Consider the following 56165-nt stretch of genomic DNA (forward strand, 5'->3'; position numbering starts at 1 on the left):
GCCGCAGCAACTCGCCCAAGGTGGCGCGTGCATTGAGATAACGACGACGGTTGCGCAGGTCGTCGTGCGTGAGCAGCACCTGCGCGACCGGCCGTTCGAAAAAGCGTTGCCACAGCGCGATCAACTGCGCCTGACCCAGCGCAGCCAGCGCCTGTCGCGCTGCGATCGGCGCGCCGATCTCGGCAGCCTTCGGCAAGATTGCGCGGCCTGCGGCCACTGCGCCCGACGATACGATCACCAGTTCACGTCCGGCCGCCAGATTGGCCGAGACGAACTGCGCCAACCCCAGCGCAAAACGCGGCGACAGGCCACCGCCATCGGCGGCAAGCAGGCTGCTGCCGACCTTGAGCACCGCACGCCGCCATGGCGGCAGCGGTTGCTCGGTAAAGGGCGATGACGTGCCGGCGGGCGTACTCATGGGGGCAAGGTACTCAGAACGTGTTCCATTCGTAGACGGTCAGTGTGGACGCATCGCGCAGCACCAGGGGGTCGCGCGCGACGATCCGCTTGGCCTCCTCCAGACTGTCGACGTTGACCAGCACATACGCCCCACCGGAGCGATCGCTGAAACCACCGGTCAACTCAAGCTGCCCGGCGGCTCGCAGTTCCTCCAGAAACGCCAGATGCGGCTCCACCACATCGGCGGGAAACGTGGCATTGCGGATCGCCAACACCAGATAGCGCGTCTTCATCAGCCTGCGTCCTTGATGCGTGCGGCCGCTGACGTGCGTTCGCGACCATGCGGTGCGGAAATCACCAGAAAGCGCGCTTCCACGTCCGACAGATTGTGCATCTGATGGGTAGACCCCGGCGGCACGTGCAAGCCCTGCCCGACCCGCAGCACATGTTGCGCGCCGTCCAGCTGCAGCATCACTTCACCGGCCACGACGTAGAAAAAATGCCGTGCGCGACTATGCCGATGGCGCAACTCTGCGGCGCCTGGCGGCATGCGTTCTTCGAGCACGCTCAAGTTGGGGTCGCGCAACAGATGCCAGCCTTCGCAGGCCTCGCCCCAGGGGTAATGCTCGGCCGTGTCGGTGCTGATCATGGCCATCAGCGCAGCGCCTGCCAACGCGCGCGCAACACATCCAGTTGCAGATCGGCTGCGGCACCGGGCGAGACGCGCGCGGCCAGGCTGCCTTCCGGCGTGCGTCCCTGCCCTGCGCTCTCGGATGCTTCCGCGGCAGCCTTGTAGGCATCGCGAAACGGCACACCAGCCACGGCCGCTTCCACCGCCACATCCGTGGCGTACATGCCCGAGTCGATCGCTGCATGCAACTTGTCCGGGCGCCATTCCAGATTGGCAAGCAACGCAGGCAGCAATTCCAGCGCAGCCAGACCACGGCCGAAACCGTGCACGATGGCGCCCTTGCTGCTCTGCAGATCGCGGTGGTAACCGGAAGGCAGCGACAACAGTTGTTCGATCTCGGTACGCGCCGCCGCCACACTGGCATGGGTGGCACGCATCAGTTCGATCACGTCCGGGTTGCGCTTGTTCGGCATGATCGAGCTGCCGGTGGTGTACTGCGCCGGCAACGCGACGAAAGCGAATTCGCCGCTGGTGAACAGCGACAGATCCCAGGCGATACGGCGCAGGTCCAGCGTGGCGCTGCCCAGTGCTTCGAGTGCGGCCAGCTCGTATTTGCCACGCGACAGCTGCGCGTAGATCGGCGACACCTGCAGACGTGCAAAGCCGAGCTCGGCAGTGGTATGCGCACGGTCCAGCGGAAGATTGACGCCATACCCGGCGGCGGTGCCGAGCGGGTTGCTGTCCACCAGGTGCAGGGTATCGGTCGCGCGCACGGCGTTATCGATAAACGCCTCTGCCCAGCCCGCCCACCACATGCCCGCCGACGACACCACCGCACGCTGGATATGCGTGTAGCCCGGCACCGGCAATGCAGCTTCGGCCTGCGCGCGATCCAGCGCCACATTGGCGATCTCGCGGCTGAGCTCGGCCACGCGCTGCAGCTTGTGCTTCAACCATAGCCGGGTGGCGACCAGAATCTGATCGTTGCGACTGCGCCCGGTGTGGATCTTGCGCCCGGCATCGCCCAGACGCTCGGTCAAGCGGGCTTCGATCGCCGAATGGCAATCTTCGTACTGCGCATCGAGCACGAACGCGCCGCTGCGGAAATCCTCCGCCAGCAGATCGAGTTGTTCGCTCAAGCCGCCCAGCTCCTGCAAGGACAGGATGCCGATGTGCTGCAGCCCCTGCGCATGCGCCTTGCTGGCTGCGATGTCGTGCAGGAAGAATTCGCGATCCAGGATCACGTCGTCGCCGGCCAGAAACGTCTGGATTTTGGCGTCCACCGCAACACCGGGCTTTTGCCACAACAGATTAGTCATTTGGGTCCTTTTTGCGGGACCGGGGACCGGGGACTGGGGACCCGGAAAAGCAGGAGCGTTTGCCCTTGCTCTTCCCGGGTCCCGGGTCCCTGGTCCCTGGTCCCGAGAATCACTTCGAAATTGCGGTCAACTCGTCCCAGCCAAACGCCAGGTTGAGATTCTGCATGGCCTGGGTCGCCGCGCCCTTGAGCAGGTTGTCCAGGGTCGCCACCACCACCACGCGCTTGTTGCCGGGCGCCAGGGTGATGCCGCCAATCTGCACGCCGTGTTTGCCTGCGATGCGGCTCACCCAAGGCGCCTCGTCGACAAGCTCGATCAGCGGCTCGCCCGCGTAACGCTGCGCATAGCGCGCCTGGATCTGCTCGCGCGTCAGCGGCTGCTGCAGCCAAAGGTTGACGGTCATGGTGATGCCGCGGAAATGCGGCGCCACGTGCGGCATGAACTCCACCGGCACGCCAAGCTGCGCCGACACTTCGCGCTCGTGCATGTGGTTGGTCAGCGCATACGGCATCAGATTGCCGGCGAGCAGCTCGGGGTTGTTCTTGTCCGATGGTGTCGTCCCCGCACCGGAATAACCGGACACGCCAAAGCATTGCGGCGGGCCGGCCAGCTGATCCAGCAATGGGGTGATCGCCAGCTGCATTGCAGTGGCATAGCAGCCGGGGTTGCTGATGCGGCGCTGCCCCGCATACTTGCCACGGGTGAGCTCCGGCAAACCGTAATACCACGCCGGGTCGAAGCGATAGTCTGCCGACAGATCGATCAGCAGCGTCTGCGGCCGGCGCGCATCGATTGCGGCAACAAACGGCTCGGCCTTGCCATTGGGCAGCGCCAGGATCACGACATCGGCGCCCTTGGCGGCCACCGCGTCGGCATCCAGGCTCTCGAATCGCAGATCGCCGCGATAGCCGTCGTTGTGGTCGGCCACGGCCTGCCCCGCCAGTTCGCGCGAGGACACGAACACCAGCTGCAGGTGCGGATGCGCCACGACCAGCTTGATCAATTCCGAACCGGTATGCCCGCGGGCACCAACGATGCCGATGGTTGTTGCTTGAACACTCATGCGTTTGCTTCCAGGCGGAACTGCAGGTGGCGTTTCACCCCGGCCCATTCCGTATCGATGATGGAGAACACCACGGTATCGCGCGGCGTACCGTCGGCGTGGCGGGTGTGATTGCGCAGTACGCCGTCCTGCTTTGCGCCCAGCCGCGCGATCGCCGCGCGCGAGGTGTGATTGAACCAGCTGGTTTCGAACACCACGCTCAGGCAGCCCAGCGTTTCGAAGGCGTGCTGCAGCAGCATCAACTTGGCTTCGGTATTGACGCCGCTGCGTTGCACGCGCGGTGCGTACCAGGTGTAGCCGATCGACAGCCGGGGCACGGCGGCATCCAGCGCGTAATAGCGCGTGCAGCCGACGATGTCACCTGCCGCATCGCGTACCACCAACGGCAACGCCGTGCCATCGGCGCAGGCTACTAACGCGGCACCGATGTACGCATCGACCTGGGCCGGTGCCGGGACGCCGGTGTACCACAAGCGCGACAACGCGCCGTCGCCCAGCGCAGCACGCAGGCCATCGGCATGCGCAGGCTGCAGCCGCTCCAGGGTGGCGTGCTGCCCGCGCAAGGTAGGCATCTCGCTCCAGGCCGATGGCAAGGCGACAGGTGTCATTGCGCTCAGCCCAGCAACGTCGGCTGACGCGTTGCGCAGTGCGCTACGCAGTGCTGGATCTGTTCGAAATTCTCCAGCCCGTACCAGAACACCTTCCACTTTTCCTGCTTGATGCAGCCGTCGGATTCGGCGTAGTAGAAGATGTTGACCTGGTTGTTGTGACGCGAGCGCCAGAACAGCTGCGGTGTTTCTTCGCGCATCACATTCCATACCGCACGGCCCAGGCCTTCGCCTTGCGCATCGTCGAGCACGGCGAACTTGTCCAGATAGGTCAGCCTGCCTGCACCGAACTGGCCTTCGTCGGTGAGAATCACCGCAGCGCGATAGTTCTCGCTGACGTAAGCGCGCAACAGCGTGGTGTTGGCGAAATAATCCGGCACCAGTGTGCGGCCGAAGCTGGATTCGATCAGCGACGTCAACCGCGGCAGATCCAGCTCATCCCATGAGGTCGCGCGCAGCACGCGCTCGCCCCGCCGCACCAGCGTGCCCGAGCCCTTATGGGTGAACAATTCCTTGGCCAGGTCCGCCGGCCGGGTGATCGACACCGACGATTCCAGCGGCAGGCGATCGAGCAGATCCTTGATCTGTTCGATCTTGACGCGCATGCCGCCATTGATCCACGGCTGCTGCATCAGGTGATCGTATTCGGTGGACAGGTTGATCGAATCGATCAGCTTGCCATCGGCATCCAGCAGCCCGCCGGTGCCAGTGAGGAAGATGATCTTGTACGGCTGCAGTTCCTGCACCAGTTCGTTGGCGGCAAAATCCGCATTGATGTTGAGGATCTGCCCGCTCGGGGTTTCGCCCAGGCTGGTGATCACCGGGATCGAACCGGCCTGCAGGCTGGCCTCTATCGGCGCCAGATTCACCGCCTTGACCTCACCGACCAGGCCGTAGGTGTCGCGATCCAGATACTCCGCTTCGAATACGCCGCCGGTGATCGATGTCGCACGCGCACCGTTCTGCTGCAGCGCTTCCACCAGCTTGAGGTTGGACGCCTGGAACACCTTGCGCACGATCGCCAGCGCTTGCGGCGAGGTCACCCGCAAGCCGTTGACGGTCTGCTTTTCGATGCCCGCTGCAGACAGCTCGGCATCCAGCTGCGGGCCGGCGCCATGCAGCACGATCGGGGTCAAGCCCACTTCCTGCAGAAACGACAACGACGACGTCAGCGCGTCCAGGTCGTCGCGCAGCACTGCGCCGCCCACCTTGACCACCGCAAAGCGCTTGGCGTCCAGCTGCGAAAAGCGCTTGAGGTACTGGCTGATTTCCTTGGCGCTGGCCATGCTCGAAAGCAGGCGCACGATGGTCTGGCGGGTCTGTTTGTGGGGCTGTGCGGAGAGGGACATTGCCGTGATCGAAAGAGGAGAAGGATGCGCCAGGCGCAGGAATCGGCGTCAGTGCGCGCCGTTGATGATGCGATTGACCGATTCGGCGTAACGCTGCAATTGCTCCAGCGTCACAAATTCGTCGGCGGTGTGCGCCTGGGCGATGTCGCCCGGGCCATAGACCAGCGCGGTATAGCCGCCGGCCGAAAACAGCGAGGCTTCGGTCCAGAAGTCCACCGCGTTGCCGATCGGTAGATCCAGCGCATCAGCCACATCGCGTGCGGCCAGGCGGCGTTCTTCGGCGCGCGCAATGTCGCCCGACGGCAAACTGGGGCCACGAAAGGTTTCTTCGAAGTGCGCTGCCGCAGGATCGGCAAAGCCGGCAAACGTGGCCAGCAAGCCGTCCACGTCCATCGACGGCAACGGACGAAAGCCGAAGCGCAGCTCGGCGGCCGGCGCGATCATGTTGGCCTTGATGCCACCATCAACGCGGCCGATATTGAAGCGCAAGCCGGTCAAACCGCCGAAGCGTGCGTGCGCCAACGACTCGACATGGTCCAGTGCCTTGCCACCCCACCGCATCGCCTGGTGCAAGGCACTTGCGGACGGATCCTGCTTGCCCGACGCATGCCCGGCACGGCCGGCAAAGCGCATCAACACCGAACTGATGCCGCGATGCGCCAGCACTGCTTCGCTCATCGTCGGCTCGGCCACCAGCACCGCCTCGTATGGCAACCCACGCGCCAGAAATGCAGCGATGCAACGCGGGTCGTTGGCCTCTTCGTCGGAAGAAAACAGGAACGCCGCATCGCCATCACCGGCAGTGGCCGCAGCCACCAACGCCGCCGCCGCGCCCTTGATATCGCACACGCCCAAACCGATCACCCGGTCCTCGGTGCACCGCATCACGTGCGGGTCGGCGCTCCAATGCGGCGAATCCGGCACCGTGTCCAGATGCACGTTGAACAGATACGTTGGCGTGCCGCGCACCGCGTACAGGCTCACCGCACCGGCGCCGTGATCGATCACCTCGACCTGGAAACCGGGCAGCTGCGCGCGCAGGTAATCGAAGATGCCGCCCTCGGCAGCGATCGCCCGCGGCGGATTGCGGGTGTCGAAGGACACCAGTGCCTGTAGATGCGTCAGTGTGTTGTCGAGCAGTGTGGTCATTGATCGCGTCTTGATTGCGTCGGGCAGCGTATGGTTGGTCTTTCTAAGCCCATCTAGCCCTTCTCCCGCGTGCGGGGGAAGGTGCCCGACAGGGCGGATGGGGGCATGCGTCAGGCCGCGCTCATCCGGCGCTATGCGCCACCTTCTCCCGCACGCGGGAGAAGGAAGCTGCGGGTTGCCGACGCGGCGATCGCCTCAGCGGTTGACTTGCGCGTACAGCGTGGAGCTCATGCCGAACAGCTTGATGAAGCCTTCTGCCTCTTCCACGCCCCAATCGGCCGACTGCGCGTAGGTCGCGCCCTTGGTGTTGAGCAGGTGCGGCGAACGCACCGCCACCGCATCGACGCGGCCGCCGCGGGTTTCCAGCGTCACTTCGCCGTTGACCTTGGACTGCGAGGACTTCAAAAACGCTTCGATATCGGTCTTGAGCGGGTCGTGATAGAAGCCTTCATACACCAGCTCCACCCACTTGCGCGCCACGTCCGGCTTGAAGCGGTTCTGCTGCTTGGTCAGTACCGCATCTTCCAGCGCACGGTGCGCGGTGAGCAGCGAGATCAGGCCCGGCGCTTCGAACACGATGCGGCCCTTCAAGCCGATCACGGTGTCGCCGGTGTACACGCCACGGCCCACGCCGTACTGCGCGAACAAGGTGTTGAGCTTGGCCAGGATCTTGGCGCCCGGCAGCGGCTTGCCATCCAGTTCCACCGCTTCGCCTTCGACGAACTTCAAGGTCACCGTCAATGCTTCGGTCGGCCACGCACTGCGCGGCGCGCACCAGCCACGTGCGCCCTCGCCCGGCGCTTCCCAACGGTCGATCTCGCCGCCGGACATGGTCAGGCCCAGCAGGTTCTCGTTGATGGTGTAAGCCTGCTGCTTGGCACGCACGCCGAAGCCGCGCGCTTCCAGATACTTCTGCTCATAGGCGCGGGTCTGGGTGTGTTCTTTCTGGATTTCACGGATCGGCGCGACGATCTGGTAATCGCCCAATGCCTTCACCGCCAGGTCGAAACGCACTTGGTCGTTGCCCATGCCGGTGCAGCCGTGCGCAATGATGCGCGTGCCCAGCTCTTCGGCGCGCTTGAGCGCGGCATCGACAATCAGATAGCGGTCGGACACCAGCAACGGGTACTGGCCCTGGTAACCCTCGCCCGCCCATACGAACGGCTTGACGAAGCCTTCCCAGATGGCCGGGCCACCATCAACGGTGACATGGCTGGCCGCACCGAGCTCGGCGGCACGCTTCTCGATGAAGTCGCGCTCGTCGGCATCCACACCGCCGGTGTCGGCGAACACCGTGTGCACCGCATAGCCGCGCTCCTGCAGATACGGGATGCAGAAGCTGGTATCGAGGCCACCGGAAAAAGCGAGAACGATATCTTTGGTGCTGGGAGTCGTGATTGGGGATTCGGGATTGATGGAAGCAGTGCTCATCATTGTTCCTTAGTACGTAAATGTGGGGGCCAAGGGTGTTGCTGTTGCGATTCTCTATTCCCGATTCCCGATTCCCGCTTGCGAAGCAAGCGCCGCCATGATCGCCTTCTGCACATGCAGGCGGTTTTCCGCCTCGTCGATGGCGATGCAGTTGGGCGAATCCATCACCGCGTCGGTCGCCTTGACGTTGCGACGCAGCGGCAGGCAGTGCGAGAACACGCCGTTGTTGGTCAGCGCCATCTTGGCTTCGTCGACGATGAAGTGCTGGTACTGGTCGCGGATCGGCTTTTCCGGCTCCCAGTTGCCGAAGAACGGCAGCGCGCCCCAGCTCTTGGCGTAGACGACATCGGCGCCGCTGTAGGCGCTTGCGATGTCGTGGCTCACCTGCAGCGAGCCGCCGCTTTCGGCCACGTTCTGCGCCGCCCAGTCCATGTAACGCTGATCCAGGATGTAGTCCGGCGTCGGGCACAGCAAGGTCACGTCCATGCCCATGCGCGTGGCAATCGTCAACGCGGAATTGGCCACCGCGGTGTTGAGCGGCTTGGGGTGATAGGTCCAGGTCAGCACGTACTTTTTGCCGCGCAGATCCTGCGTGCCGAAGTGTTCCTGCAACGCCATCGCGTGCGCCAGCTCCTGGCACGGGTGAGTGATGGTCTCCATATTGATCACCGGCACCGGCGAATACTTGGCGAAGCTCTTCAGCACCTGATCTTCGCGGTCCTTGGACCAGTCGACGAACTTGGGAAACGCGCGCACGCCGATCAGATCGACATAGCGGCCAAGCACGCGCGCCACTTCGGCAATGTGCTCCTCGGTGTCGCCGTCCATCACCGTGCCCAGGTTGAACTCGATCGGCCAGGCATCCTTGCCCGGCTGCAACACCACCGCATGCCCGCCCAGCTGGAACGCACCCAGCTCGAAGCTGGTCCGCGTGCGCATGGACGGGTTGAAAAACACCAGCGCGATCGACTTGCCCTTCAGCTCGCTTCCCAGCTTGTTGCGTTTGAACAATGCGGCCTGGGTCAACAACGCGTCCAGTTCGGCGCGGCTCCAGTCCTGGGTGTTCAAGAAGTGCTTCAGTGACATCGATCGATCCTTTGCTGCGTGCTTCTGCTGCGTGGTCCGCCAGGAGCGACGGGGTGCGCGACATGCGCGTTTCTTGCGGTTGAAACTTTTGTGACGCCAGAACGAAAAAACCCAGCCGGTGGGCTGGGTTTTCAGAACGGACAGCAAAACGCCCCGGTTACCCAGCGAAAATGTGGGATTCCGGTCGGCGGGCACGCGAAGTCATGCCGGAGGCCATCCGGGCTGCGCTGGTGTCGTGCTGAAAAGGGATTGCTTGCATAGGGCGCGAATCCTCGCATGCATGCGGGTACGGCGCAACCGCCGTGCCCCTCAGCGCGGCGGCGCGACGATGGCGTCGGGAATATAGGGGGTCACCGAGACCCGGATGCGCAGCCGGTTGCCCGGATCTTCCGGCAGCCGCGAGCGGTACTTGGTGCCCTTGTAGACGTAATCCACGTCGAAAGCGATTGGCCGACGGAACTCGCGCGGCACTTCCACTACCCGGCAATTGCGGCGGGTACTGGTCGGCGGCACTGCAGCCGGGGCGGGCTCGGGCCTGCGCGTGAACATCTCCTTGACCGAATCCACCATGCGGTTGATGCGGCCCTCGTCTTCGACCGACGCAACCGCCACCGGTGCTGCCTGTTCGGCCTCGCACTGCTCTTCGATACGGGTGGCGCGCAGCGTCTGGTAGACCGGCTCGACATTGAGCACTTGCGCATAGTCCAGCTTGACGTTCTCGATCACCACGACCCGGTTCTTGGGGTCCGGCTCTGCCGCGTGCACCGAGACCGCCGGCCAGGCGAACACACACAGCAGCATGAAGAACAGAGAAGGTCGCATCAGTACCAGGAAGGCATAGCCGGGCAATACGTTAGTGTATGGAGCTTGTGATCTCCGGGGCTGAACGCAGCCCATCCGGTCGCCGGTGTCGGCATGCCGGTTCGCCATCCTGCCGCGAGGGGCTAGAATCGCGCGATTATCCTTTTTCAGATGCCGATGAGCCTGCGCCTGCACAACAACCTGACGCGGCGGGTCGAACCGTTCGCGCCGCTCGATCCGTCCAGCCCCACCCTGTATGTGTGCGGCCCCACCGTCTACAACTACGCGCATATCGGCAACGCCCGCGGCCCGGTGGTGTTCGACGTGCTCGCCGCGCTGCTGCGGCGCCGCTTTGGGGCGCTGCGCTACGCGCGCAACATCACCGACGTGGACGACAAGATCAACGCCGCCGCGCAGGCGCAGGGCGTCCCGATCTCCACCATCACCGACCGCTTCGCCGCGATCTATCGGCAGGACATGGCCGCGCTGGGTGTGGTGCCGCCGGACATCGAACCGGAAGCCACCGCGCATATCCCGCAGATCGTGGCGATGATCGAGCAGTTGATCGCCAACGGCCATGCGTATGCCGCCGAAAGCCACGTGCTGTTTGCGGTGGCCAGTTTCGACGGCTACGGCAAGCTGTCGCGTCGCGACCCTGATGAAATGCTGGCCGGCGCGCGCGTGGACGTGGCGCCGTACAAGCGCGACCCCGGCGACTTCGTGCTGTGGAAGCCGTCCACCGACGACCTGCCCGGCTGGGACTCGCCGTGGGGCCGCGGCCGCCCCGGCTGGCATATCGAATGCTCGGCCATGGCCGCCGCGCACCTGGGCCCGACCATCGACATCCATGCCGGCGGCGTAGACCTGCAGTTTCCGCATCACGAAAACGAAATCGCGCAAAGCGAGTGCGCGCATGGCGGCGCCACCTTCGCCCGCTTCTGGCTACACAACGGCATGCTCAATTTCAGCGGCGCCAAGATGAGCAAGTCGCTGGGCAACGTCGAAACGGTGCACGATCTGATCGCCAAACATCCGCCGGAAGCGCTGCGCCTTGCGCTACTGAGCGCGCATTACCGGCAACCGCTGGATTGGTCGGATGCGTTGATCGACGATCAGGTCAAGCGGCTCGATGGCTTGTACGGGACCTTGCGCAGCCTCAGCGCGATCGAAGCGGAGCCTGTCATTCCCGAGCAGATGGAAGACGCGCTCAACGACGATCTCAATACGCCGCTGGCGCTGGCGGTGCTGGCAAAGCTTGCCAAGGATGCGAACCGGGCGCTGCTGGAATTTGCTCCGGCCGGCGGCCCAATCGACGGGCTTAGCCCAGAGAATCCTGCAGGATTGCAACGCGCCAAGGCAGAGCTGCTGGGTGCCGGAATGGCGCTGGGCTTGTTGCAGCAAGACCCGGCCGCCTGGTTCTCGCGCGGCACCGATGCCGGCGACGATGCACGCATCACCGCCCTGGTCGAAGAACGCAGCACGGCGAAGAAGGCCAAGGATTTTGCCCGCGCCGACGCCATCCGCAAGCAACTCGCCGACGAAGGCATCGTGCTGGAAGACACCCCGCAAGGCGTGCGCTGGAAGCGCAGCTGACCTCTTGCCTGCGTCCGTCAGATTTCTTCTCCCGCGTGCGGGAGAAGGTGCCCCGAAGGGGCGGATGAGGGTGCAGGCCAAGCCGCGTGTACCGCTTTTTTGAGGGCTGGACGAAGTCCGCATCGAATTCCAGCGAGGCTTCGCCCGTACCCTCACCCCAACCCCTCTTCCGAAGGGAGAGGGGCTTTGACCGAATGCCCCTAGATTTTGCGAACGATTCTGGAATTTTGATGACCACCACCCCCTTCCCGCTTGAACCCACTGCCGTCGAAGCGCAGGCCGCCATTGCCGACGAGTTTTCCTTCTTCAGCGACTGGTCCGAGCGCTACCAGTACCTGATCGATCTGGGCCGCAAATTGCCCACCTTCCCCGAGCAGTGGAAGACCGAAGAACACCGCCTGCATGGGTGCCAGTCAATGGTGTGGATCGTGCCGGAAGGCAATGCCGAACGGCTGGACTTCCATGCCGTCAGCGATTCGGCCATCGTGTCCGGGCTGATCTATCTGGCGCTGCGCGTGTATTCCGGGCGTAGCGCGCAAGAAATTCTGGCCACCGAGCCGGACTACATCGCCGGCATTGGCCTGGCCAAGCACCTGTCGCCGACGCGCAGCAACGGCGTGGCCGCGATGCTGGCCTTCATTCGCGACACTGCACGCGCACAACAGTGAGCACGCCGACGCCCTCGCCCACCGACTCGCTGCGCACGCTGTTCGCCCATCCTGGCTTCGGCCTGGTGTTGCTCTACCGCGTCGCGGCAATGCTGTCGTACCAGATCGTGGCGGTCACGGTCGGTTGGCACATCTATGAGATCACGCGCAATCCGCTGTCGCTCGGACTGATCGGCCTTGCGGAAATCTTGCCGTTCTTCTGCATTGCGCCGTTTGCCGGCTATCTGGTCGATCATCTGCCACGCAGGCGCCTGGGTATGGTCGCAGTCCTGGGATTGGTCGCCACCGCGTTGCTGTTGATGGCGATCGCACAGGGCTGGCTGCCCATCCAAGGCGTGTGGCCGATCTATGCCGCCATCGCATTGACCGGCGCGGCGCGCTCGTTCCTGTCGCCGGTCTACAACGCCTTGTTCGCGCGTGCGTTGCCGCGCGAAGCGTTCGCACGCGGCGCCAGCATCGGCAGCGTCACCTTCCAGGCGGGCATGGTGATCGGCCCGGCACTGGGGGGCGTGCTGGTCGGCTGGGGCGGCAAGGGCCTGGCCTATGGCGTGGCCGCAGGCGTGGCATTGGTGGCGATCCTGGCGCTGGCGTTGTTGCGCGTCAGCGAGCCGGTCAACGCCGGCCCACGTGCGCCGATCTTCCGCAGCATCGCCGAAGGTGCGCAGTTCGTGCTCTCCAACCAGATCATGCTGGGCGCGATGGCGCTGGACATGTTTTCGGTGCTGCTGGGCGGCGCGGTGTCGATGTTGCCGGCCTTCATCCAGGAAATCCTGCATTACGGCCCCGAGGGACTGGGCATCCTGCGCGGTGCGCCGGCGCTGGGCTCGATCGTGGTCGGCGTGTGGCTGGCGCGGCACCCGCTGCAGCGCAATGCCGGCCGCATCCTGATGTTGTCGGTGGCCGGCTTCGGGCTGTGCACCATCGCCTTCGGCCTGTCGCGGCACTTCTGGCTGTCGGCGGCGATCCTGCTGGTCTACGGCATGTGCGACGGCGTGTCGGTGGTGGTGCGGCAGACCATTCTGCAGCTCGCTACGCCGGACGCGATGCGTGGCCGGGTGTCGTCGATCAACGGCATCTTCATCGGCTCCTCCAACGAGCTAGGTGCGTTCTACGACGGCGTCATGGCACGGCTGGTCGGGCTGGTGCCGGCGGTCGTCATCGGCGGCTGCGTCACGCTGGGCGTGGTGGCAACCACGGCCTGGAAGGCGCCGCGGTTGCGCAAGCTGGACTTACGCGATCTGCAATAAGCGCAGCCGACAAGACGACTGCGCTCACTGCAACACGGGCGCAGTCGGTGCTCGGCGCGGTAGGTACACCGGGTGCACGTGGGTTCTGAGCGCGGCGGCCAAGTCCGCCTGATGACTTCTCGCTGCGTGTTGTCAGCCGCTTCAAGCCGAGTCTGGCGAGGCATCGGCTGTAAATGCTGCCGGTATGTTCGCTACGTGTTGTCCAGACGCTCCAGGCCAAGCCCGGCGAGGCATCGGCTGCAAATGCTGACGGTGTGCCCGCAACGGGTTGTCCAGCCGCTCCAGGCCAAGCCTGGCGAGGCATCGGCTGCAAATAATTCCGCCGGTGTGCCCGCGACGGGTTGTCCAGACGCTCCAGGCCAAGCCTGGCGAGGCGCTGGTTGCAGAGGTCGCCAGTGCCCTGCACCGCTTGCGCGTACTCGCGCGGCGACGGTCGATGCGACGGGACCCACCGAATCCACAAGGCACCGCGTCGCCTGGCGCACTGCAACGACGCGCCACGACAACGGCCCGCAACAACCCACTGCCCACAAAAAAACCCCGCACACGGCGGGGTTTTTTATGCGGACGAAGAAAGACGATCAGTCGCCTTGCTGCTTCTGCAGATGCTCCCAACGCTCCTGGGCGTCGATGGTGCGCTCGGCAGTCAGACGCGCGTCCAGGCGGTCCAATCCGATTTCTTCACCGGTGTCCACGCAGTAGCCGTAGTCGCCGTCTTCCAGACGCTTGAGCGTGCTGTCGATCTTGGAGATCAGCTTGCGTGCACGGTCGCGCGCGCGCAGTTCCAGCGAATTCTCGGTCTCGCGCGTGGCACGCTCGGCTTCGTCGCCGATGTCGCGCACTTCTTCGCGCAGGTTTTCGATGGTCTGCTTGGATTCCTCCACCATCTCGTTGCGCCAGCTCTGCAGACGCTGACGGAAGTATTCCTGCTGCAGTTTGCTCATGTACTCCTCGTCCGCCGAAGGCTTGTAGCCCTGCGGGAGGATCGGTCGACCGGTGGTCTCGTCGTTCTTGTAGTCGACCACTTTGTACTTGGTCTTGGGCGTCGGGCTGGATGACTTGGCGGTCACGGCCACTGCCACCTTGCCGACCGGACGGGTCGCGGCGGGCTTGGCGGGGGCTTCGGTTTTGGTTGGCGTTTTTGCGGAAGATTTCGAAACGGGCACGGGATTCTTAAGTGACGGGGTCGCGGGCTTTGCCGGCTTCGCAGGGACGGCCTTGGGGGCCGGTGCGGGCGCGGGCTTCTCAGCCTTGACCGGGACTGACTTGGCCGGAACCGGCTTGGGGGCCGGCTTCGGTACGGACTTGGACGCCACCGGCTTGGCAGCCGGTTTGGCGGCAGCCGGAGCTGCCTTGCTCGCCGCCGGCTTGGCAGCGGTCTTGGCGACAGGTTTCACGGGCTTGGGCGCTGCGGCCTTGGAAGCCGGCGCCGGCTTGGCAGCGGCCTTGGTCGCAGGTGCCTTCTTGGCAACCGGTTGCGCAGGAGCCGGAGTCGCCTTCTTGGCGGCCGGTTTTGCAGCGGCAGGCGCCGCTGCCTTCTTCGCAGCGGGTTTGGCGGACTTCTTGGCGGCCTCTACGGCCTTTTTTGCAGGTTTTTTAGCAGCCACGAAACGCTCTTCCTTGGTTCCCCCGGGGCCCGGGAAAGCGGGCCTTTATAACGTACCCCGCTGACCCCCGGCAACCACCTATTAATGCAAGTGGCATATGATTGGCAAGTGATCGGACGCCTGCTCATCGCGCTGTTGCGCTTCTACAAGCTGTTCATCAGCCCGCTGCTCGGGCCGCGCTGCCGTTTTGCGCCCAGTTGCTCGGAGTATGCGATGACCGCCATCGGCCGCTTCGGCCCGCTACGCGGGAGCTGGCTGGCTGCGCGCCGGCTCGGCCGCTGTCATCCCTTCCATCCGGGCGGCTTCGATCCGGTGCCCGACGCATCCGCGTCCACCGCCCCTTCCCCCTCTTCTTCCTGCAGTTGCAAAGGACCTCATCCATGAGCCGAACCGTCATCATCAACGCCCGCCTGGTCAACGAAGGCAAGGAGTTCGACGCCGATCTCCTGATCGAGGGCGGTCGCATCGCCAAGATCGACAGCAAGATCACGCCCGCCGCCGGCGACACCGTGGTGGACGCGGCCGGGCGCTGGGTGCTGCCGGGCATGATCGACGACCAGGTGCACTTTCGCGAGCCGGGCCTGACCCACAAGGGCGACATCGCTACCGAATCCGGCGCGGCCGTGGCTGGCGGCCTGACCAGCTTTATGGACATGCCCAACACCAACCCGCCCACGCTGGACGCGGCCGCGCTGCAGTCCAAGTACGATGCTGCAGCCGGGCGCGCCTGGGCCAACTACGGCTTCTACATGGGCGCCAGCAACGACAACCTGGCCGCAATCCAGTCGCTGGACCCCAAGACCGCGCCGGGCATCAAGGTGTTCATGGGCGCCTCCACCGGCAACATGCTGGTCGACAACCCCGAGACGCTGGACGCGATCTTCCGCGACGCGCCGACGCCGATCATCACCCATTGCGAAGACACTCCGACCATCGACGCGACGATGGCGCAGTACAAGGAAAAGTACGGCGATGCGCTGACCCCGGACATGCATCCGGACATCCGCTCACGGCAGGCCTGCCTGAAGTCCTCGCAGCTGGCCGTGTCGCTGGCGCGCAAGCACAACACCCGTCTGCACGTGCTGCATATCTCCACCGCCGACGAGCTGGGGCTGTTCGAAGCCGGCCCGCTGGTGGACGCCGACGGCAAACTGCGCAAGCGCATCACTGCCGAGACCTGCATCCACTTCTTGCGCTTCGACCGCAGCGATTACGCGCGGCTGGGCAACCTGATCAAGTGCAACCCCGCGATCAAGGACGCCGACGACCGCCTGGCACTGATCGAAGCGCTGGCCGAAGACGTCATCGACGTGCTCGCCACCGACCACGCCCCGCATACCTGGGAAGAGAAGCAGAAGCCCTACGCGCAGGCGCCGTCCGGGCTGCCGCTGGTGCAGTACGCGCTGGTCGCCGCGCTGGAGCTGGTGCATGAAGGCAAGCTGCCGATCACCCGTATCGTGCAGAAGTTCGCGCACGCGCCGGCGCAGTTGTTCGATGTGGAAGAACGCGGCTTTCTGCGCGAAGGCTACTTCGCCGATCTGGTGATGATCGACAACACCCCGTTCACCGTGAAGCGCGAGCAGGTGCTGTCCAAATGCGGCTGGTCGCCGTTCGAGGGCACCACGTTCCGCTCGCGCATTGCCGCGACCTGGGTCAACGGGCAGCAGGTGTGGGACGGCGAGCAGTTGGTCGGCAGTGCCGCTGGCCAGCGCCTGACCTTCGACCGCTGATGCGCGCAGCATTGGTTGGTGCATGGCTGGCGTTGGCGCCGGCCATGCTGAGTGCGGGCGCAGTGCAGGCGCAGGCCGCAAGCGAGGCTGGCGTGGTGTTCCCGGCCAACGCCTCGCAAGGGGCGATGGTGATCGGCAAGGTGCCTGCCGGCAGCACCGTGCAATATGCGGGGCGCACCTTGCGCGTCAGTGGCTACGGCAGCGTGGTGTTCGGCATCGGCCGTGACGCGACCGGCCCGCTGCAGGTGCAAATCACCTTGCCCGATGGCACCCAGCGCAGCAGCAGCATCGCGGTGACGCCGCGCGATTGGCCAACCGAGCGCGTCAACGGCGTGCCGCCCAAGACGGTGAACCCGCCTGCGGCCATTGCCGAGCGCATCAAGCGCGAGCAAGCGCAGGTCACCGCCGCGCGTGATCGCGACGATGCACGCGCGGATTTTGCGCAGCCCTTTATCTGGCCGGTGCAGGGCCGTATCAGTGGGCGCTTTGGCAATGCGCGCGTGTACAACGGCCAGCCCGGCGCCGGTCACTCTGGCATGGACATCGCCGTGCCGACCGGCACGCCGGTGAAGGCCCCGGCTGCGGGCGTGGTCACCTTCGCTGCGCCGGATCTGTATCTGACCGGCGGCACGGTGCTGCTCGATCACGGCTTCGGCATCAGCTCAAACTTTCTGCATCTGTCGCGTATCGACGTCAAAGTGGGCGATCGCGTGGAACAGGGCCAAGTGATTGCAGCGGTGGGGGCGACGGGACGTGCGACCGGGCCGCATCTGCATTGGGGGATGAATTGGTTCGATGTACGTATCGACCCACTACTGGTGCTTGAGCGCGGGAAGTAGCTCTGCTGGCTGTTGGAACACTGGCGCGCAGCGGCGCGGTGGTCATGCTGGCAGCCAGATATCTCTGCGGCGCGGTTCGATGTGCGTATCGATCCACTAGTGGTGCTTGAGCGCGGGAAGTAATTCCAGGTGGGCGGCTTTTCCCTTCTCCCTTCGGGAGAAGGTGACGCGTAGCGCCGGATGAGGGTGCGGCGGCAGCTGGTTAACTGAGTAACCGTACCCTCACCCCAACCCCTCTCCCGAGGGGAGAGGGGCGTTCACTTGCCGGCAGCGAAGCGGGCCTCGACGAGTCCACACAAGTGTTGATTGGGCGAGGCCAGCATTTGCGCATCAGGCGCTCAACCCGCGCGCGCTCACAGCCACTCGTGGACACCTCCCTTCTCCCTCCGGGAGAAGGTGGCGCGCAGCGCCGGATGAGGGTGCGGCGGCGGCTGGTTAACTGAGTAACCGTACCCTCACCCCAACCCCTCTCCCTTGGGGAGAGGGGCTTTCACTTGCCGGCAGCGAAGCGGGCCCTCGGCGAGTCCACACAAGTGTTGATTGATCGAATGCGTGGGCTGTGGGCTGTGTCAATGCCAGCATTTGCGCATCAAGCGCTCAACCCGTGCGCGCTCACAACTACTCGCGGATATCTCCCTTCTCACTCCGGGAGAAGGTGGCGCGCAGCGCCGGATGAGGGTGCGGCGGCGGCTGGTTAACTGAGTAATCGTACCCTCACCCCAACCCCTCTCCCGAGGGGAGAGGGGCTTTCAGCGATTGCAGCCGCACAGCGGCCTGTCGGCGATTCCACCCACTTGTCGATTGATCGGATTGGAACGCCACCACGTTCCGCCACACCTACCCGCTGCGCTTGTGTCCGTCGCCGGGCTTTGGGGTATAACCGGACGAACGTCGATCATCGCCGATGACAGCGGCCGATCTGCCGGCGACGGTCAGTCCGCGCTGGCGATCACGCCCTTGCAACCGACGTGCTTCGTCTCCCCTCCCCCGACTGCAGGAGATGTGCGACATGCGCAACGAGCAACTCAAGCCCACCCTTGGCACCTGGCAGCTGTGGGGCATTGCGGTGGGCCTGGTGATCTCCGGCGAATACTTCGGTTGGAGTTACGGCTGGGGCACCGCCGGCACGCTCGGATTTCTGGTCACCACCGTGCTGGTCGCGGTGATGTACACCTGTTTCATCTTCAGTTTTACCGAGCTGACCACGGCCATTCCAAATGCAGGCGGGCCATTCGCCTACAGCCTGCGTGCGTTCGGCACCTATGGCGGGATGCTTGCGGGCCTGGCCACGTTGATCGAATTCGTGTTCGCGCCACCGGCCATCGCGATGGCGATCGGTGCGTATCTGAATGTGCAGTTCCCCACACTGGACCCGCGCATCGCCGCCATCGGTGCGTATGTGATCTTCATGAGCTTGAACATTGTCGGCGTGGCGATTGCGGCTGCCTTCGAGCTGATCGTTACCTTGCTGGCAGTGATCGAACTGTTGGTCTTCATGGGCGTGGTGGCGCCGGGTTTCAGCGTTGCGCGCTTCGCCGCCAATGGCTGGGCCGGCAGCGATGTGTTCGGCTCGGCCGCCATCTCCGGCATCTTTGCCGCGATTCCGTTTGCGATCTGGTTTTTTCTGGCGATCGAAGGCGCAGCGATGGCGGCCGAGGAGGCCAAGGACCCCAAGCGCACGATCCCGCGCGCCTACATCGCCGGCATTCTCACCTTGGTGGTGTTGGCGCTGGGCGTGATGGTGTTTGCCGGCGGCGTGGGCGACTGGCGCCAGCTATCCAACATCAACGACCCGCTACCGCAGGCGATGAAGGCCGTGGTCGGCAACAGTTCGACCTGGTTGCATATGCTGGTGTGGATCGGCTTGTTCGGGCTGGTGGCCAGCTTCCACGGCATTATCCTGGGTTACTCGCGGCAATTTTTCGCGCTGGCGCGTGCCGGCTTTTTGCCGCACGGGCTGGCCAAGTTGTCGCGCTTTCGTACGCCGCATCGCGCGATCCTGGCCGGCGGCGTGATCGGCATTGCCGCAATCTGCAGCGATAGCGTGGTGAAGATTCAGGGCATGTCGCTGACGGCGGCAATGATCACCATGTCGGTGTTCGGCGCCATCGTGATGTATGTCATGAGCATGCTCAGTTTGTTCAAGCTGCGACGCTCTGAACCTGGGCTGGAGCGCAGCTTCCGCGCACCCGGGTATCCGGTGGTGCCGGCGATTGCGCTGTTGCTCGCGTTGGTCTGTCTGGTGGCGATGGTGTGGTTCAACCCGATCGTGGCGTTGATCTTTGTCGGCCTGCTGCTGTTTGGCGCGCTGTGTTGCGTGCTGAGCCTGCGCAGCCAGACGCCCACCGTGGCCAGCGGCAGATGAGCGGCTTTGCGTTTACGGCCGGCGGTGAGCGATTCCAGTTTGCCGATCTCAAAACGTTGCTGGCCAAGGCGACGCCGGCACGTTCGGGCGATCAACTGGCCGGGCTTGCGGCCGATTCCGAGCTGCAGCGTGTCGCGGCGCAGATGGCGCTGGCAGACCTGCCGTTGCGGCATTTTCTTGATGAAGCCGTGGTGCCGTATGACACCGATGAAGTCACCAGGCTGATCGTCGACCAGCACGACGCGCATGCATTCGCCGCAGTGGCGCACCTCACCGTCGGCGGGTTTCGCGATTGGTTGCTGAGCGCGCAGGCCGATGAAGCCGCACTGGCCGCGCTGGCCCCCGGCCTGACCCCGGAAATGGTCGCCGCAGTGTCCAAGCTGATGCGGGTGCAGGACCTGATCCTGGTCGCGCAAAAGATCCGTGTGGTCACGCGCTTTCGCAATACGCTGGGATTGCGCGGGCGGCTATCCACGCGCCTGCAACCCAATCATCCCACCGACGATGCCACCGGCATTGCCGCCAGCGTGCTCGACGGATTGTTGTACGGCAATGGCGATGCGGTAATCGGCATTAATCCGGCCAGCGATAGCCTGGCAGCCACCACCACGTTGTTGCGCATGCTCGATGCGGTGATCACCGGCTACCAGATCCCCACGCAGTCGTGCGTGCTGGCGCATATCACCACCACCATCGAGGCCATCAATCGCGGCGTACCGGTGGATCTGGTGTTCCAGTCCATCGCAGGCACAGAGGCCGCGAATGCCAGCTTCGGCATCAACCTGGCGGTACTGCAGGAGGGCTACGAGGCGGGGCTGTCCTTGCGGCGCGGCAGCGTCGGCGACAACGTGATGTATTTCGAAACCGGCCAGGGCAGCGCGCTGTCGGCCAACGCACATCATGGCGTGGATCAACAGACCTGCGAAGTACGCGCCTACGCGGTGGCACGACAGTTCAAGCCGCTGCTGGTGAACACGGTAGTCGGCTTCATCGGCCCGGAGTATCTCTACGACGGCAAGCAGATCATTCGTGCGGGGCTGGAGGATCATTTCTGCGGCAAATTGCTTGGCGTGCCGATGGGCTGCGATATTTGCTACACCAACCATGCCGAAGCCGACCAGGACGATATGGATATGTTGCTGACCCTGCTCGGCACCGCCGGCATCAACTTCATCATGGGGATTCCCGGCTCGGACGATGTGATGCTGAATTACCAGACAACCTCTTTCCACGATGCGCTGTATGCGCGTCAGGCACTTGGCCTGCGTGCGGCGCCCGAATTCGAGCGATGGCTGGACCAGCAAGGCATTCTGCGGCTACACGCCGATGGCCGGTTTGAACTGGGCAGCGAGGTACCTGCAGCGTTTCGCCGTGCGCTGTCGCACTTCCCCACCGAGTCGCCGCAATGAGCAGCCCGACGACACCCCCGCACGATGCCTGGGCGCAACTGCGTCGGCTCACCCCTGCGCGCATCGCACTCGGGCGGGTCGGCACCAGTCTGCCCACTGCCGCGCACCTGGATTTCCAGCTTGCGCATGCGCAGGCACGCGATGCGGTGCATCTGGCATTCGACCCCGCACCATTGCAGGCCGCACTGGAACAACGTGGGCGCAGCAGCATTCTGTTGCACAGCGCTGCGGTGGACCGGCATGCCTATCTGCAACGCCCGGATCTGGGCCGCCGCCTGGCCGACGACGCTGCCACGCATCTGCGCGGGCTCACCGCTGTGCATGGCGGCGGGCATGATGTCGCCGTGGTGGTTGCCGACGGGCTCTCGGCGCTGGCCGTGCATCGGCACGCGGCGCACATGCTCGAACAGATCGATGCCCTGGCTGCACATGAAGCCTGGTCGCTGGCGCCGGTGGTGTTGGTTGCACAAGGGCGCGTCGCGATAGGCGACGAGGTCGGCGAGCTGCTCAAGGCACGCGTGGTGATCGTCTTGATCGGCGAGCGGCCGGGCCTGAGTTCGCCCGACAGTCTCGGCTTGTATCTCACCTACACGCCACGCGTCGGCTTGACCGATGCCGCACGCAATTGCATCTCCAATATCCGTACCGAAGGACTGAGTTACGCCGACGCCACGCACAAGCTGGCGTATCTGTTGCGCGAAGCGTTCCGCCGTAAGTTGTCCGGTGTGCAACTCAAGGACGAAGCGGAACAACCGGCGTTGCCGTCAGCGGGGCCTGCCGATGCGGTGCCGCGCACGTTCCTGTTGCCGGATGCATAACGCTCTGGCCGATGGATCGGAGATGGGTCGTCAACAAGGCGACTCATCAGCGACGAGTGCTTGCCCGCCTGCCGCCGCCTGCCAGATGCAATATGCGATCACTGCAGGCCGGTCGATGCGAGAGCGCGGCTGGCGCCTGCAATGCGCTATTTTTCGCGCAGCGCTTGCTCACTGACGACGCCGTTTTCGTAAACGGCCAACGCGGCTGGAGACCCGTTATCGTCTGTTTCGAAGTCGAAGCGGATATCGCGCTCGATCGCAAAGAAACGCGTGGTTGATTCGGGATAGAGCGTGGCCACGAAGCTGCCCGCAACCAGTTTCAGGTGGTTGCCATCGATGCTGACCACAATATTTCCGGCACGCTTCGAATGGTAACGGCCGGCATAGCGCGCCAGGGTCGCGGCCGGCAGCATTACGGTGACAGATGGAGGCACGTACGCCACGGGCGCATGCGCATAGCTGAGCACGCGATGCATGCGCCAGTGCCCGTCGTCGAGTTTCCACACGGTGGTGAAATCGGCTTGCCCGTCCAGGCGTTCTGGCTGATCGCGCTGCTGCACGTAGAAACGGTGGCGGCCCGACAAGATGGCATATCCATCCTTGAGTGGATGGAGCGCCAGGCTTTCATCGATCAGCGCGCGTCGCAGTCGCGATGTCGGATCGGCGCAAGGTCCGTTGCGCAAGGAATCGACCACGGCAGCCCGCGAGGTCGTGAGTCCGGTCTTGTCGTGATAGAACTCGATGTCTGCGGTGACCAGCTCGCCAATGCGACGCATGTCGCAGGCGTTGTACGCGTCCCAGAACAGCGTGTCGGCGTTTCGAACCTCGCGCTCGTCGTCCGCGCCAGATGCAGCTGGTGCGTCGAATGCGATCGCATCGAATGCAACAACGAGCGACAAGACAATGGCCAGACCTGCGAGTTTCATGTCGGATCCCGAGAGGATGAAGTCCGACGGTAAACGTTAGTCGAGCACCCGACGCCCCCCGGAAGTCACCATGCCGACCGGTCGCTCGCTTCGCCGAACGGTGCGCGAGGCGGTCAACAGTGCGCGATGCGGCCTGTGTGACGTAGACCCTCTCAAGCGCGTCGCATTGCAAACGCCAAGCGGCAAGCGCGGCGTTGACGCAATCATGGACCTCCAGGGGGTCTACCTAAGCGCACCATCCTGCGGATTGCTTGCAGCATACGTGCTGGTCTGCAGCTCGCTGTCATGCACATGCCGCAGCGCATTGCGCAGATCCTCTGGCAACCGATCCACATCCAATAACACCTTGCCAGAATGCACATCGCGCACCACCGACGCCGGCAGAACGAAATCGCCGCCGTTCTCGATATTGATCACCAGCTCGGCGCCATCGTTGCGGATATCGCGCACCGCGCCAACACCAACTTCGCCGTCGCGCAGGAATACCATCTGGCCGATCTCGATCTGCTGCATGTCACTCTCCTCATGAAGCACCGGCGCAAGCGCGCTGTGCCGTGGTGGTTGATCATCGCGCTGCTCGGTGTTCTGCCGTGGTGAAGCGCAGATCAGTGCGGCGCATGCAGCACGGCTGACAGGCGCACGGGCGGCCCCTACCCAAGCGTTCCACCCCGACAAGACCGTGCGAGCGAAATCCCAACGCTGTCGTCGCGTACCGATGCGCAATCGTGGGGACAAATGCGGCACGCACACGCGACTTTGAAGGCCGCGTGTGCGTGCAACCGTCAACGCAGCGGAACGTCCGCTACCTTGTCCTGGTAATCCTTCTTCGGGTCGACGCCGAACAGCACCTTGATGCCGGCGAGCAGACTGGAGCCGTTGAGCCAGATCTGCGCGTGATCGGGGTCCAGACGCAACAGCGCCAGCTTCGGATCGTCCTTGCCGCCTTCGTACCATGCTGCGACGTACGGGTTCCACAACCGCTCGATCACGGCCGGGTCGGTGTCCTCGCGCAGCGATCCGCTGATGCTGGCGAATAGATCATGGCCCTTGCTGCTGAAGGCGCCGATGACGCGACGGCCCTGCCCCAGCATTGCGATCAAGGCATTGTCCTTGGACGTGAAAAACCAGATCGGACCACCGCTGTCGCCCTCGATCTGCGCGGTCATCGGACGCGCATGGCCGTCTTCGACGCCATCCAGGCCCAGCATCACGGTGCGGTCGGACTTCAAGGCCTTCCAAAATTTTTCCTGCAGTTCTTTGGGATCTGCCATTTCGATTCCTGACATACGCGTTTTTACGCGGGCCGTTGAGTCTGGAAGGCCGCACGCCCACAGCATGTGAGGACGCACAGGCAACGCATCGGTATAAGGCAGCCGCATCGAGACAGCGGCCAAGCGCGACTGACAACACGACTAGGAGCGGCTAACAACATGACTGCGCAGCCGTCAGACGGGCGCTAGCGGCGCAAGGTACGGCAGGCAACGCGCGTGCACGCCAGTTCATTCGCGCCGCCCGCATCCACCTGACGGCTGCTGGCTATGTTGTGAGCAGCTCTAGTGATGCGCGTTGCGACCTGCAGCTGGTGTAAAGCGTGACCACAGCGCACATCCTGCACATTGCCTGGCGTCGCCGGCGCCAACAAGCGACCCCGGCAGTACCATCGCTCTGCACCGCAGGCGGCACCGACGTGAACTCCAACCCGACCACGACGCCTGCTCCATCGCAGGCAACCGCGCTCGACGACTCACGCAGCGCACGACATCTGCGGCGTCCCCACGTGTCTGTATGCGTCCCTTCCCAAAAGAGCGCCACACCATGTCCGTCTCGCACATCCGCACGACCTGCATCGCCGCTGCACTCTTGAGTCTTGTCAGCGTTGATGCGGCAGCACTCACCGGCACCGCTTCACGTCCGCAGCTCACCAGCAGCGAAGCAAGCACTTATACGATCGCCAAAGCGCTGGCCAAGGCCGGGCCGATCACTGCATTGGTCACCGACAACTGGAATCCCACTGCCGGCGTTGCCTTGCTCAGCGCGGACTATGCGGTGGCCGCGGATGGCTCCACGCGCTACCGCACCGTGCAGTCGGCAATCGATGCGGCAGTGACCGCAGGCGGCACCACGCGTCGCTACATCAGCATCAAGGCGGGCACCTATACCGAACTGGTGTGCGTGCCGACCAATGCACCGCCGTTGACCCTGTTCGGGCTGGGTGCGGCCAAGGCCGATACCATCATCCGCTTCAACAATGCCAACCCCACGCCCAAGCCCACCGGGACGGCGAGCCATGCGTGTGCCAGCAATGCCTCGGCCGCCACGGTGGGGACGTCCAACAGCGCCACGCTGACGGTACGCGCGGCCGACTTCCAGGCGCGCCATCTGCGTGTGGACAACAATTACGTCGAAGGCACCTACGCGGACAACAACCAGGCGGCTGTCGCGCTGGCAGTGCGCGGCGACAAGGCGAGCTTCGAAGATGTGCTGGTGACCGGCAACCAGGACACCTTGCTGATCAGTGCGACAAATGCAGCCAATGTCATTCGTGCGTATTTCAAGAACAGCACCATCGATGGCGATGTGGATTTCATCTTCGGCTCCGGCGTCGGCGTGTTCGACACTGCCAACATCCGCTCCACCGGCGCACGCCTGGGAAGCAGCCGAGGCGGCTATATCTTTGCACCCAGCACGCGCCCCGGCAGCGCGTACGGCTTTCTTGCCATCAACAGCACCTTCGTCAGCCTGTCCGGTTCGCCCGACAACCAGACCTATCTGGGTCGCGCCTGGGACGAAGGCATCAGCAATCTGGGCGCTTACGTCAACGGCACCTCACCCAATGGTCAGGTGACGGTGCGCAACTCCACGCTGGGCAGCCATATCCGCAAGACCACGCCCTGGAATGCCTCCACCGCAAGCCGCCCTTATTGCAGCAGCAGCTGTACCAATTCGGCAAACCGCTTTTACGAGCACGGCAATAGCGGTGCGGGCGCCGCCGACTGAGCGTTAGCCAGGACAGCTGCGCCGCTCTCCAGCAGCCTCGCAGCAAAACCTGCGTTTAGCACTGCACTCGTCGCCTGTTGGCAACCCGCGTGATGCGGCCTGCCGGCAGGCGATGTTGTTTGGCACGTCTCCGCTCCACTGATGGCGGCGCATTGCTGGATGAGGCAATGCGTTGGTTGGCTTCGGGGATGCGGTGCCGAGTTCGCCCCTCCGACGTCGGCAGCCGACACGAGGCTCCACGCTTACGGCTCCCCTAAGCGATCGACGTAGCGACATCGATACCCGCACTGCATGCACTGTGCCTCCCCCCCACGGTCATCCAGTTGTCATGCAACGTATCGATGCCGCGCGCAGATTGCACCGCCGCGCCCCATCGGAGCACTCCCCCATGCAACCTACGTTTCCCTTTCCAGCCATCGCGCCGCTCACACTCGCCTTGTTCGGCATGACGACCTTCCAGGCCGACGCGGCGCGACCGCATGGGCAGGATGTGCCAGACACCGCGCACAGCATCTCCACCCGGTGGGGCGTGGTCCAACAGCCGAGCTTGCCGACGCAGAGTTGCGCCACGCTCAAGGCCGCGCTGGTGCCGGTGGCCGGTTCGCTGGACACGCTGGATCCCGATCCGGCCCACTCCAAACGCGATACCGCACGCCTGCAGGCGGCCATCGACGATTGCCCTGCCGGCAGCGCGGTGCATCTGGTCCCCGGCGATGCCGGCGAGTCCGGCCTGCTCAGCGGGCCGCTGACCATCAAGAGTGGAGTCACGTTGTGGATCGACCGCGGCGTCACCCTATTCGGCTCGCGTAATCCGCAGGACTACGACAACGGCCTGGGCACCTGCGGCACCGCCACCAGCGACAAGGCCAAGTCGTGCAGTCCGCTGATCCACATCTCCGATGCGGCCAAGAGCGCCATCGTCGGTGCGGGCAAGATCGACGGCCGCGGCGGCAGCACGCTCACGGCCGGGCCCAATGCCGGCAAGGCCAGCTGGTGGGATCTTGCGTACCTCAACGTCACCAAAGGCTTGAGTCAGCACGTGCCGCGTCTATTGCAGATCGACAACAGCACCGACGTCACCTTGTACGACATCACCCTGGAAAACTCGCCCAATTTCCATGTCATCAGCGATAACGTGGTGGGCTTGACCGCGTGGGGCATCAAGATCCTGGCACCCAGCCTGGTCTATTCGCGCCCCGGCTACCAATGCCCGGCCGGCAGCACCCCGGACGTCAATCCGCACGCTACCTGCTTCACGCCAGAAACCGCCAAAAATACCGACGGTTTCGACCCCGGCCAGTCGAAGAATGTGCTGCTGGCGTACTCCTACATCGGCACCGGCGACGACGGCGTGGCGATCAAGGCGCATGCCAACAGCAAGCGCAGCATCGCCTCGGAAAACATGCTGTTCGCCTATAACCAGTTCTACTACACCCACGGATTCTCGCTCGGCAGCGAAACCGATTCGGGCATGCGCCATATCGCCGTGCGCGGGTTGAGCATCGACGGCTTCAACGCCAACGATGTGCAGCGCGATCCGTATTCGGCCAATGGCCTGCGCATCAAGTCCGATGCCTCACGCGGCGGGCAGGTCTACGACATCAGTTTCGAGAACATCTGCATGCGCGGGGTTGCGCGCCCGTTGGTGTTCGATGCCAATTACGCCAATGCGGCGACGCGCGACAAGATCCCGCAGTTCAACGGAATTTCGCTCAGTAACGTGCATTCGCTGGGTTCGACCACCTTGGGTGGCGGCGAACTGAGTTTCTATGGATACCGCGATGCCAGCACCACCCGGCCGATCACCATCTCGCTGGACAATGTCGTGCTGGAAGGTGGCAAGGTCAGCTTCGCGCAGCCACATTTCGGTGGGCCTGCAAGTAATCCGGGGGCGACGCACTTCACTTTCAAGGGCGGCCCGGTGAGCTTTTACGATCAACTGACGGAATCGGTGCCCAACGATGTGCAGCTGCAAGGCAAACCCGGCCCGGGCGCGCCACTGCAATGCAATGACGCCTTCATTGCCTATCACTCGGTGCTGCCGGATTCGCCGATCTGAGTCGAATGTTCTGAGCTACAGCACACCAGTCACACACTGATGCATCGCTTGCTGCGATCAACCGGTCGCAGCAAGTCATCGGCTCAAAGCCAACAATGCAACTGGCACGCATCCGGCCAGCCGGCGGCGCACCAGTGCGCTTGCACGATACGGCCATCCGGCCGACTCAGTTACGCTCAGTCAGCGCCGCTGGCCGCGCGCCAGCTATGCCACAACTGCTGCACCGGCGGTGGATAGGCCGCCTTGCCGCCCAGCTCGCGCTGCAAGCGCAACCGCGCAAGACGCGACCACACCCGATGCGGCCGTGCCAAGGCCGGCTTGCGTGGCCATGCGTGCAACAGCTGCGTGCGCCAGGCCACCGTGGTGACACCGCCAGGCGCGGCGCTATCGCCGGCGACGCGTTGCCGCGCATCCAGCCATTGCACCGACACCGCAGTGGCATCGCTTGGCACCGTGCGCGTAAACAGCACCGCTTCTACTGCGACCACTGCCTCGGCAAAGGCCCCTAACTGGTCCAGCGCTTGCTGCAGCGATGCCGGCTGTGCGCGTGCGACCTGCATGGTCGGCAAGGTCTCGGCCAACTGCGCCCACGGCGCGCGCACCGGCTCCAGCACGCGTCCCAACGGATGCCGCGAGCGTTGACTGGACCAATCGCGCAACTCCTGCTGCCACCACGCCAGCTTGGCGTCGGCCGGCAACGGATCGCCGGGGATATTCATGATGTCCTCCCATTCCTGCAGCAAGGCGAACCAGGCCGCGGTCAGGTGGCGCTGCGCTGCAGGAACGAACGGCTCGGCAACCGACCACTCCGGCCAGCGGGTTCGCCACTTGTCGAGAAAACTGTCGAGAGCGCTGGATTGGCTCATGGCGGGTCCAGAAATAAGTTCAAAAGAATCAGGTCTGCGGCCACGTGGCCGGATTCCACAGCAGCTGCGGCTGGTCCACCAGCACATCGGCCTGCCAGCGCGCCGGCACATCGTCATGCAGGCGATAGCCCCACAACACCGCCACCGACGGCATGTTGGCAGCGCGTGCCGCGAGAATGTCGCGCTCGTCGTCGCCGACGTAGACGCACTGCGCAGGCGCAACGCCGATGCGTTCGGCGGCGGTCAGCAACGGCAGCGGATGCGGCTTGCGCTCGGGCAAGGTATCGCCTCCGATCAACACGGCACAGCGCTGTTGCCAACCCAGTTGCGGCAGGATCAAGCGCGCGAGAGATTCGGGCTTGTTGGTGACCACGCCCCAGATGCAGCCGGCCGCTTCCAGCCGCGACAGCAGCGCTTCGACACCATCGAACAGCTGCGACTGGGTCCCGATCAAGCCTTCGTAGCGACGCAGGAACTCCGGCACCAGGTCGGCGCGCGCAGCGTCATCAAGCTCGGCAAAGGCCACACCCACCATCGCACGCGCACCTTTCGACACCACCGGCCGCAGCTGCTCCAACGCAATCGGCGCACGCTCGCGCTCAGCCAGCATTGCATTGACCGTGGCCAGCATATCCGGCGCACTGTCCAGCAAGGTGCCATCCAGATCGAACAACGCCGCACGCGGAAAACTCACGCGCCCACCACGAGTGGCCAACGACAAGCAGCCCGGCAGGAATCGAAAGACATCAAGATCGCAGCCAGCCGCGGTTGCGAATACCGAATCCCGACTCCCCAATTCCCGCCCGTCACGGCCTCACCGCATACGCCAGATAATTGACCTCGGTGCGCGAGGACAGCCGCGCACGATTGCGCCACGGCTCGTACAGCATGCCGCTGACGTCTTGCAGCTGCAGTTCGGCGCTGCGCAACCACGCCGCAAGTTCCGATGGCTTGATGAAGTCCTTGTAGTGGTGCGTGCCCTTGGGCAGCAGCCGAGCGATGTATTCGGCGCCGACCACCGCCAGCGCGAATGCGGCCGGCGTGCGGTTGAGCGTGGACAGGAACAGCTTGCCGCCCGGCTTGAGCAGGCTGGCGCAGGCGCGGATGATCGCGGTCGGGTCCGGCACGTGTTCGAGCATTTCCATGCAGGTCACCGCATCGAAACTGCCCGGCTGCTCGGCTGCCAGGTCTTCCACCGACTGCACGCGGTAATCCACCTGCACGCCCGATTCCAGGCTGTGCAGCCGGGCGACTTTCACCAGCTCCGGTGCCAGATCGATTGCGGTGACCTGCGCGCCCAGGCGCGCCATCGACTCGCTGAGCAAGCCGCCACCGCAGCCGACATCCAGCACCCGTGCGCCAGCCAGTTCCTGACGTGCGGACACGTAGGCAAGGCGCACCGGGTTGAGCGCATGCAGCGGCTTCTGCGGGCCGTCGGCGTCCCACCAGCGGTTGGCCAGCGCGGCGAATTTATCCAGCTCGGACTGATGAAAATTGCTGGAGGTGGATTGAGTCGTGGGATTCATGCGGAACTCCGGGATGCGATAACGCGCGATCAGGCGCGGACGGTGCGGATGCGTTCGCGCCATTGCCGCGCATTGGCGACCAGGGCAGCGGTATCCATGTCGATCAGCTCGCGCTGCACCAGCTTGGGCTTGCCGGCGATCCACACATCGGTGACCTGATGACGGCCGGCGGCGTAGATCAATTGCGACAGCACATGATGTAGCGGCTGGGTCTCCAGCGCAGACAGATCCACGCAGACCAGATCGGCCTGTTTGCCGATTTCGATCGACCCAATCTTGTCGCCGAAGCCCAACGCACGCGCGCCGCCCAACGTGGCCGCGCGCAAGGTGGTGGCCGCATCCAGCGCGGTGGCATCGTTGGCCACGGCCTTGGCCAGGATCGCGGCAGTACGGTTTTCGCTGAACATATCCAGATCGTTGTTGCTGGCGCAGCCGTCGGTGCCGATGGCCAGATTCACCCCAGCGCGTTGCAGCGCGCATGCCGGGCAGAAGCCCGAGGCTAGCTTGAGGTTGGACTCGGGGCAATGCACCACGCTGACGCCGCGTTCGGCGCACAGATGGATTTCTGCATCGGTGAGCTGGGTCATGTGCACAGCGATCAGGCGGTCGTTGACCAGGCCCAGCCGATCCAGCCGCGCCAGCGGGCGCTGGCCGTATTGTTTGACCGAATCGGCCACTTCCTGCGCGGTTTCATGCGTGTGCAGATGCACCGGCATGTCCAGCTGATCTGCGAGCATGCGCACGCGTTCGAAGTTGGCGTCATTCACCGTATACGGCGCATGCGGTGCGAACGCGGTGCCGATCAACGGATCGTCGCGCCATTGGTCGTGCAGCTCACCGGCCCGCGCGAAGTATTGGTCGTCCGACGATGCCCACGCGGTGGGGAAATCGATGATCACCGCACCCACCAGCGCACGGAAACCGTGTTGCTTGTAGACCGCCGCCTGCACATCGGCAAAGAAGTAGTTTTCGTTGACGCAGGTGGTACCGCCGCGCAGCATCTCGGCGATGGCGAGCGTGGTGCCGTCGGCCACGAACTCAGGCCCGATCACCGCCGCTTCCACCGGCCAGATGTGCTGCTGCAGCCACACCATCAGCGGCAGATCGTCGGCAATACCGCGCAGCAGGGTCATCGGGTTATGCGTATGCGCATTGACCAGACCCGGCATCAACGCCGCCTCCGGGCGCGAGACGGTCTGCTTCGGCGCAAAGCGCGTGCGTGCTTCGGCAGTCGGCAGGATCGCCACGATGACGCCATTGCTGACCGCCACCGCGTGGTCTTCGAGCACCACCGCATGCGGTTCGATCGGCACCACGTAACCAGCTTCGATCAACAGGTCGCACGCTTCGGGAGGGGCATTGGTCATGAGCGTATCCATAAAGGGTTAGTTGTCGAACGGCCAGCTGCGATCGCCACCAGCAGCAGGCACGTAGCGTTTGCCGTCGTAGCGCAGCACCTGGCGTGCACGACGGGTGCGTTCGGTATCGGTGTCGCTACCAGCGGTGCTCTCCGTAGTAGCGACGTTGGCTGTCAGCACGATGTCCGCATAGCCGGCATGTGCCTGCGGCGCCATGCTCAGGCTCAGATTGGCGACTTCGGTGATGACATCGCTCCTGCCCATCGTGCACGGCTCGCCTTCCACACGTTGCCAGGCATAGAGATCGCGTTGCAGCACCGGGCGCAAGTTGCGCCCCTCGCGTACCAGCAAGGTCAATGCCTGATTGGTGTAAAAATCCGGGCAGCTGGGCCCACGCGCAGCGCTATGCACCACCACGCCGATCGCGCGCACGCCCTTGGCCAGGTCATAGCGCGCAGTATCCAGGCGCAAGCTGTCGGCAGCGAGTTCGAAGGCCGCGTCCTCGCCCATTTCCTGCGCATAAAACGCCAGCACCTTGCCGCTGGCGGCATCGAGCATCGCCACGCGCAACTCAAGGTCGCGCTCGCCAGGCACGGTCTGAGCGTCGCCAGCAAACGCGATTGCTGCCAGCCGGATGGCTGGATCGTTCGGCCACGGCTTGCAGGTCTGGGCCACTGCACGCTCAACCGGCACCGTGGCGGCAGCGCCGCCCACGACACCGGAGGTTGCAATGGCCGCAACGGCGGCCACGTCACCGGCGTCGCAAGTCGCGGCGGCCGATTGCGCAAAGGCCGGGCACGCTACGAGCGCAGCCCACAGCCCCACCAGGACACCGGCACTGCGTACCGCTCGAACAGACAGGCGTCGCGGGCGCATCCGGCTTACTTGACGCGCGCCGAGTATTCGCCCGAACGGGTGTCTACCTTGATGATTTCGTCCTGATTGACGAACAACGGCACGCGCACCACCGCACCGGTTTCCAGCGTGGCCGGCTTGCCGCCGCCGCCCGAGGTATCGCCGCGCACGCCCGGGTCGGTCTCGGTGATCTTCAGCTCGACGAAGTTCGGCGGCTGCACCCAGATCGGCGCGGAATTCCACAACGTCACGATGCAATCTTCTTCGCCCTTGAGCCACTTTTCGGCGCCGCCCATGCCGGCCTTGTCGGTCTGCACCTGCTCGAAGGTTTCCGGGTCCATGAAGTGCCAGTACTCGCCATCGCTGTACAGGTAACGCATGTCGGTATCGACCACGTCGGCCACTTCCAGGTCATCGGTCGCCTTCATGGTCATTTCGACCACGCGGCCGGACCTGATGAAGCGGTACTTCATGCGGGTGAAGGCCTGGCCCTTGCCCGGCTTGACGTATTCGGTCTCGGTGATGACCGCCGGCTCATTGTTGACCAGGATCTTCATGCCGTTCTTGACGTCGTTCATGCCAACAGTGGCCATGGTGCAGCTCCTCGATAAGACCACGACCCGCCACACGGTGGCCGGTCGGATTAGAATGGGGCGCCCGCCGCAACCGGCGGGCATTGGTTTTGTGACCGCACATGATAACCGCAGCCCCCGTCGCCTTACAGCCATCCCCGCCCTCCACCCTGCAGCCGCCGCGCTGGCAGCAGCAGTGGCGCGATGCCGTGCGCGACCCACGCGCATTGCTGGAACTGCTGGGCCTGGACGCGCAAGCGGCTGGCATCAGTGCAGACGCGGCCGCGCAGTTTCCGCTGCGCGTCCCGCAGGCCTTCGTGGCGCGGATGCGGCACGGCGACCTCGACGACCCGCTGCTACGGCAGGTGCTGCCGCTGGATGCAGAAATGCAGCCGGTGCCGGGCTTCGGTCTGGATGCGGTGGGCGATGCCGCCGCCAAGACGGCCGCCGGGGTGATCCAGAAATACCGCGGCCGCGCCCTGCTGATCGCCACCGGCAGTTGCGCGGTGCACTGCCGTTACTGCTTCCGTCGCCACTTCCCATACGCAGAAGAAACCGCCGCGCGCGATGGCTGGCGTGAGGCGGTGGAGGCGATCGCTGCCGACCCGGATATCGACGAAGTACTGCTATCCGGCGGCGACTCGCTGTCGCTGGCCACGCCCAAACTGGTTGAACTCACCGACGCCCTGGCCGCCATCCCACACCTCAAGCGGCTGCGCATCCACAGCCGCCTGCCGGTGGTGTTGCCCGCACGCGTGGACGCGCCCCTGCTGGCCTGGCTGCGCAGCCTGCCGTGGCCGGTGGCATTTGTGATCCACGCCAACCATGCCAACGAATTCGATGCCGACGTGGACAGCGCCATGCACGCGTTGCGCGATGCCGGTGTGCAACTGCTCAATCAGGCGGTGCTGCTGCGTGGCGTCAACGACAGCGTGGACGCGCTGGCCGCGTTGAGCGAACGCAGCTTTGCCGCCGGCGTGCTGCCTTACTACTTGCATCAGCTCGATCGCGTAGCGGGCGTGGCGCATTTCGAAGTGGACGACGCCCGCGCACGCGCCCTGCATGCGGAACTGGCCACGCGCCTATCCGGCTATCTAGTCCCGCGCCTGGTACGCGAAATCCCAGGCGATACCGGCAAACGGCCGCTGTAATCAACCAACTCAAGCAGTACATCGTAGGAGCGCACCCGGGCGCGACGAAGCCTTACCGGTAACGCCCCATCGCGCCCAGGTGCGCTCCTACGGCGCTATCGGGTAACGCGGAAATGAGCGAAGTCCCAGGCGATGGCCGTTGTAATCGCCCAGACCCAAGCACTCCTTGTGGTAGGAGCGCACCCGGGCGCGACGAAGCCTCACCGGTAACGCCAATCACGCCCAGGTGCCCTCCTACGGTGCTTAGCCCGCCGCGATCAGCTTGACCATGTCGGCCGGGCTCAAGGGCCTGCTGAACCAGTAGCCCTGCCCCAGATCGCAGCCGCGCTCGCGCAACAGGTTGAACTGCGCCTCTTGCTCGATGCCTTCGGCCACTACCGTGATTCCCAACGAGTGGGCCATGTTGATGATGGCCGTGGTCAGGGCCAGATCGTCCGGGTCGCGCTGCAGGTCGGCGATGAAACTCTTGTCGATCTTGACCCCATCCACCGGCACCTGGCGTAGATGGCTCAACCCGGAGAAACCGGTGCCAAAGTCGTCCAGCCACACCTTCACACCGGTGCGGTGCAGCTGATCGAGCAGGCTGGCGGCCATCATCTCGTCGCCGATCACCGCCGTCTCGGTCAGTTCCAGATGCAGGCGCGCGGCCGGCAACCCGGACTCGGCCAGGCACTCGGCCACGGTGTCGATCAGATCGCCGCTGCGCAACTGCCGCGGCGACACGTTGACCGAAATAAACAGGCCCTCGCCCACTTCCGGCCATTGCGCCGCTTCCAGGCAGGCCGCACGCAGCACCTTGGGGCCGATCATCTCGATCAACCCGCTCTGCTCGGCAATGTCGATAAAGGTGGAGGGCGCAATCGTGCCCAGCGCCGGGTGCTGCCAGCGCAGCAGCACCTCCACGCCTACCAGCAGGCGGTCGCTGGTGCGGTAGATCGGCTGATAGACCAGCCGCAACTCGTCGCGCTCCCAGGCACCGCGCAGCTCGTGCTCCATATGCACGCGTCGCTCCACCGCATGGTCGGCCGCGCGGCTGTAGAAGCGGTGGCAGTTTTTGCCGGCGACCTTGGCCTGGTACATCGCGATGTCGCCGTTCTTCAGCAGCGCGGTGGCATCGTTGGCATCGTCGGGGAACAGCGTGATGCCGATCGAGGTGCCCAGGAAGACTTCTCGGCCCTGCACATTCAACGGGCGGCTCAATTCATGCACCAGGCGGTCCGCCAGCTGTGCAGCGAGCAGGGTGACATCACCGCTTTGCAGCAGGATCACGAACTCGTCGCCACCGAAGCGCGCCAGGATCGCATCGTCGCCACCCAGCGCAGAAACCGCGCGACTGATCCGGCTGGCGAACTGCAACAAGGCCTCGTCGCCCGCCTCATGACCAAGCGTATCGTTGACGCGCTTGAAGTCGTCGATATCGGCAAACAGCAGCGCCAGCTTGCTGTTGCTGCTGCGCGCGGTGTTGAGCAGGTAGTCCAGACCTTCGCGAAAACCCAGGCGGTTGGTCAGCCCGGTCAGCGCATCGGTGTAGGCCATATGACGCACTTCGCGGTCGTGCCGTGCAATGCTTTCGCTCATGCGGCCGAATGCGGAAATCAGCTCGCCAATCTCGTCGTTACGCGGATGCGGCGGCAATTGCACGGCGTAGTCGCCGCGCTCGATCTGCCGCGCCGCCGCCGCCAACAGCCGCACCGGCGCCACCAGCGTGCGTTGCACATAGATCGCCAGCAGCACGCCCAGCGCCACCAACGCGGCCAGCAGCACCAGCAACCAGCCCAGATCGCGCTTGCCGATCGCATTGAGGTTCTGAACCAGGGTCAGATTGGCGCCCGACTCGATCTTGCGCACCCGCTCGCGCGACATGCCCACGCGCACCCCGCCGATGCGCTGATCGCCGATCTTGATCGGCACCGTCACGTCCAGCACCTCGGGCGAGGATTGCAGCAGCATCGCCTGCGCGGTCACCGCCTTGGCCGCGAGCGGGTCGTCCATGCGCTGACCGTAGCGCTGCAGATTGGGCGTGCCGTCGTGCACCAGCAGGCCACGCCGATCGAACACCAGCACATACGTCACCACCTGCTGGCGCGAGGCATTGCGCACCAGCGCGCCTACCGCCCCCAGGTCGGAGTAATACAGCGGATTGGCCAAGCCGGAGGCAAGTTCGGTCGCCAGCGTCTCGCCGCGGGTGCGCAGGCTGCGATCGAACAGCTCGTGCAGGATCTGTGCGCTGAGCCCGCGCACCTCGCGCTGCATCGCACTCTGGCGTTGCAGCAGCGACGCCAGGATCGCGCCGACCAACAGCAAGGTCAGCGCCATGACCAACAGGAACCGTGCCTGCAACCCGAAGCGCACCTGGCTCATTCGATTTCATCCCTGACGTGCCGCAAGCCGGCGCTCAACGCATCCAGACGCCTGCGACTGCTGCCATCCAGCGGGTGAAACGCGGTGGTGCCGAAAAAGCGCTTGAGCGCCGGTCCGGCCAGCGGGTCGGATGCTGCCTGCAGCAACACCACGCGCAGGCGACGCTCCACTGCCGGGTCCATGCCGGAGCGCACCATTTCCACCGCACGCGGCACCGGCGCGCTGCGGTACACGATGCGGAAATCGCGTTTGAACACCGGCGGCAGATGCCGCTCGTCGTCCCAATCGAGATTACTGAAGGCCCCGGCATCGATCAGGCGCTTGTGCACGAACGCAGCGACATTCAATTTCGAGCCGACCATCAGATAGCCCACCGAGCCCGGCACCTGAGGGTCGTCGGGCGACAGCAGCACGTCGCAGGCGATGCCGTTGCGCATCAGTTCCAGCATCGGCACCAGATAACCGCTGGTGGAGGACGCAGTCTGCAATGCCAGGCTATGCCCGCGCAGTTGTGTGAGCGACTGGATCGGGCTGTCGCGGCGCACGAAGAAAACCGTGTGGAACTCGCGCACGCCGCCACGTTCGGTCATCAGCAACGGGTGCGCGCCGCCGCGCCGCTCCAGCAACATCGCCGCACCGGTGGTCTCGCTGACCCAGTCGACCCGGCCACGCCGCAAATAGCTGGACATCTGGCGCGCATCCGGCGCCATCAGGATCTCGCCACGACGAATACCCACCTCGCGCATGCGCGGCACCACATAGTCCAGCAGTGGCTTGAGTTGATCGTAATGCGTGGCGGGGTCATCGCTGATCCGCCCAAGCACCAATACCGAGGAGGGCGCTGCCGCAGCCGTCGCGGCCAAGCCTGCCCCGGCCACCAGCCAGCAGGCAATCAGACACCATTGTAGACCGCGCAAAACGGACACTCCCCTAGAGCCGCGGACAGCCTAGCCGAATCTGTGAAGATGTGACAGACGTCAGTTTCCGGCACGCTTGGCCAGCATCGCCATGCGCTGCGCATCGGACAGGATGCCGCGGATCAGCCGCACCTCCTGCTCGGTCATTTCCGCGCGCAACAACAGCCGTCGCAACTTGCGCATCGCCGACTCCGGCGCGCGCCCCTTGTGGAAGTCGATCTCGTCCAGGGTTTCGCCAAACTGGCCGAACATGCCTTCCAGCTGCGCATGGCTGGCCGGCCCGTCGCGCAGGCCGGCGGCGGCGGCCGGTGCTGGCTCGGCCTCGCCAGCTGCCAGCTGTGCCAGCCGTACTTCGTAGGCGAGCACCTGCACCGCCGCCGCCAGATTGAGTGAACTGAACTGCGGGTCGGATGGGATATGCACCGCCGCGTGGCAGAGCTGCAATTCGTCGTTGGTCAGGCCGGTGCGCTCGCGGCCGAACACGAACGCCACTTCGGCCGGTTCGCTCGCCTTGGCCAAGGCCCGCTGCGCACCTTCGTCCGGCAGCAACTCTTCCAAGGCCACCCGACGCGCCCGCGCCGTGCAGCCGATCACCAGCGTGCAGTCGGCTACCGCCTCGCCCAGCGTGGCGAACAGCGGCGCATCGCCCAACACGTCCTCGGCGCCGGCCGAGCGCCGATACGCGTCTTCATCTAGTGCGCGTTCGGGCGCCACCAGTACCAGCCGCGAGATACCCATGGTCTTCATCGCACGCGCGGCGGCGCCGATGTTGCCTGGATGCTGGGTACCGACAAGAACAAAACGGATGCGCTGGCTGACGGACATGAACGGAGATTGGGGAGCTATTCGGTCGTAGATGGTAAACTGCGCGGCCGGCTTTGGTGCCGGACCGCTCTTTTACCTTCGCCATTTTCGATTCTGCCTTCACGGGAGCTTTAACCATGCAGAAACCCGCCGTCACCGTCATGGTCAAAGCCGCCCGCCTCGCCGGCAATGTGCTGTTGCGTGGTATCAACAAGCTGGATGCACTCAACGTGGTGCAGAAGGGCCGCATGGACTACGCCAGCGAAGTCGATGCCGATGCCGAAAAAGTCATCATCAAGGAACTCAAGCGCGGTTACCCCGAGTACGCGGTGTTCGGTGAAGAAGGCGGCGTGCAGGGCGGCAAGAGTGGCCGCTACACCTGGGTCATCGACCCGCTGGACGGCACCAGCAACTACCTGCGCGGGTTTCCGCATTACTGCGTGTCGATCGCGCTGGTGGAAAACGGCGAACCGACCGACGCGGTGATCTTCGACCCGCTGCGCAACGAGCTGTTCACGGCCAGCCGCGGCGCCGGCGCGGTGCTCAACGACCGCCGCATCCGCATTGCAGAGCGCAAGGATCTGGAAGGCGCAATGATCCACACCGGCTTCCCGCCGCGCGAGCGCGCACGGATCAGTGCGCAGCTGAAGTGCGTCGATGCGGTGCTGGTGCAGGCCGAGGACGTGCGCCGCACAGGCTCGGCCGCGCTGGATCTGGCCTACGTGGCCTGCGGACGCGCCGATGCCTACTTTGAAGCCGGCGTCAAAGCCTGGGACATCGCCGCCGGCGTGCTGCTGGTGCGCGAAGCCGGTGGCCGCGTCTGCGACTACAAGGGCGCCACCCCGCCGCGCATGGACAATATGGGCCCGGAAACCCAGCAGATCGTGGCCGGCAACATCAAGATCAGCGACGCGCTGCAGAAGGTCATCGTCAACACCGGCTACGCGCGCGAGTTCGACGCCAAGTTCTGATGGGTGCGCCGGCAATCGTAGGAGCGCAGCCGGGCGCGACGGAGCTTTCCACCAGAAAGCCCCTCGCGCCCAGGTGCGCTCCTACATGACAGACCGCAGCAAACACAGAAGGCCGGGATCGCTCCCGGCCTTCTTGCGTTACAGCGGCAACACCGACTACCCAGGAAAGTTCGACGCCAAGCTCTGATTGCCGCTCCAGCAATCGCAGGAGCGCACCCGGGCGCGACCGAAGCTTCCCACCAGAAAGCCCTCGCGCCCAGGTGCGCTCCTACATGACAGACCGCAGTAAACACAGAAGGCCGGGATCGCTCCCGGCCTTCTTGCGTTACAGCGGCAACACCGACTACCCAGGAAAGTTCGACGCCAAGCTCTGATTGCCGCTCCCGCAATCGTAGGAGCGCACCCGGGCGCGACCGAGCTTTCCACCAGAAAGCCCCTCGCGCCCAGGTGCGCTCCTACATGACAGACCGCAGCAAAGACAGAAGGCCGGGATCGCTCCCGGCCTTCTTCGTTACAGCGTCAGCTTAAGACTCAGGCGATCGCAGCGTGGTAGCGGCGCTCGACTTCGTCCCAGTTGACCGCGTTATAGAACGCGCCGATGTATTCCGGGCGGCGATTCTGATACTTCAGGTAGTACGCGTGTTCCCACACGTCCAGGCCCAGAATCGGCGTGTTGCCTTCGAACAGCGGGCTGTCCTGGTTGGCGGTGCTTTCCACCACCAGCTTCTTGTCCGGGGTCACGCTCAGCCATGCCCAGCCCGAGCCGAAGCGGCTGACGGCAGCCTTGGTGAAGGCTTCCTTGAACTTCTCGAAACCACCGATGTCCTTGTCGATCGCCTTGGCGACCTCGCCCTTGGGCTCGCCGCCGCCGTTGGGCGACAACACGGTCCAGAACAGCGAATGGTTGGCGTGGCCACCACCGTTGTTGCGCACCGGGCCCTGCAGGTTTTCCGGCAGGCTCTTCAGCTTGGACACCAACTCGTCGATCGGCAGGTCGGCGTACTCGGTCCCTTCCAGCGCCGCGTTGACGTTGTTGATGTAGGTCTGGTGATGCTTGCTGTGATGGATTTCCATCGTCTGCGCATCGATGTTCGGTTCCAGCGCGTCGTAGGCGTAGGGCAACTGCGGAAGGGTGTAGGCCATGCGTGTCTCCTGGACTTGCCGCCCGGCGAAGACCGGGCGTTGCGGGGTAGATGGTAAGGACGCCGACGGCGCTTACCAAGGGCAGCGGCAGGGAAACTTCATCCCATTGCATCGGGTGCCGCGCCCTGTTGGCTGCACACCTTGCACCAGCCCCCGGTTACTTGGATGTGAATCGCGAAGGCGCCCTGCCGCGTTCAAAGTCGACACAGTCGCGCAGCGGCATACTTGCTCTGCCGCACACTCTTCGTTTCTGGATCGTCTTCATGCGCAAGCCCGCTTTGCTGATCGTCGCCATCGTGCTGCTCGTTGCCGGCTTATGGGGCATGCGGACGCTGCAGACGCCCAAGCCGCAGTTTGCGCCGCAGCTCAACGCACCGATCGTCGCAGCACCGCCAGCGCGTCAGGTGCCGCACTTGCCGGCCTTCCTGCCGACCGAAGCCATGGCCACCATCGTCTTGATCCAGCGCGGCGGGCCGTTTCCGTATCCGCAGGATGGCGGCGTATTCGGCAATCGCGAACACCGGCTACCGGAGCGCCCGCGTGGCGACTACCGCGAATACACCGTCGACACACCCGGCAGCGCCGATCGCGGCGCTCGCCGCATCGTCACCGGCGGCACCCCGCCGCAGACCTGGTACTACAGCGACGATCATTACCAAACCTTCAAATCGTTCCAGGGCCCGACACCGGAGCAGGCGCCATGAGCGCGGGCGACTTTGCGCTGGACCTGTCCGACCCGCAGCAATCGGGCGTCTATCAAGCCGACACCGACGATCTGGACACCATGGCGGCGCTGGCGCGCGATGCCGGCTTGCGCATCCTGCGCGTGGATCTGGCCACCTGCTGCGACAAGCGCATGCTGTTGATGCGCCTGGCCACCCAACTCGATTTTCCCGCCAGCTTCGGCCGCAACTGGGATGCATTGAGCGATGCGCTGCGCGATCTTGCCTGGCTGCCCTCCCCGCGCGGCTATGCGTTGTTGATCGACGGCGCCGAGGCATTGGCGCAGGCAGCGCCGAATGAGCGCGATACCTTGCTGGATATTCTCGATGAAGCCGCCACTGCCTGGGCCGCTCGCGGGCTCACATTTGCAGCATTTGTGGCGCCTGCGAGTGCTTGCGACTGAGAGCGGCTAACACACCCTCCCGAACGCTGTTGCAATGGCGGCAACGTCTTGGCCACAAATGACGCAATGTTGGGTTAGAGCGATCAAAGACTGATGGGACCGCGAAGCAGGCCGCGCCCACCTCGCGATGCGTGTTTGCCGCGCCTACCAACCCATAAGACCGGCACGCAGTCGCGCACCGGTCCGGCAATCAACTATCCAGCTCGCTCCAGCGCGCGAACGCCGCATCCAGCTGCGCCTGCGCATCTCCCAGCGCGGCGGTATGCGCGGCCATCGCTGCGCTGTCGCGCTGATAGAAGGCCGGGTCGTTCATCGCATTGGTGAGCGCTGCGACCTGCTGCTCCAGGCTGTCGATCAAGGCCGGCAACTGCTCCAGTTCGCGCGCATCCTTGTAGCTGAGCTTGCGCTTGGGCGCGGCATCTACCGCTGGCACCGCAACCGCCACGGGCGTGGTCACCGCAGCAGTCGCCGAGGCCTTGGCGACGGCCATCGCATTGGTCGCCGGCGTACGCCGCTGACGCAACGAATCGCTATAACCGCCGACGTAATCGCCGATCAGGCCATCGCCTTCCATCACCAGCGTCGAGGTCACCACGTTGTCGAGGAAGTCGCGGTCATGGCTGACCAGCAGCAAGGTGCCGGTGTATTCGCCAAGCAGCTCTTCCAGCAGCTCGAGCGTTTCCACGTCCAGATCGTTGGTCGGTTCGTCCATCACCAGCAGGTTGGACGGCTGTGCAAACAACCGCGCCAGCAGCAACCGATTGCGCTCGCCACCGGATAGCCGCGTGATCGGCGCGCGCGCGCGCTCGGGCGTGAACAGGAAATCCTGCAGATACGCATGCACATGCTTGCGCTTGCCATTGATCTCCAGGAAATCGCGGCCTTCGGCCACGTTTTCGATGGCGCTCCAATCCTCGCGCAGGGTCGAGCGGTACTGGTCGAAATACGCAATCTGCAGATTGGTACCGATGCGAATTTCGCCTTCCTGCGCCTGCAGATCGCCCAGCAACAACTTGAGCAAGGTGGTCTTGCCGCTACCGTTGGGGCCGATCAGACCGATGCGATCGCCACGCTGGATGATGGTCGAAAAGTCCTTGACCATCGTGCGCGCGCCGAACGCAAAGCCGACCTCCTTGGCCTCGATCACCTTCTTGCCGGACGACTCGCCCTGCGAGACTTCCATGCGCACATTGCCGGTCAGGTCGCGACGCTGCACGCGCTCGTTGCGCATCGATTCCAGACGTCGCACACGGCCTTCGTCGCGGGTACGACGCGCCTTGATGCCCTGGCGGATCCAGACTTCCTCCTGCGCCAGCATCTTGTCGAAACGCGCATTTTCCTGCGCCTGCGCATTGAGCCGTTCTTCGCGACGCCGCTCGTAGTTGGCCCAGTCGCCCGGCCAGCTGGTGACCTGGCCACGATCGATTTCGACGATGCGGGTCGCCAACGCACGCAGAAAGCGCCGGTCATGGGTCACGAACAGCACGCTGCCGCTCCAGTTCTTCAGGAACGACTCCAGCCAATCGATCGCTTCGATATCCAGATGGTTGGTCGGCTCGTCCAGCAGCAGGACATCCGGCGAGGACACCAGCGAGCGCGCCAGCAGCACGCGGCGCTTCATGCCGCCGGACAGGCGCGCAAACTCCGCATCGCCGTCCAGTTCCAGCTTGGTCAGGGTTTCGGTGACGCGTTGATCCAGCGCCCAACCGTCGGCCGCGTCGATCTTGGCCTGCACCTTGCCAAATGCATCGGCATCGAACACTTCGGCATGGCTGAGCTGATGGAACTCGGCCAGCCAGTGGCCCAGTTCGCCCAGGCCATCGGCCACCACGTCGAACACGCTGCCGCCGGTACCCTGCGGCACCTCCTGCTCCAGCCGTGCGATGCGCACGCCCTGCTGCACGCGCACTTCGCCGTCGTCGGGCTTGAGCTCGCCGGCGATCAGTTTCATCAAGGTCGATTTGCCGGCGCCGTTGCGGCCGATCAGGGCGATACGCTCGCCCGGCTCGATCGTGAGGTCGGTTTTTTCCAGCAACAAGGGGCCGCCGACGCTGTAGTCGACGCTTTGCAGAGTGATTAAAGGCATGTGCTGATTGTACGGGAATCGGGAATGGTGAATCGGGAATGGAAAAAGCCGCAGGCACTACCTTTGCGATTCCCGATTCCCACTCCCGATTCCCGGCTAAAATGCGCCATGAACGAATTCTCCGCGCTGCCGCTGTCGCCGGCCCTGGCCCCCGGCATCGACGCCCTTGGCTACACCGTCCTTACTCCCATCCAGGCGCAGAGCCTGCCGCCGATCCTGCAGGGGCTGGACGTCATCGCCCAGGCGCCGACCGGTAGCGGCAAGACCGCCGCGTTCGGGCTGGGCCTGCTGCAGAAGCTCGACCCTGCCTTGACCCGTGCGCAGGCGCTGGTGCTCTGCCCCACCCGCGAACTGGCAGACCAGGTCGGCAAGCAGCTGCGCAAGCTGGCCACCGGCATCCCCAACATGAAGCTGGTGGTGCTCACCGGCGGCATGCCGCTGGGCCCGCAGCTGGCCTCGCTGGAGGCGCATGACCCGCAAGTGGTGGTCGGCACGCCCGGCCGCATCCAGGAACTGGCGCGCAAGCGCGCGCTGCATCTGGGCGGCGTGCGCACGCTGGTGCTGGACGAAGCCGACCGCATGCTCGACATGGGGTTCGAAGAACCCATCCGCGAAATCGCCAGCCGCTGCGACAAACACCGCCAGAGCCTGCTGTTTTCGGCCACCTTCCCGGACATCATCCGCACCTTGGCGCGCGAGATCCTGAAGGACCCGATCGAAATCACCGTCGAAGGCGCCGACAACGCGCCGGAAATCGATCAGCAATTCTTCGTGGTCGACCCGACCTATCGGCAGAAGGCGGTTGCCGGCCTGCTGCTGCGCTTCAATCCCGAATCCAGCGTGGTGTTCTGCAATACCCGCAAGGAAGTGGATGAAGTGGCCGGCTCGCTGCAGGAGTTCGGTTTCTCCGCACTCGCGCTGCATGGCGACATGGAACAGCGCGACCGCGATGAAGTGCTGGTGCGCTTCGTCAACCGCAGCTGCAACGTACTGGTAGCCAGCGACGTGGCCGCACGCGGGCTGGACGTGGAAGACCTGGCGGCCGTAGTCAATTACGAGCTGCCTACCGATACCGAAACCTACCGCCACCGCATCGGCCGCACCGCCCGCGCCGGCAAGCGTGGGCTTGCGCTCAGCCTGGTGGCCTCACGCGAAACAGCGCGCGCGCAGGCGCTGGAAGTCGAACAGGGCCAGCCGCTGAAGTGGTCGCGTGCACCGTTGGCGACCGCGCGCCCGGCGCAGCTGCCGCAGGCGGCGATGACCACATTGCGGATCGACGGCGGCAAGACCGACAAGCTGCGTGCCGGCGACATCCTGGGCGCGCTGACCGGTGAAGCCGGACTGTCGGGCGCGGCCATCGGCAAGATCGCCATCTACCCCACCCGCTCCTACGTCGCCATCGCGCGCGCGCACGTCGCCAAGGCCTTGGCGCATCTGCACGCGGGCAAGATCAAGGGACGCCGGTTCCGGGTCAGCAAGCTCTAAGCAACGGTCGCAGCCTGCGCGAGCGCATGAACCTGGATGCGGCATTGGCCGAGTTCAGCGAATCTCACGCGACAGATGCGGCCGGTGCAATGCCGGCCGCATGCGAGGCCTTGCTGGCGTTACGCCGATGCGTGCACTTGCTCGTAGCATTGACTGCCGCGATACACGATTCGGCGCGGCCAACAACCGGTAGCGCGCAGTTCTGGGCAGGTACCAGAGCATGGCCGAGAGCTGCGATGCAGACGCATTCGCTGTGCACCCCGAGGGCCATTGCGCCTGCCTGCTGGCAAGCGCACTCCGAACACCCACCGCGACTCTATCTACCGGCAAGCGCGCTAGGTCAGGCGGTCGACCTCAGTAAGCCAAGGTCGCCAGCAGCGGCACATCGTTGACCCACTTCTCGCGGCCCTGCAATGCTTTCAGCTCGACGAGCACCGCCGCGCCAACGATTTCCAGCTCCAGCTGTGCGGCCAGGCTCAGCGCAGCACGCAACGTGCCGCCGGTGGCCAGCACGTCGTCGACAATCAGCACACGCGCGCCGCGTGGCAATGCGTCTTCGTGCATTTCGATGCGATCGGTGCCGTACTCCAGGGCATATTCCTGGATCAGGGTGCGCCCCGGCAGCTTGCCCGGCTTGCGGACCGGCACGAACCCGGTACGCAGTTCGCGCGCCAAGGCCGCGCCCAGGATGAAGCCGCGCGCTTCGATGCCCAGCACCGCGTCCAGCGGCGTGGTGCGCCAGGGCTGCGCCATCTCATCCAGCGCAGAAGCGAAATCCGGGCCATCGGACAGCAGCGGCGTGATGTCCTTGAAGACGATGCCCGGCTTGGGGAAATCGCCGATGTCGCGAATCCGTTCCGACCAGTGATTGGGGCCGGAGGAGTTGGTGCCGGCGCAGCGGGTGCAGTCTGTCATGGTGGGATGGCGTCGTTGCCGGTGGGGACCGCCCTATTCTAGGCTGCGCAGCGCTTGACGCGGCATTTATGGCATCCGTGCGTCTGAGCGCGTCAGGAACTGCAGGACAGCATCGAACACCCGGCGCGATCGCGCGCCCACTCCGGCCGGCGGGCAGCGAACGCCGCGTTGCCTGGTTGGTCGTCATACGGCCGGCGCATGATCTCCAACACTTCCTGCACGCCCGATGGGTCGCCCTGCTCGGCCTTGTCGATCGCCTGCTGCGCCAGGTAATTGCGCAGCACGTAGCGCGGGTTGGCCAGGCGCATCCGCTCGCGCCGCTGCTCCGGCGACAAGCTGTCCAGCTGCAGCCGAGCGGCATAACGCTGTAACCAGTCGTGCAGCTGCGGCGCAGTGGCCAGGCGCTTGTGTTCGTCGTAGAACGCCTCGTGCAGCAGCTGCGGATCCGGCTGCTCAGGCGTGAGGTCGATCAACGCGCGGAAGGTCAGCGTCATGTCCATTTCCGCCTCGCGCATCAGATCGCGCAGCGCATCGAGCAGTTGCAGGTCCTCGTCGCGGCACTCGGCCAGCCCCAACTTGGCAGCGGCGTCGTTGCGGTCGCACGCCAGATAGGTGTCGCGAAACCGGTCCAGCCCCTGCTGCAGCGGTGCGGCGTCGGCGAACAGCGGCGCCAGCGCCTGCGCCAGGCGGCCCAGGTTCCAGTACGCCACCTGCGGCTGGGTGCCGAAGCGATAGCGGCGACCCTGCGCATCGGTGGTGTTCGGGGTCCAGTCCGGGTCGTAATCGTCTATCCACCCATACGGGCCGTAATCGATGGTCAGGCCCAGGATCGACATGTTGTCGGTATTCATCACCCCGTGCACGAAGCCCACCCGCATCCAGTGCGCCACCATCACCGCAGTGCGCTCGCAGATCTGCGCGAACCACGCCGCATAGAGCGCCTCGCCACTGCCGTCCAGTTCAGGGAAATCGCGCGCAATGGTGAACTCCACCCATTGCCGTAACAGGGCAACATCACCGCGTGCACTCGGCAATTCGAAATTGCCGAAACGGATGAACGATGGCGCCACCCGGCACACAATCGCCCCCGGCTCCCGCTGCGGCCGGCCGTCGTAGAACATGTCGCGTACCACTGCATCGCCAGTGGTCAACAGGCTCAACGCACGCGTGGTCGGCACGCCGAGATGGTGCATCGCTTCGCTGCACAGGAATTCGCGAATCGACGACCGCAGCACTGCCCGGCCATCGGCGCCGCGCGAATACGGCGTCGGGCCGGCGCCCTTGAGCTGCAACTCGTAACGCCCGCCATCCACACCGATCGCTTCGCCCAGGGAAATCGCCCTGCCGTCGCCCAGTTGGCCAGCCCAATGGCCGAACTGGTGACCGCCGTAATTGACAGCCCATGGCTGCATGCCCGGATACAGGCTATTGCCGCCAAAGACCTCGGCAAAGCGCGCACTCGCAATCTCGGCCGCGTCCAACCCGAGGGCCTGCGCCATCTCCGCCGAATAGGCGATCACGCGCGGCGCAGCAACCGGGGTCGGCAGCACCGACGACCAGGCGGCGCTGACCTCGCGACGGCGCGAACCGTTTTCTGGGTCACCGGGCAACTGTTGGCGCAGGCGATTATCAAAGTGCAGCGTTGTCATACCGCAAGCCTAGGCCACCGATGGTGAACTTGACATAGGCTGCCCCGCATCCGGGCGCGCGTGCGCAGCGTATCTTCACTTCGCATACCGACACCAAGCGAGCTCCTCCTGCACATGCTGGCGACAACAGATCACCGCTAATACGCGTCGCAATCGCCACACGGCCGCCGATGCAATGCGCAATTGGCGGACATCGCTGCCGATGGACGTGCACGCGATCCAGCGCGCACCACTCGTTCGCACCCGACCGACTCACGCCCCTTCCTGACCGACATCGCCCATGCCTCTTCGCGCATTCCGCTGGATCCGTCCCGCCCTCCTGCTGCTCGGCTCGCTCACCCTGACGGCCTGCAGCAGCGTGTTCTTCGGTGGCATCAATGCCGCCTCCAGCCGCGATGGCGTCGTCGAACATCCCAACCAGGTTTTCGATCCCGAACATGGTCTGGCACTGGACGTCTACCAGCCACGCGGTGTAGTGGACGCGCCGGTGGTGGTGTTTTTCTATGGCGGCACCTGGAAACACGGCAAGCGCGCCAACTATCGCTGGATGGGCCGCGCACTGGCCCGTCAAGGTGTCGTCACGATGGTGGCCGACTACCGCAAGTTCCCGCAGGTGGGGCTGCAAGGGTTCATGGCCGATGCCGCCAGCGCAACCGCCTGGAGCTATCGGCACGCGCATGCGTACGGCGGCGACCCCACGCGGCTGGCCGTGATGGGGCACTCGGCCGGTGCCCACATCGCCGGGCTGCTGGCGACCGATCGCAGCTGGCTGCAAGCACAAGGCTTGCAACCGCAGCAATTGTGCGGCTTTGTCGGCCTGGCCGGACCCTATGATTTTGTTCCGATGACCGATCCCGAAATCGTCGAGATCTTCGGCACCTCGCCAGCCGATCAGGCCAAGTCGCAACCGGTGCTCTACGTCGACGGCAACGAACCGCCGATGCTGCTGTTGCACGGCGACGCCGACCGCGTCGTCGAGCCACAAAACAGCGTTGCGCTGGCCGCAGCCATGCGCAGCAAAGGAGAAAACGTGCAGGTCAAGTTTTATCCAGGCGTCGGCCACATGGGCCTGGTGCTCGCCTTCCGCAAGCCGCCGGCAGATTCGCCGGAACTTCGCGACACCGTGCAGTTTCTTCGCCAGTGCAAAGCGCGCTAAGGCTGGGATGGGTTGGCGACCATGATGAGCGACTGCGCGGCTGGCAGCTCCGCCATGGGCCGGTGATCTAGCAGCGGCGTGGCTGCCGAAGCCACGCCGTTGTCATATCCAGCGTCAGGCGTTGTTGTTGCGTCCCATCAGCGCGTAGGGACCACCTTTCTTCAATGCAGCCTGATACGCGGGGCGCGCCTCGATCCGTTCCAGAAACGCGCGCAAGCGCGGATAGTTCTCCAGCCCGCCACCACGTGCCGCCGCAGCTTGGGCCGGGAAACTCATCTGGATATCGGCAGCGGTAAAGCGCTCGCCGGCAAACCAGGTACTGGCCTGCAGCGACTGCTCCATCCAGTCCAGATGCAACTTCACCTGCGGTCCGACAAAACCCGACATCGCCTTGTCCACGATGGCACGCGCAATGGGTTTGGCGAAGAACGGCATCGGCGCGCTCCGGATGCGACCGAAGATCAAGGTCATCAACAGCGGCGGCATGGCCGAGCCTTCGGCGTAGTGCATCCAGTACCGGAACTGCTGACGCTCCGGGGAGTCGATCGGCCGCGCAGGCGGCGACAGTGCGCATTCGGTGTCGTAGCGCTCGGTCAGATACTCAAGAATGGCGCCCGACTCGGCGATGGTCAGGCCGCCATCGACAATGACCGGCGACTTGCCCAGCGGGTGGATCGCGCGCAACTCTGCTGGGGCCAACATGGTCTTGGGATCGCGCTCATGGCGCACGATCTGATAGGGCAGCGCCAACTCTTCGAGCAGCCACAGCACGCGCTGCGAACGGGAGTTATTGAGATGGTGAACAGTGATCATGGCAAGCGGCCGCACACGGAAAACACCATCCTACCCATCTGGACGTCATTGCCGCGCGCAAGCATTGCCGCCCGCCGAGCAATCGTCGGTCTGTCGCTTGATCGTTATTGTGTGTTGCCCGACACAACGCACGGTGAGCAACCGCCGCAGAGGCAGGCTGACCAACTAACGTGGTTGGATGACTGGAGGCGGCAGGAAGACCGGGAAACTCGGCAAATCGAACACCGGACAGGCACGAACTGGATGCAGACCAGCCGTGGCGTGGAGACACACACGACCACACCGGCGCAGGGTCACTAAGGGATAATAAAAACGCCGACAATAAAAAACGCCGGCCGCTTTCGCGACCGGCGTTTTTGGCAACCCTAAGGTTGCAGACGGATTAGACCGCCTGCACCTGGTCAGCCTGCATGCCCTTCTGGCCCTGCACGGCGACGAAGGTGACCTTCTGGCCTTCCTGCAGCGACTTGAAGCCGGTGCCCTGGATGGCACGGAAGTGCACGAACAGGTCCGGGCCGCTTTCCGGGGTGATGAAGCCGAAGCCCTTGGCATCGTTGAACCACTTCACGGTACCGCTCTGACGTGATGCATCTGACATTTTACTAACTCCTGAACTATAGATTGATAAATCGCAGCGTCCGAAAAGCCGGAGCTGAGACTGAGTTGCAGGCGTTGGTAAAGCGGAACGATGAAGCGAGATCTGTAACGATCCGGCTGCATCAGGCCACGATTCACGGTGACCCTTGCAAACACAGTGCGTGCACAGTACTCGTGTTTTCGGCAAAAAGCGACACCTCGCGTCAAATCTTTTGCAGTCAGGCCAAATCCGACTGTCTGTCAGGTCCCTCCCCATCCACAATAGTGCGATGAATACGCCTCAAACACCGACACGCGCGCAGATATGGGTCGATGCCGACGCCTGCCCCGCGGTGATCCGCGACATCCTGTTTCGCGCCGCTGCGCGCACCGGCATCGCCGTGACCCTGGTCGCCAATCACTATCTCAGCACGCCGTCCCTGCCCCATGTCCGGACCTTGCAGGTGCCTGGCGGCCCGGACGCGGCAGACGACGCGATCGCCGAACGGGTGGCCGCAGGCGACCTGGTGGTGACTCAGGACATTCCGCTGGCCGCACGCGCGCTGGAAGCCGGTGCTACGGCGGTCGGCCTGCGCGGTGAAGCGTTCACCAGCAACACCATCAAGGAGCGCCTGTCGGTCCGTGGCTTCATGGAGGAGTTGCGCGGTGCAGGCATCGCGACCGGCGGGCCGCCGGCACTGCACGCACGCGATCGCCAGGCCTTCGCTGCCCAGCTGGACCGCTGGCTGGCCGCGCAACCACGCACGCCGACCTAACGCGCCGCAGCTGGAACGGGCGCGTATCATGAGCGCCCTTTGCAATCGGCATCCTGATGGCTCTCACCGCCACCGTCCGCAGGGCGGAACTTCAGATCAGCGACATGGACCGCGGCTACTACGCCAACCATCCGCTGACTCTGGCCCAACATCCTTCCGAAACCGACGAGCGCCTGATGGTGCGGCTGCTCGCGTTCGCCTTGTTCGCCGACGACCGCCTGGAATTTGGCCGCGGCCTCAGCAACGACGACGAGCCCGACCTGTGGCGGCGCGACTACACCGGCGACCCGGATCTATGGATCGACCTCGGCCAGCCCGACGAGAGCCGCGTGCGCAAGGCCTGCAACCGTTCGCGCGAAGCGGTAGTGATCGGCTACGGCGGTCAGGCCACCGAAACATGGTGGAAGAAACACGCCAACGCCATGGGCCGGCACAGCAACCTGCGCGTGATCGAACTGGAATCGCAGGCCACCGAGGCACTGGGGGCGCTGATCCAGCGCGGCATGCGTTTTGACGTGATCATCCAGGACGGCGAAGTGCAGATGCTGGCCGACCACGGCAGCGTCACCCTGACCCCGATGGTGCGGCAAGCGCCAGCCGAATGAACATGCGTTGCGACGTGCTGGTCATCGGTGCCGGGGCTGCCGGCCTGATGAGCGCCTTCACCGCCGGCCGGCGTGGCCGTCAGGTGCTGGTACTGGACCACGCCAACAAGGTCGGCAAGAAAATCCTGATGTCCGGCGGCGGGCGCTGCAATTTCACCAATACCGGCACCACGCCGGGCAACTTCATTTCCGCCAACCGCCATTTCTGCAAGTCTGCGCTGGCGCGCTACAGCCCGGGCGATTTCGTGGAGCTGGTCGAGCGCCATGGCATCGCCTATCACGAGAAAGAGCTGGGCCAGCTGTTCTGCGATACCTCGTCCAAGCAGATCGTGCGGCTGTTGCTGGACGAGTGCGAGGCAGCCGGGGTGCAGATCCACACCCAATGCGAGGTGCGTTCGGTCCGCCGCGACAGCGACGGCTTCACGCTCGACACCACCTTGGGGCGCGTGCAGACGCAATCGCTGATCGTCGCCACCGGCGGGCTGTCGATTCCCAGCATGGGCGCCAGCGGCTTCGGCTACACCCTGGCCAAGCAATTCGGCCATACGCTGCTGCCGACGCGCGCCGGGCTGGTGCCGCTCACCCTGAGCGGCAAGCATCAGGAACGTCTGCAGGACTTGTCCGGCCTCGCCCTGCCGGTGGAGGCGCACTGCAACGGGGTCAGTTTCCGCAACTTCATGCTGCTCACCCACCGCGGCGTCAGCGGGCCGGCGATCCTGCAGATCTCGTCCTATTGGCAGCCCGGCGACGACTTGCGGCTTGACCTGCTGCCGGGACACGACGCGGGCGCATGGCTGCGCGAGCAGAAACAGCAACGCGGGGCCACCGAGCTGCGCAATGTACTGGGCGATGTGATGCCGCGACGCTTTGCGCAACGCCTGTGCGAAGCGTGGTTGCCGGACAAACCGGTGCGTCAGCTGGATCCACCGCAGCTGCAGAGCGCGGCCGACCTGCTTTCCGCCTTCCCGCTGATCGCCAGCGGAACCGAGGGTTACCGCACCGCTGAAGTAACGCTGGGCGGAGTCGATACCGATCAGGTCTCAAGTGCGACCATGGAGTCGCGGCTGGTGACTGGCCTGTACTTCGTCGGCGAAGTGCTGGATGTCACCGGCTGGCTGGGTGGGTACAACTTTCAGTGGGCCTGGGCATCGGGACATGCCGCCGGCAGCGTGGCCTGATCCCTCTTCATCGCACGGAAGCGTGGCCCAAGTCTCACACCGGATGCGGCTTTGTCCACAGACATGGACGCAGCCGATGACCTTCGTGTATTAAAGCCCGTCGCCAGGGAGTTGCGCATGCAAAGAGGTAAAGATCTCACCCTCCGCCTGATGATCGTCGACGACAGTGTCGAGCGTGCGGAGGCGATCGTGACGGCGCTGCGCAACGGCGGCATCGCGGTGCGGCCTTCGCGCCCGCAATCTCCGGAAGAGCTCGCCAGCATGCTTGCCGGCCAGATCGATCTGGCCTTGCATGGGCAGGCGCTGCAGATTCCGATGAGCGCTCTGCAGCAGCAGATCGCCGGCAGCGGCAAGGACATTCCAATCATCCTGCTGGCCGAGCGCATCGAAGAGAACGCATTGGTCGAGGCCGCTGCGCACGGCATCCGCGCCATCGTGCTGCGCCACCGTCCCGAACACCTGCTCTCCCTGGTGCGTTCGGAATGGGCCGACCTGCAGGCGCGTCGCGGCCTGCGTCGCATCGAAGCGCAGATGCGCGAAACCGAGCGCCGCTGCGATGCACTCATCGCCTCCTCGCGCGACCCCATCGCCTACGTGCACGAAGGCATGCATATCCGCGCCAACGAGGCGTATCTGGAAATGTTCGGCTTCGAGTCGTTCGACGATGTCGAAGGCGTGTCGCTGCTGGACATGATTGCCGCGCAGTACGTCGACGACTTCAAGCAGTTGCTCAAGGCGATGGCCAAGGGCGAGCCGCCGCCGGCGCAGTACAAGGTCGACGCGCGCCGACTGGAAGGCGACACCTTCCCGGCGACGATGGAATTTGCCACCGCCACCTACGAAGGCGAGCCGTGCATCCAGGTGGTGTTCCGCCGCCGCGAGGAATTCGACCCGGAACTGGCGCGCGAGGTCGAAGATCTACGCCAGCGCGATCAGGTCACCGGCCTGCTCAACCGGCCCACCTTCATGGTGGCGCTGGAACAGGCGGTGGCGCGCGCCGGCCGCAGCGAAGGCCAATCCGGCTTTCTGCTGATCGAGCCGGATCACTATGCGCGCATCCTTCCCGAGATCGGCCTGGACTCGGCCGACGCCCTGATCGCCGCGATGGCCGCGCATGTGGCCGGTATCGTCGATGAAAGCGTGGTGGCGGCGCGCTTCGGCGAGCACAGCTTTGCCCTGTTGCTGGACGGCAACTACGCACGCTCCCACGCGCTGGCGGAAACGGTACGCGATGCGTTCGCGCAGCATGTTTTCAGCGTCGGCTCGCGCTCGGCCACGGTCACGGTGAGCATCGGCGGCGTGCAGATCGGCGAAAAGATCGCCAGCATCGGCCAGGTGCTCAATCGCGGGACCGAGGCGGTGCGCACCACCGCCGAGCTTGGCGGCAACGCGGTGAGCATCTACGACCCGGCCGCCTCCGACCGCGCCGAGGAAGAACGCATCGAGCGCTGGGTCGAGCAGCTGCGCGAGGCGTTGGTTGGCGATGGCTTCCTGCTGCATTACCAGCCGGTGCTCAATCTGCAGGGCGAGCCGCTGGAGCTGTATCAGGCGTTCCTGCGTCTGGATCGCAATGGCGAGATGATGTCGCCAAATGCCTTCATGGCCATTGCCGAAGAGCACGACCTGGTCACCGAAATCGACCGCTGGGTGGTGGCCCGCGCCATCCGTCAGCTCGGTGAACGGCAACGTGCGGGGCACAAAACGCACCTGCTGGTGCGTGTCGGGCCGAACTCGTTCTCCGACCCGCAGATGATCGACACCATCCGCGAGCAGTTGGCGGTCTACGGCGTACCGGGCGAGCGCTTGTGGTTGCAGACGCCGGAATCGAAGGTGTTTACGCATTTGCGCAATGCCCAGCAGTTTCTGGCGGCAGTGTCGGCGATGGGCTGCAAAGTCGGGCTGGAGCAGTTCGGTTCGGGCCTGGACTCGTTCCAGTTGCTCGCGCATTTCCAGCCGGCCTTCCTCAAGCTGGACCGCGGCATCACCGGCGAAGTGGCCTCGGCCCGCGAGAGCCAGGAAAAGATCCGCGAAATCACCTCGCGCGCGCAGCCGGCCGGCATTTTGACCGTGGCCGAATTCGTCGCCGATGCGCAGTCGATGAGCAGCTTCTTCAGTGCCGGAGTGGATTATGTGCAGGGCGATTTTGTCGCACCGACCGGCCCGCTGATGAACTACGAATTCGGCTGATCCAACCGAAAGCCGGCAACGCAGCACAACAAAAAACCCGCAATGCGCGGGTTTTTTGTTGTCTTTCAAGCCGATACGCAGTCGACCGGATTCCGACCAGGCGATGCAGCGGGTACTGTTTCGTTGAGCATGGGCGGTGCGCTCATGTGGTCATTGCACCAACGATCGATGCTGATGAAGGCAGCGCCTGCCGCATCACACGGAGCCGCCGCGATCCCGGCTGCCGCTTACAGTGCAGCGCCATTGGCCGCACGCAACGCGGCAAGGCGCTCGGTCAGCGGCGGGTGGCTGAGGAACAGGCGACGCAAGCCATTGCCCACCCCACCGGAGATACCGAACGCCTGGACTTGCGAGGGCAAGGTGCTCTGGCCGTGGTTGAGCGACAGCCGCTCCAGCGCGGCGATCATCTTGTTGCGCCCGGCCAGCTGCGCGCCACCGGCGTCGGCGCGGAACTCGCGACGGCGCGAGAACCACATTGCAATCATGGTCGCGAACATGCCCAACACCATCTCCAGCGCGAACACGATGATGTAGTAGGCAAAGCCGCGGCCGCCCTCGCGATTGCCTGACAAGGTGCTGTCGATGATGCCGCCGACCACGCGCGCCAACACGATCACGAAGGTGTTCAACACGCCTTGCAACAGCGCCATGGTGACCATGTCGCCATTGGCGACGTGGGCGATTTCGTGGCCCAGCACCGCTTCGGCCTCGTCCTGGCTCATGTTCTGCAGCAGGCCGGTGGAGACCGCGACCAGAGCTTTGTTGCGATTGGCGCCGGTTGCGAAGGCATTGATTTCCGGGCCCTCGTAGACCGCCACTTCCGGCATGCCGATGCCGGCGGCCTGCGCCTGACGCCGTACCGTCTCCAGCAACCACCGCTCGGTCGGGGTGCGTGGCTCGGTGATGACCTGCGCACCGGTGCTGCGCTTGGCCATGAATTTGGACAGCAGCAAAGAGATGAACGCGCCGCCGAAACCGAAGATGGCGCCCATCAC

Annotated in this window: 53 protein-coding genes and 1 other RNA gene (2 of these 54 cut by a window edge); 23 read left to right on the plus strand and 31 right to left on the minus strand. The window is 64.6% G+C overall.

The window, feature by feature from the left end:
• The 11 genes from proB to ACZZ0O_RS17985 form a co-directional block, all read right to left on the minus strand.
• Nucleotides 1–418: the 5' portion of a glutamate 5-kinase gene (gene proB, locus ACZZ0O_RS17935; protein WP_463591430.1), read on the minus strand. It extends 737 nt beyond the left edge of the window; the window shows 418 of its 1155 coding nt (coding positions 1–418); the start codon lies at nt 416–418; its stop codon lies beyond the left edge, outside the window.
• Between the two features lie 13 nt (nt 419–431).
• The gene (locus ACZZ0O_RS17940; RefSeq protein ID WP_055852082.1) at nt 432–692 is read right to left on the minus strand and encodes a YciI family protein; all 261 of its coding nucleotides are present in this window, start codon (nt 690–692) and stop codon (nt 432–434) included.
• A complete protein-coding gene (locus ACZZ0O_RS17945; RefSeq protein ID WP_055852323.1) occupies nt 692–1054 on the minus strand; it encodes a cupin domain-containing protein in 363 nt (120 codons plus the stop codon). The genes ACZZ0O_RS17940 and ACZZ0O_RS17945 overlap by 1 nt, the downstream gene beginning before the upstream one ends.
• Complete coding sequence (locus ACZZ0O_RS17950) at nt 1054–2349, minus strand: argininosuccinate lyase (protein ID WP_463591431.1); 1296 nt, start codon at nt 2347–2349, stop codon at nt 1054–1056. The genes ACZZ0O_RS17945 and ACZZ0O_RS17950 overlap by 1 nt, the downstream gene beginning before the upstream one ends.
• 109 nt (nt 2350–2458) lie before the next feature.
• A complete protein-coding gene (gene argC, locus ACZZ0O_RS17955) occupies nt 2459–3412 on the minus strand; it encodes an N-acetyl-gamma-glutamyl-phosphate reductase (protein WP_463591432.1) in 954 nt (317 codons plus the stop codon).
• Entirely contained in the window at nt 3409–4020 is a 612-nt protein-coding gene (locus tag ACZZ0O_RS17960; RefSeq protein ID WP_463591433.1) for a GNAT family N-acetyltransferase, read from the minus strand. Before ACZZ0O_RS17960 ends, argC begins: the two co-directional genes overlap by 4 nt.
• A gap of 5 nt (nt 4021–4025) precedes the next feature.
• Entirely contained in the window at nt 4026–5369 is a 1344-nt protein-coding gene (locus ACZZ0O_RS17965; RefSeq protein WP_115513153.1) for an acetylglutamate kinase, read from the minus strand.
• Nucleotides 5370–5417: 48 nt separating this feature from the next.
• The gene (locus tag ACZZ0O_RS17970; protein ID WP_463591434.1) at nt 5418–6518 is read right to left on the minus strand and encodes an acetylornithine deacetylase; all 1101 of its coding nucleotides are present in this window, start codon (nt 6516–6518) and stop codon (nt 5418–5420) included.
• 195 nt (nt 6519–6713) lie between these two features.
• On the minus strand, nt 6714–7952 hold the full coding sequence (locus ACZZ0O_RS17975) for an argininosuccinate synthase (RefSeq protein WP_193589298.1): 1239 nt from the start codon (nt 7950–7952) through the stop codon (nt 6714–6716).
• Nucleotides 7953–8003: 51 nt separating this feature from the next.
• Nucleotides 8004–9035, minus strand: a complete 1032-nt coding sequence (locus ACZZ0O_RS17980; protein WP_115553918.1) for an N-acetylornithine carbamoyltransferase — start codon at nt 9033–9035, stop codon at nt 8004–8006.
• 309 nt (nt 9036–9344) lie between these two features.
• Nucleotides 9345–9836, minus strand: coding sequence for a hypothetical protein (locus ACZZ0O_RS17985; protein ID WP_055852058.1), 492 nt, complete (start codon nt 9834–9836; stop codon nt 9345–9347).
• A gap of 177 nt (nt 9837–10013) precedes the next feature.
• On the opposite strand from ACZZ0O_RS17985, the gene cysS reads away from it, so the two are divergent.
• From cysS to ACZZ0O_RS18000, 3 genes are all read left to right on the plus strand, one after another.
• On the plus strand, nt 10014–11429 hold the full coding sequence (gene cysS / locus ACZZ0O_RS17990; protein WP_463591435.1) for a cysteine--tRNA ligase: 1416 nt from the start codon (nt 10014–10016) through the stop codon (nt 11427–11429).
• A gap of 230 nt (nt 11430–11659) precedes the next feature.
• Nucleotides 11660–12097: a SufE family protein gene (locus ACZZ0O_RS17995; RefSeq protein WP_055852053.1), complete on the plus strand. Its 438-nt coding sequence runs from the start codon at nt 11660–11662 to the stop codon at nt 12095–12097.
• Entirely contained in the window at nt 12094–13344 is a 1251-nt protein-coding gene (locus ACZZ0O_RS18000; protein ID WP_055852050.1) for an MFS transporter, read from the plus strand. Before ACZZ0O_RS17995 ends, ACZZ0O_RS18000 begins: the two co-directional genes overlap by 4 nt.
• 581 nt (nt 13345–13925) lie before the next feature.
• On the opposite strand, the gene dksA is transcribed toward ACZZ0O_RS18000, so the two are convergent.
• The gene (gene dksA / locus ACZZ0O_RS18005) at nt 13926–14288 is read right to left on the minus strand and encodes an RNA polymerase-binding protein DksA (RefSeq protein ID WP_267191048.1); all 363 of its coding nucleotides are present in this window, start codon (nt 14286–14288) and stop codon (nt 13926–13928) included.
• A gap of 115 nt (nt 14289–14403) precedes the next feature.
• Between dksA and ACZZ0O_RS18010 the strand changes: the two genes are divergently transcribed.
• The 7 genes from ACZZ0O_RS18010 (at nt 14404) to eutC (ending at nt 22112) form a co-directional block, all read left to right on the plus strand.
• On the plus strand, nt 14404–15015 hold the full coding sequence (locus tag ACZZ0O_RS18010; RefSeq protein ID WP_055852042.1) for a hypothetical protein: 612 nt from the start codon (nt 14404–14406) through the stop codon (nt 15013–15015).
• A 20-nt stretch (nt 15016–15035) separates the two neighbouring features.
• Nucleotides 15036–15335 (plus strand): membrane protein insertion efficiency factor YidD, encoded by a 300-nt coding sequence (gene yidD / locus ACZZ0O_RS18015; RefSeq protein WP_323522676.1) that lies wholly within the window; start codon nt 15036–15038, stop codon nt 15333–15335.
• Nucleotides 15332–16681, plus strand: coding sequence for a dihydroorotase (locus ACZZ0O_RS18020; RefSeq protein WP_115513159.1), 1350 nt, complete (start codon nt 15332–15334; stop codon nt 16679–16681). The genes yidD and ACZZ0O_RS18020 overlap by 4 nt, the downstream gene beginning before the upstream one ends.
• On the plus strand, nt 16681–17520 hold the full coding sequence (locus ACZZ0O_RS18025) for a M23 family metallopeptidase (protein WP_463591436.1): 840 nt from the start codon (nt 16681–16683) through the stop codon (nt 17518–17520). The genes ACZZ0O_RS18020 and ACZZ0O_RS18025 overlap by 1 nt, the downstream gene beginning before the upstream one ends.
• Nucleotides 17521–18520: 1000 nt before the next feature.
• Nucleotides 18521–19885, plus strand: a complete 1365-nt coding sequence (eat, locus tag ACZZ0O_RS18030) for an ethanolamine permease (protein ID WP_463591437.1) — start codon at nt 18521–18523, stop codon at nt 19883–19885.
• Nucleotides 19882–21294, plus strand: a complete 1413-nt coding sequence (locus tag ACZZ0O_RS18035; RefSeq protein WP_463591438.1) for an ethanolamine ammonia-lyase subunit EutB — start codon at nt 19882–19884, stop codon at nt 21292–21294. Before eat ends, ACZZ0O_RS18035 begins: the two co-directional genes overlap by 4 nt.
• Nucleotides 21291–22112 (plus strand): ethanolamine ammonia-lyase subunit EutC, encoded by an 822-nt coding sequence (gene eutC, locus ACZZ0O_RS18040; protein ID WP_463591439.1) that lies wholly within the window; start codon nt 21291–21293, stop codon nt 22110–22112. The genes ACZZ0O_RS18035 and eutC overlap by 4 nt, the downstream gene beginning before the upstream one ends.
• A gap of 146 nt (nt 22113–22258) precedes the next feature.
• Here the strand turns inward: eutC and ACZZ0O_RS18045 are convergent, their stop codons facing one another.
• The 3 genes from ACZZ0O_RS18045 to ACZZ0O_RS18055 all read right to left on the minus strand — a co-directional run bounded on the left by ACZZ0O_RS18045 (nt 22259) and on the right by ACZZ0O_RS18055 (nt 24324).
• Nucleotides 22259–23038 carry a nuclear transport factor 2 family protein gene (locus ACZZ0O_RS18045; RefSeq protein ID WP_463591440.1) on the minus strand — a complete coding sequence of 260 codons (780 nt, stop codon included), beginning with the start codon at nt 23036–23038 and terminating at the stop codon, nt 22259–22261.
• 222 nt (nt 23039–23260) lie between these two features.
• Nucleotides 23261–23551, minus strand: coding sequence for a hypothetical protein (locus ACZZ0O_RS18050; protein WP_463592487.1), 291 nt, complete (start codon nt 23549–23551; stop codon nt 23261–23263).
• 269 nt (nt 23552–23820) lie between these two features.
• Complete coding sequence (locus ACZZ0O_RS18055; RefSeq protein WP_193552451.1) at nt 23821–24324, minus strand: pyridoxamine 5'-phosphate oxidase family protein; 504 nt, start codon at nt 24322–24324, stop codon at nt 23821–23823.
• Between the two features lie 190 nt (nt 24325–24514).
• On the opposite strand from ACZZ0O_RS18055, the gene ACZZ0O_RS18060 reads away from it, so the two are divergent.
• The 3 genes from ACZZ0O_RS18060 to ACZZ0O_RS18070 all read left to right on the plus strand — a co-directional run bounded on the left by ACZZ0O_RS18060 (nt 24515) and on the right by ACZZ0O_RS18070 (nt 28094).
• A non-coding RNA gene (locus ACZZ0O_RS18060) (sX9 sRNA) lies at nt 24515–24588 on the plus strand.
• 265 nt (nt 24589–24853) lie between these two features.
• Complete coding sequence (locus ACZZ0O_RS18065; RefSeq protein WP_115562232.1) at nt 24854–26035, plus strand: putative acyl-CoA thioester hydrolase; 1182 nt, start codon at nt 24854–24856, stop codon at nt 26033–26035.
• 388 nt (nt 26036–26423) lie between these two features.
• On the plus strand, nt 26424–28094 hold the full coding sequence (locus ACZZ0O_RS18070; RefSeq protein ID WP_463591441.1) for a glycoside hydrolase family 28 protein: 1671 nt from the start codon (nt 26424–26426) through the stop codon (nt 28092–28094).
• Between the two features lie 176 nt (nt 28095–28270).
• On the opposite strand, the gene ACZZ0O_RS18075 is transcribed toward ACZZ0O_RS18070, so the two are convergent.
• The 6 genes from ACZZ0O_RS18075 to efp form a co-directional block, all read right to left on the minus strand.
• Entirely contained in the window at nt 28271–28960 is a 690-nt protein-coding gene (locus ACZZ0O_RS18075; protein ID WP_463591442.1) for a phytoene/squalene synthase family protein, read from the minus strand.
• Between the two features lie 28 nt (nt 28961–28988).
• Complete coding sequence (locus ACZZ0O_RS18080; protein WP_115527920.1) at nt 28989–29654, minus strand: phosphoglycolate phosphatase; 666 nt, start codon at nt 29652–29654, stop codon at nt 28989–28991.
• 112 nt (nt 29655–29766) lie between these two features.
• Nucleotides 29767–30486 carry a bifunctional 2-polyprenyl-6-hydroxyphenol methylase/3-demethylubiquinol 3-O-methyltransferase UbiG gene (gene ubiG / locus ACZZ0O_RS18085; RefSeq protein ID WP_055852321.1) on the minus strand — a complete coding sequence of 240 codons (720 nt, stop codon included), beginning with the start codon at nt 30484–30486 and terminating at the stop codon, nt 29767–29769.
• Nucleotides 30487–30515: 29 nt separating this feature from the next.
• On the minus strand, nt 30516–31853 hold the full coding sequence (locus ACZZ0O_RS18090) for a TRZ/ATZ family hydrolase (RefSeq protein WP_463591443.1): 1338 nt from the start codon (nt 31851–31853) through the stop codon (nt 30516–30518).
• An 18-nt stretch (nt 31854–31871) separates the two neighbouring features.
• On the minus strand, nt 31872–32594 hold the full coding sequence (locus tag ACZZ0O_RS18095; RefSeq protein ID WP_463591444.1) for a PA3715 family protein: 723 nt from the start codon (nt 32592–32594) through the stop codon (nt 31872–31874).
• 131 nt (nt 32595–32725) lie between these two features.
• Complete coding sequence (gene efp / locus ACZZ0O_RS18100; protein ID WP_055851998.1) at nt 32726–33292, minus strand: elongation factor P; 567 nt, start codon at nt 33290–33292, stop codon at nt 32726–32728.
• A 101-nt stretch (nt 33293–33393) separates the two neighbouring features.
• Between efp and epmB the strand changes: the two genes are divergently transcribed.
• Entirely contained in the window at nt 33394–34422 is a 1029-nt protein-coding gene (gene epmB / locus ACZZ0O_RS18105; protein WP_463591445.1) for an EF-P beta-lysylation protein EpmB, read from the plus strand.
• A 243-nt stretch (nt 34423–34665) separates the two neighbouring features.
• Here epmB and ACZZ0O_RS18110 read toward each other — a convergent pair whose 3' ends face one another.
• The 3 genes from ACZZ0O_RS18110 to ACZZ0O_RS18120 are packed head-to-tail and all read right to left on the minus strand — an operon-like array spanning nt 34666 to nt 38525.
• On the minus strand, nt 34666–36783 hold the full coding sequence (locus ACZZ0O_RS18110; RefSeq protein ID WP_055851992.1) for a putative bifunctional diguanylate cyclase/phosphodiesterase: 2118 nt from the start codon (nt 36781–36783) through the stop codon (nt 34666–34668).
• Entirely contained in the window at nt 36780–37709 is a 930-nt protein-coding gene (locus ACZZ0O_RS18115; RefSeq protein WP_161964689.1) for a phosphate/phosphite/phosphonate ABC transporter substrate-binding protein, read from the minus strand. Before ACZZ0O_RS18115 ends, ACZZ0O_RS18110 begins: the two co-directional genes overlap by 4 nt.
• 51 nt (nt 37710–37760) lie before the next feature.
• On the minus strand, nt 37761–38525 hold the full coding sequence (locus ACZZ0O_RS18120) for an RNA methyltransferase (protein WP_115559012.1): 765 nt from the start codon (nt 38523–38525) through the stop codon (nt 37761–37763).
• Between the two features lie 116 nt (nt 38526–38641).
• Here ACZZ0O_RS18120 and ACZZ0O_RS18125 point away from each other — a divergent pair, with 116 nt between their 5' ends.
• Nucleotides 38642–39475: an inositol monophosphatase family protein gene (locus ACZZ0O_RS18125; RefSeq protein WP_005994417.1), complete on the plus strand. Its 834-nt coding sequence runs from the start codon at nt 38642–38644 to the stop codon at nt 39473–39475.
• 531 nt (nt 39476–40006) lie between these two features.
• Here ACZZ0O_RS18125 and ACZZ0O_RS18130 read toward each other — a convergent pair.
• Nucleotides 40007–40618: a superoxide dismutase gene (locus ACZZ0O_RS18130; RefSeq protein WP_323522665.1), complete on the minus strand. Its 612-nt coding sequence runs from the start codon at nt 40616–40618 to the stop codon at nt 40007–40009.
• Between the two features lie 263 nt (nt 40619–40881).
• Here ACZZ0O_RS18130 and ACZZ0O_RS18135 point away from each other — a divergent pair, with 263 nt between their 5' ends.
• Together ACZZ0O_RS18135 and ACZZ0O_RS18140 are read left to right on the plus strand one after the other, a co-directional pair.
• A complete protein-coding gene (locus tag ACZZ0O_RS18135; protein WP_463591446.1) occupies nt 40882–41322 on the plus strand; it encodes a ribonuclease in 441 nt (146 codons plus the stop codon).
• The gene (locus tag ACZZ0O_RS18140; RefSeq protein WP_463591447.1) at nt 41319–41744 is read left to right on the plus strand and encodes a barstar family protein; all 426 of its coding nucleotides are present in this window, start codon (nt 41319–41321) and stop codon (nt 41742–41744) included. The genes ACZZ0O_RS18135 and ACZZ0O_RS18140 overlap by 4 nt, the downstream gene beginning before the upstream one ends.
• Nucleotides 41745–41934: 190 nt before the next feature.
• Here ACZZ0O_RS18140 and ACZZ0O_RS18145 read toward each other — a convergent pair whose 3' ends face one another.
• Nucleotides 41935–43830, minus strand: coding sequence for an ATP-binding cassette domain-containing protein (locus ACZZ0O_RS18145; protein WP_463591448.1), 1896 nt, complete (start codon nt 43828–43830; stop codon nt 41935–41937).
• A gap of 108 nt (nt 43831–43938) precedes the next feature.
• Here ACZZ0O_RS18145 and dbpA point away from each other — a divergent pair, with 108 nt between their 5' ends.
• On the plus strand, nt 43939–45315 hold the full coding sequence (gene dbpA / locus ACZZ0O_RS18150; protein ID WP_463591449.1) for an ATP-dependent RNA helicase DbpA: 1377 nt from the start codon (nt 43939–43941) through the stop codon (nt 45313–45315).
• A 354-nt stretch (nt 45316–45669) separates the two neighbouring features.
• Here the strand turns inward: dbpA and ACZZ0O_RS18155 are convergent, their stop codons facing one another.
• Both ACZZ0O_RS18155 and ACZZ0O_RS18160 read right to left on the minus strand, forming a co-directional pair.
• Nucleotides 45670–46230, minus strand: a complete 561-nt coding sequence (locus ACZZ0O_RS18155) for an adenine phosphoribosyltransferase (protein ID WP_055851973.1) — start codon at nt 46228–46230, stop codon at nt 45670–45672.
• A 92-nt stretch (nt 46231–46322) separates the two neighbouring features.
• Entirely contained in the window at nt 46323–47879 is a 1557-nt protein-coding gene (locus ACZZ0O_RS18160; protein ID WP_463591450.1) for a protein adenylyltransferase SelO, read from the minus strand.
• A gap of 280 nt (nt 47880–48159) precedes the next feature.
• Here ACZZ0O_RS18160 and ACZZ0O_RS18165 point away from each other — a divergent pair, with 280 nt between their 5' ends.
• Nucleotides 48160–49035, plus strand: a complete 876-nt coding sequence (locus tag ACZZ0O_RS18165; protein ID WP_463591451.1) for an alpha/beta hydrolase — start codon at nt 48160–48162, stop codon at nt 49033–49035.
• 114 nt (nt 49036–49149) lie between these two features.
• Here the strand turns inward: ACZZ0O_RS18165 and ACZZ0O_RS18170 are convergent, their stop codons facing one another.
• Both ACZZ0O_RS18170 and ACZZ0O_RS18175 read right to left on the minus strand, forming a co-directional pair.
• On the minus strand, nt 49150–49848 hold the full coding sequence (locus ACZZ0O_RS18170; RefSeq protein WP_463591452.1) for a glutathione S-transferase family protein: 699 nt from the start codon (nt 49846–49848) through the stop codon (nt 49150–49152).
• A gap of 382 nt (nt 49849–50230) precedes the next feature.
• Nucleotides 50231–50446 carry a cold-shock protein gene (locus tag ACZZ0O_RS18175; protein ID WP_005923176.1) on the minus strand — a complete coding sequence of 72 codons (216 nt, stop codon included), beginning with the start codon at nt 50444–50446 and terminating at the stop codon, nt 50231–50233.
• Nucleotides 50447–50714: 268 nt separating this feature from the next.
• Between ACZZ0O_RS18175 and ACZZ0O_RS18180 the strand changes: the two genes are divergently transcribed.
• The 4 genes from ACZZ0O_RS18180 (at nt 50715) to ACZZ0O_RS18195 (ending at nt 55170) form a co-directional block, all read left to right on the plus strand.
• Nucleotides 50715–51200 (plus strand): YaiI/YqxD family protein, encoded by a 486-nt coding sequence (locus ACZZ0O_RS18180; protein ID WP_463591453.1) that lies wholly within the window; start codon nt 50715–50717, stop codon nt 51198–51200.
• Between the two features lie 56 nt (nt 51201–51256).
• Nucleotides 51257–51805 (plus strand): YaeQ family protein, encoded by a 549-nt coding sequence (locus tag ACZZ0O_RS18185; protein ID WP_055851955.1) that lies wholly within the window; start codon nt 51257–51259, stop codon nt 51803–51805.
• A complete protein-coding gene (locus ACZZ0O_RS18190) occupies nt 51802–52983 on the plus strand; it encodes a BaiN/RdsA family NAD(P)/FAD-dependent oxidoreductase (RefSeq protein WP_463591454.1) in 1182 nt (393 codons plus the stop codon). The genes ACZZ0O_RS18185 and ACZZ0O_RS18190 overlap by 4 nt, the downstream gene beginning before the upstream one ends.
• 117 nt (nt 52984–53100) lie before the next feature.
• Nucleotides 53101–55170 (plus strand): GGDEF/EAL domain-containing response regulator, encoded by a 2070-nt coding sequence (locus ACZZ0O_RS18195; RefSeq protein WP_115514532.1) that lies wholly within the window; start codon nt 53101–53103, stop codon nt 55168–55170.
• 227 nt (nt 55171–55397) lie between these two features.
• On the opposite strand, the gene htpX is transcribed toward ACZZ0O_RS18195, so the two are convergent.
• On the minus strand, nt 55398–56165 hold the 3' portion of the coding sequence (gene htpX / locus ACZZ0O_RS18200; protein WP_463591455.1) for a protease HtpX. 111 nt of this gene lie beyond the right edge of the window; 768 of the gene's 879 nt are visible here — the last part of the coding sequence; its start codon lies beyond the right edge, outside the window; it ends in the stop codon at nt 55398–55400.

This window comes from Xanthomonas sp. AC360 (assembly GCF_979258225.1).

Bases quoted from the DNA above. Each gene is read 5' to 3' on its own strand.
- ACZZ0O_RS17940 (WP_055852082.1), bottom strand. From the start codon at position 692: ATGAAGACGCGCTATCTGGTGTTGGCGATCCGCAATGCCACGTTTCCC.
- ACZZ0O_RS17945 (WP_055852323.1), bottom strand. From the start codon at position 1,054: ATGGCCATGATCAGCACCGACACGGCCGAGCATTACCCCTGGGGCGAG.
- ACZZ0O_RS17950 (WP_463591431.1), bottom strand. From the start codon at position 2,349: ATGACTAATCTGTTGTGGCAAAAGCCCGGTGTTGCGGTGGACGCCAAA.
- argC (WP_463591432.1), bottom strand. From the start codon at position 3,412: ATGAGTGTTCAAGCAACAACCATCGGCATCGTTGGTGCCCGCGGGCAT.
- ACZZ0O_RS17960 (WP_463591433.1), bottom strand. From the start codon at position 4,020: ATGACACCTGTCGCCTTGCCATCGGCCTGGAGCGAGATGCCTACCTTG.
- ACZZ0O_RS17965 (WP_115513153.1), bottom strand. From the start codon at position 5,369: ATGTCCCTCTCCGCACAGCCCCACAAACAGACCCGCCAGACCATCGTG.
- ACZZ0O_RS17970 (WP_463591434.1), bottom strand. From the start codon at position 6,518: ATGACCACACTGCTCGACAACACACTGACGCATCTACAGGCACTGGTG.
- ACZZ0O_RS17975 (WP_193589298.1), bottom strand. From the start codon at position 7,952: ATGATGAGCACTGCTTCCATCAATCCCGAATCCCCAATCACGACTCCC.
- ACZZ0O_RS17980 (WP_115553918.1), bottom strand. From the start codon at position 9,035: ATGTCACTGAAGCACTTCTTGAACACCCAGGACTGGAGCCGCGCCGAA.
- ACZZ0O_RS17985 (WP_055852058.1), bottom strand. From the start codon at position 9,836: ATGCTGCTGTGTGTGTTCGCCTGGCCGGCGGTCTCGGTGCACGCGGCA.
- cysS (WP_463591435.1), top strand. From the start codon at position 10,014: ATGAGCCTGCGCCTGCACAACAACCTGACGCGGCGGGTCGAACCGTTC.
- ACZZ0O_RS17995 (WP_055852053.1), top strand. From the start codon at position 11,660: ATGACCACCACCCCCTTCCCGCTTGAACCCACTGCCGTCGAAGCGCAG.
- dksA (WP_267191048.1), bottom strand. From the start codon at position 14,288: ATGAGCAAACTGCAGCAGGAATACTTCCGTCAGCGTCTGCAGAGCTGG.
- yidD (WP_323522676.1), top strand. From the start codon at position 15,036: ATGCAAGTGGCATATGATTGGCAAGTGATCGGACGCCTGCTCATCGCG.
- ACZZ0O_RS18020 (WP_115513159.1), top strand. From the start codon at position 15,332: ATGAGCCGAACCGTCATCATCAACGCCCGCCTGGTCAACGAAGGCAAG.
- ACZZ0O_RS18025 (WP_463591436.1), top strand. From the start codon at position 16,681: ATGCGCGCAGCATTGGTTGGTGCATGGCTGGCGTTGGCGCCGGCCATG.
- eat (WP_463591437.1), top strand. From the start codon at position 18,521: ATGTGCGACATGCGCAACGAGCAACTCAAGCCCACCCTTGGCACCTGG.
- ACZZ0O_RS18035 (WP_463591438.1), top strand. From the start codon at position 19,882: ATGAGCGGCTTTGCGTTTACGGCCGGCGGTGAGCGATTCCAGTTTGCC.
- eutC (WP_463591439.1), top strand. From the start codon at position 21,291: ATGAGCAGCCCGACGACACCCCCGCACGATGCCTGGGCGCAACTGCGT.
- ACZZ0O_RS18045 (WP_463591440.1), bottom strand. From the start codon at position 23,038: ATGAAACTCGCAGGTCTGGCCATTGTCTTGTCGCTCGTTGTTGCATTC.
- ACZZ0O_RS18050 (WP_463592487.1), bottom strand. From the start codon at position 23,551: ATGCAGCAGATCGAGATCGGCCAGATGGTATTCCTGCGCGACGGCGAA.
- ACZZ0O_RS18055 (WP_193552451.1), bottom strand. From the start codon at position 24,324: ATGTCAGGAATCGAAATGGCAGATCCCAAAGAACTGCAGGAAAAATTT.
- ACZZ0O_RS18065 (WP_115562232.1), top strand. From the start codon at position 24,854: ATGTCCGTCTCGCACATCCGCACGACCTGCATCGCCGCTGCACTCTTG.
- ACZZ0O_RS18070 (WP_463591441.1), top strand. From the start codon at position 26,424: ATGCAACCTACGTTTCCCTTTCCAGCCATCGCGCCGCTCACACTCGCC.
- ACZZ0O_RS18075 (WP_463591442.1), bottom strand. From the start codon at position 28,960: ATGAGCCAATCCAGCGCTCTCGACAGTTTTCTCGACAAGTGGCGAACC.
- ubiG (WP_055852321.1), bottom strand. From the start codon at position 30,486: ATGAATCCCACGACTCAATCCACCTCCAGCAATTTTCATCAGTCCGAG.
- ACZZ0O_RS18090 (WP_463591443.1), bottom strand. From the start codon at position 31,853: ATGACCAATGCCCCTCCCGAAGCGTGCGACCTGTTGATCGAAGCTGGT.
- efp (WP_055851998.1), bottom strand. From the start codon at position 33,292: ATGGCCACTGTTGGCATGAACGACGTCAAGAACGGCATGAAGATCCTG.
- epmB (WP_463591445.1), top strand. From the start codon at position 33,394: ATGATAACCGCAGCCCCCGTCGCCTTACAGCCATCCCCGCCCTCCACC.
- ACZZ0O_RS18110 (WP_055851992.1), bottom strand. From the start codon at position 36,783: ATGAGCCAGGTGCGCTTCGGGTTGCAGGCACGGTTCCTGTTGGTCATG.
- ACZZ0O_RS18120 (WP_115559012.1), bottom strand. From the start codon at position 38,525: ATGTCCGTCAGCCAGCGCATCCGTTTTGTTCTTGTCGGTACCCAGCAT.
- ACZZ0O_RS18125 (WP_005994417.1), top strand. From the start codon at position 38,642: ATGCAGAAACCCGCCGTCACCGTCATGGTCAAAGCCGCCCGCCTCGCC.
- ACZZ0O_RS18130 (WP_323522665.1), bottom strand. From the start codon at position 40,618: ATGGCCTACACCCTTCCGCAGTTGCCCTACGCCTACGACGCGCTGGAA.
- ACZZ0O_RS18135 (WP_463591446.1), top strand. From the start codon at position 40,882: ATGCGCAAGCCCGCTTTGCTGATCGTCGCCATCGTGCTGCTCGTTGCC.
- ACZZ0O_RS18140 (WP_463591447.1), top strand. From the start codon at position 41,319: ATGAGCGCGGGCGACTTTGCGCTGGACCTGTCCGACCCGCAGCAATCG.
- ACZZ0O_RS18145 (WP_463591448.1), bottom strand. From the start codon at position 43,830: ATGCCTTTAATCACTCTGCAAAGCGTCGACTACAGCGTCGGCGGCCCC.
- dbpA (WP_463591449.1), top strand. From the start codon at position 43,939: ATGAACGAATTCTCCGCGCTGCCGCTGTCGCCGGCCCTGGCCCCCGGC.
- ACZZ0O_RS18155 (WP_055851973.1), bottom strand. From the start codon at position 46,230: ATGACAGACTGCACCCGCTGCGCCGGCACCAACTCCTCCGGCCCCAAT.
- ACZZ0O_RS18160 (WP_463591450.1), bottom strand. From the start codon at position 47,879: ATGACAACGCTGCACTTTGATAATCGCCTGCGCCAACAGTTGCCCGGT.
- ACZZ0O_RS18165 (WP_463591451.1), top strand. From the start codon at position 48,160: ATGCCTCTTCGCGCATTCCGCTGGATCCGTCCCGCCCTCCTGCTGCTC.
- ACZZ0O_RS18170 (WP_463591452.1), bottom strand. From the start codon at position 49,848: ATGATCACTGTTCACCATCTCAATAACTCCCGTTCGCAGCGCGTGCTG.
- ACZZ0O_RS18175 (WP_005923176.1), bottom strand. From the start codon at position 50,446: ATGTCAGATGCATCACGTCAGAGCGGTACCGTGAAGTGGTTCAACGAT.
- ACZZ0O_RS18180 (WP_463591453.1), top strand. From the start codon at position 50,715: ATGAATACGCCTCAAACACCGACACGCGCGCAGATATGGGTCGATGCC.
- ACZZ0O_RS18185 (WP_055851955.1), top strand. From the start codon at position 51,257: ATGGCTCTCACCGCCACCGTCCGCAGGGCGGAACTTCAGATCAGCGAC.
- ACZZ0O_RS18190 (WP_463591454.1), top strand. From the start codon at position 51,802: ATGAACATGCGTTGCGACGTGCTGGTCATCGGTGCCGGGGCTGCCGGC.
- ACZZ0O_RS18195 (WP_115514532.1), top strand. From the start codon at position 53,101: ATGCAAAGAGGTAAAGATCTCACCCTCCGCCTGATGATCGTCGACGAC.